This window comes from Marinobacter bohaiensis, assembly GCF_003258515.1.
Classification (GTDB): Bacteria; Pseudomonadota; Gammaproteobacteria; order Pseudomonadales; family Oleiphilaceae; genus Marinobacter_A; species Marinobacter_A bohaiensis.
Window position 1 is genome coordinate 1,649,437 of sequence record NZ_QGEH01000001.1, and the last position, 57,060, is coordinate 1,706,496.

A 57,060-nucleotide genomic window follows, 5' to 3' on the forward strand; every position below is an offset into this window, starting at 1 on the left:
CTGATGGGCAGTGCCTCGGCCTGTTCCGGGGTGAGTGCCAGTAGCTGCTTACCGATGGCCTGCAGCGCGTGCATTTCCCGCTTCAGTTCGGATTTACTCTTGAACTCGACCTCGTCCGGGTCGTAATGATCGTGCTCTGTCGTCATGCTGTGTCCATCGGTTCTTGGCCCGGGCGATGCGGTTCGCTCAGGCGTAAATCAGGGTGGCCAGCCCCAGGAAGGAAAGAAACCCCACCACGTCCGTCACCGTCGTCAGGATCACGCCGCCGGCCAGCGCCGGGTCGATGTTGCGCGCTTTCAGGAACAGCGGCAGCAACGTGCCCACCAGGGCGGCGGCGATCAGGTTAATGATCAGGGCCGAGGCAATGATAACGCCGATCATCGGGTCGGCAAACCACACGGTGGCGGCCACCGAGACCACCAGCGCCCAGAGGATGCCGTTGAGGACACCGGCAAGGAACTCCCGGTTCAGCAGCCAGCGCACGTTGGCTCCGCTGATCTGCCCCACCGCCATGCCACGGATGACGAGTGTCAGGGTCTGGCTGCCGGCGATGCCGCCCATGCTGGCAACGATGGGCATCAATACCGCCAGCGCCACCACTTTGGAGATGGTGCCCTCAAACAGGCCGATGACCGCCGAAGCGATGAAGGCGGTGATCAGGTTGATGCCCAGCCAGACGGCGCGGCGCTTGGTGGTCTTTATCACCGGCGCGAAGGTGTCTTCGTCCTCGTCCAGGCCGGCCATGCTCATCAGCGAATGGTCGGCGTCCTCGCGGATAACGTCGACCACGTCATCGATGGTGATCCGGCCCAGCAGCTTGCCGTCTTCACTGACCACGGGGGCCGAAATCAGGTCGTAACGTTCGAAACGGGTGGCCACCTGGGTATCGGACAGGGTCACCGGAATGGGTTCGATGTCGGTGTCCATCACCTCGCGGACGGTGGCGCTTGGGCTGGATACCAGCATCTTGGTGATGGGCATCACACCGATGTACTCGTCGCGGCGGTTGACCACGATCAGGCTGTCGGTCATCGGCGGCAGGGCACGGTGGCGGCGCAGGTAGCGGAGCACCACGTCGATGCTGAGATCCGGACGCACCGTGATGGTGTCCGTGTTCATCAGGCCGCCGGCCGTGTCCTCCGGGTAAGCGAGGACTTCCTCAACCCGCTGGCGATCCTGTTCGTCCATCGTGTCGAGAACTTCCTGGATGACCGTATCCGGAAGCTGCTGGAGCAGGTCCGCCAGGTCGTCCGATTCGAAGTCTTCGATGATGGTGGCCAGTTCCTGGGCGTTGAGCTTGCTCAGGAAGTAGCTTCGGATATCGTCATTGAGGTACTGGAGGACTTCCCCTTCGAGGTTCTTGTCCACCAGATTCCAGAGCAGTGCCCGTTGGCGCGGCGGGGAGGATTCCAGCAGGTGGGCAATATCGCTGGGGCTGAGGCCACCATTGAGGATGCGCGCCACCTGTTGCAGGGCGCCACTGTCGAGGGCTTCGCCGAGCGTACGGAGACGTTGCCTGGCCTGGCTGTTTTCGACTGCGTCTGTCATGAAGGTCCCATGAATCCGGGCCGAGGCCATGCGCGAACAGTCTCGGGCCATTTGGGGCCTGGGCGGGCTGTCCGTATCGCCTCGGGTGCTGCCATAAGGATCTTCTGGATAAGTCCTGGAAGGTCTCGCCGAGACGCCCCAGGACTTATTCAGAAGTTCCTAAGTATAGCGGACTTACGTTGCAGACGTGAGAACTTGGTGTAGGTAAATCCCGCGTCCGTGGGGCGGTTGGGCGAGTGCGCGTGTCGGCGTCGGATCTACTCGCCTTCGCCAAAGTAATCGTTGATCAGCTCGACCAGGGCGTCGCGCGCTGCCTGTTCGTCGGGCCCGTCGAGAACCAGCTCGATATCGGTGCCGCGGCTGGCCGCGAGCATCATCACCGACATGATGCTCTTACCGTCCACCTCCCGGCCGTCCTTGGCGATCAGCACCTGGCTGTCGTACTCCGACGCGGTGCTGACCAGCTTGGCTGCGGCCCGGGCATGCAGACCGAGCTTGTTGATGATGGTGATGGGCTCCCGGATCATGGCGTGTCGTCACTGGCCGCCGTGTGCAGGTGCGGCATCTCCGTGTGGCGGATCTGCACGTTGCCGTATTGCTCGCGGAAATAACGCCCCAGTTGGTCGCAGATGTAGACCGAGCGATGCTGACCGCCGGTGCAGCCGATGGAAATGGTCATGTAGCTGCGGTTGCTTGACCGGAAAGTCGGTAACCACTTCTCCAGAAGTTCCTTGAGATCGTCCAGCATGTCCCGGGTTTCCGGCTGCCCCTCCAGGAAAGCCTGGACCTGAGGATCGACACCGGTGAAGTCGCGCAGACTGGCGTCCCAGTAGGGGTTGGGCAGGCAGCGCACGTCGAACACGTAGTCGGAATCCACGGGTACGCCGTGCTTGAAGCCAAACGACTGGAACAGCAGGGCCAGTTCCTGGTCGCGTCGCCCCACTACGCGCTGACGCACCATGTCGCGCAGCTCATACATCGACAGCTCGGTGGTATCGATGTACAGGTCGGCCAACTGCGCCAGGGGGTCGAGCAAGTCCTTCTCGTGGTTGATCGCCTCGCGTAGCGACGTGCGGACATTGCTCAGCGGGTGCTTGCGGCGTGTGGCGTGGAAACGCTGCAGCAGGGCCTGGTCGGTGGCGTCGAGGAAGATGATTTCGACGTTCAGGCTGGCGCCCTTGAGGCGCTCGTGGATCTCGTCGAAGTTGGCAATCTCATCGGCCAGGTTGCGGGCATCGATGCTCACGGCAATATTGCGGAGCTTGTCCGGCGAGGCATTGCTGGCTTCCTCGGTCAACGGGAACAGCAGGCCGATGGGGAGGTTGTCGATACAGTAGAAGCCCAGGTCCTCGAGCACGTGCAGTGCCGTACTCTTGCCGGATCCGGAACGACCGCTGACGATGATCAGTTTCATGCAATGCCTTCGTCGAATCGGCGAATGGTTACTCGGGTTGCGTCATGACGCGGAACAGCTCGTCGGCGTCCCGGCATTGACGCAGGCGTTCGCAGAAGCTGCGCTCGTTGAACTTCTCGGCCAGCTGGCTCAGCAGTTCCAGGTGCTCGCTGGTCGCCTCCTTGGGGACGATCAGCACGAACAGCAGATCCACCGGCTGGTTGTCGATGGCGTCGAACGCAACCCCTTCCTCCAGGGTCAGCAGGGCACCCACCACATGATTGCAGCCGTCCAGACGGCAGTGGGGGATGGCAATGCCCTGACCGATACCGGTGCTGCCCAGCCGTTCCCGGGACACCAGGTTATTGAAGGTCTGGGTCTCGTCGAGCTCGGGGTAGCGCTTGGCTACGTGCTCGGCGATCAACTCAAGGATGCGTTTCTTGCTGGTTCCCGGCACACCACAGAGGGTGAGCTCGGGAACCAGGATGGACTGGATGGTTAATGGTGATTCCGTCATGGATGGAATGCTTTCCCTTGGATGGAACGGCTAGCGGCCGGCAGCACCGTGCATTCGATCAACGGTCTTTTCCTTGTGCTTGAGGATCTGCCGATCAAGTTTGTCGAGCAGGCCGTCAATGGCCGCGTACATATCTTCGTTTTCAGCCTTTGCGTGGATTTCACCACCAATGACGTGGAGTGTGGCTTCGGCCGTCTGGCGCAGCTTCTCCACGGACAGGGTCACCTGACAGTTGCTGATGTGGTCGAAATGGCGTTCGAGTTTTTCAAACTTGCCGGAGACATAGTCTTTCAGAGCGGGAGTCAATTCGACATGGTGACCTGACATATTGAGTTGCATAGGCTTCTCCTGTTGTCGATATGGCCGGGAGCAGAGAAGCTCCCGACGTTGAGCCCGTCGCACTCAGCGACGTTTGAAAACCGACTCTGGCTGGCCCTGGGCGCTTGCGTCTCAGACCAGTCTCTTGCGTTCGTTGGACGGCGGGATGTGCATCGCCTCGCGATACTTGGCGACCGTCCGTCGTGCCACCTTGATGCCCTGGTCCCCGAGCAGCGCTGCAATCTTGCTGTCGCTGAGGGGTTTCTTCGGGGTTTCGGCGGCGACCAGTTTCTTGATCATGGCACGAATTGCCGTGGAGGAACATTCACCGCCCTCGTTCGTGCTCACATGACTGGAGAAAAAGTACTTCAGCTCGAAGATACCGCGCGGCGTATGCATGTATTTCTGGGTGGTGACCCGGGAAATGGTCGATTCATGCATGCTCACTGCCTGGGCAATGTCCGAGAGGATCAACGGCTTCATGGCTTCCTCGCCATGATCCAGAAATCCCTGCTGATGTTCAACGATCCGGGTGGCAACTTTCAGCAGGGTCTCGTTGCGACTCTGCAGACTCTTGATGAACCATTTGGCCTCCTGCAACTGATCGCGCAGGTAGGTGTTGTCGGCACTGTTGTCGGCCCGGCGGATCAGCGCCGCGTAGCCGGCATTGACCCGGATGCGCGGGGCAATTTCGGGATTGAGTTCGACGCGCCAGCGGCCCTTCTGCTTGGACACCACCACATCCGGCACCACGTAATCCGGCTCGGCCTGGTCGAGGGAGTCGCCCGGCCGCGGGTTGAGCGTCTGGATCAGGGCCAGTACGCACTTCAGCTGCTCTTCGCTGAGGCGACTGCGGCGCAGCAACTGGGCGTAATCGCGATTACCCAGCAGGTTGATGTAGTGGCTGATCACCAGCCGTGCCTGGGGCAGCCAGGGGGTATCCGGTGGCAGCTGGTTGAGCTGGATCAGGAGGCACTCCTGAAGGTCCCGTGCGAACACGCCCGGCGGGTCGAAATGCTGCAGGCGGCGCAGCACGGCCTCAACTTCGTCCAGTTCCAGCGGATCTTCCTCGCTGTCGTCGACCAGCCCGGCGTGGATGTCTTCCAGTGTCGAGATCAGGTAGCCGCGCGGGTCCACCGAGTCGAGCAGGGCGTGAGCAATGGCGCGGTCGCGCTCGCCCATGGGGGTGAGGTTGAGCTGCCAGAGCAGGTGGTCCTGCAGGGTCTCGGTGGGGGAGTTGCGTGATTCGAAGTCGGTGTCGTCGTCTTCTTCGCTGCGCGCCGCCGGTGCCGGGGCGGACTGGTAGATGTCGTCCCAGGCGGTGTCGACCGGCAGGTCATCGGGGATTTCCTGGTTGGTATCGGTGTTCCAGTCGGGTTCGGCCGGCTCGTCCCAGCTATCGTCGTCCTGCGTGGTGTCGTTGCTGTCCTCGCTGTTGCCGTCAGCGGACGCGTCCTCACCGTCGCTCTCATTATCAGCGGCGCCGTCTTCCTCTTCCGAGGTTTCCAGCATGGGGTTGGATTCGAGCGCTTGCTGGATTTCCTGTTGTAAGTCCAGCGTGGAAAGTTGCAGCAGGCGGATTGCCTGTTGCAACTGGGGTGTCATGGTGAGCTGTTGACCCAGCTTCAGCTGAAGCGAAGCTTTCATTACCATTGATTTAGTCCCGTCACCCTGTGGCCATCGACTGAGTTATTGCGCCTGGGCAAGACCTGTCCGGATGTCTCCGGACCTTGAAAACGCTCGTGTCAGAGGTCGGTCCGGCTTGCCAAGCAAATTCTTTGCCGAAGTTTACTGCTATGGGTGTCCCGATGACAATGTCTTGGTCGGCGGATATGCCTCGAGAGGTTAGCCGACCCTGTTTCGAGTTTAGCGTTTTGGCGCCCACTGCGATACCCATACCCGATTGACGGGCTCACATGTGGAATTCGTTGCCCAGGTAGACTTCCTTGACCTGCTGGTTGGCCAGGATCTCCTCAGACTGTCCGGATGCGATAATATGGCCGCCGCTGACGATGTAGGCGTTTTCGCAGATATCCAGGGTTTCGCGCACGTTATGGTCGGTGATCAGCACACCGATGCCCTTGTCGCGCAGATGGCGGATGATCTGCTTGATGTCGCTGACCGAGATCGGGTCGACACCGGCAAAGGGCTCGTCCAGCAGGATGAAGGCCGGCTCCATCGCCAGCGCCCGGGCAATCTCCACGCGCCGGCGCTCCCCACCCGACAGGGCCATGCCCAGGCTGTCCCGGATATGCGTGATGTGGAATTCTTCCAGCAGGTTTTCCAGCCTCTCGTCACGCTCCGCCCGAGACAGGCTCTTGCGCGTTTCCAGGATCGCCATGATGTTGTCGCGCACACTGAGCTTGCGAAACACCGAAGCTTCCTGGGGCAGATAGCCGATGCCGGAACGGGCCCGGCCGTGCATGGGCAGGGGTGTGATGTCCTTCTCATCGATGCTGACCCGGCCGTTGTCCGCCTTGACCAGGCCCACGATCATGTAGAAACAGGTGGTCTTGCCGGCGCCGTTGGGGCCCAGCAGGCCGACGATTTCCCCGCTGCGGATTTCCAGTGAGACGTCTTTGACCACTTTAATCTGCTTGTAGCTCTTCGCCAGATTGCTCGCACGCAGTATGGCCATCAGTTACCGGCCTCCGAGGTTCCGCTGCCCTGGCGTGGCTGGATAACCATTTCCACGCGCCCGTCGCCGCCATCGGATTTGCTGCCACCGCCGGCGGTGACCACGCGCCTGGCCGTGTCGTAGTCGATGCGCTCGCCCTTGAACACGTTGCCGTTCTGGCGGATGACGGCTTTTTCCTCAAAGGTCAGCCGGTTCTCGCCGGCAGCGTAAATGATGGTCAGTGCTTCGGCGTCGGTTTTCGGTGTTTCGCCCTGTTGCGGCTGTATGTAGTGCGCCGGCTTGCCGTAGGCTTCGATGCGGTTCAGCGCGCCCTGGCTGCGGTAGAGGACGACGCGGTCCGCGGTCAGCTCGGTGGCGTCCTGGCGCACGACCACATCGCCGGTGTAGACCGCTGTACCCTTGGCGTCGTCGAGTCGGGCATTGTCCGCCGATACCTTGATCGGGCTGTCCGAATTCAGGTCAAAAGCCTGGGCGTTTGCGGCCAGCGCCAGGAGCGCGGCGCCCAGAAGGCGGCGCAGGGGCGCGCGGTTACTGCGCTGATGGCAACTCATACTGTCCTTCCACCTGTGATTGCAGTTTGACGATCCGTTTGTCGATCCAGGCTTTCATGCCCGTGGCGCGGGTCACGCCCCGGGCGTCGGTCAGGATCACCGGGGCGTCAGTGTGCACAATGCGTTTATCGTTATCCAGCGTAAGATGGGGGGTTTCCAGCTTGCCTTGCTTGCCGGATTCCAGGATCCGGCTGATGACCACGTTGCCGGTCAGGTCGATGACGTCGCGCTCCAGGAGGTAGTTGCCTTCCTCGGCTGACACCTTCCAGGGGATGCCTGACTTGGCATCGATCAGCGTGGCGCGCGGCTCCTGCATGTGGGCTCGATTCTGCTCGTCGAACTGTTCGATGCGCGGGCTGGTGATGGTGACGCTGACATTGCCTTCCTCGTCGTAGGCCTGGTAAGCGCCGTTCACCACGAAACTGTCGGGCTCGTCCGGTCCGCGCAGCTGCTCGGCGGTGTTGTCCGGGGATTTTTCGTCGCTTTGCCAGAGCAGATCGATCAGCACGGCGGCCAGTACGGCGATGGCGACGTAGCGCAGGCGGATCTGGTTAAGGCGGCTGAGCATGATCAGTGTCCGTCGGCGTGGTAGGTCTGGTGCATTTCCGCCAGTTTGTTCTGGGCCTGCAGGATCAGGTCGCAGATTTCACGCACGGCGCCTTCGCCGCCACCGGTTTCAGTGCAGTAATCGGCCTGCTCGCGGACATACCAGTGGCCGTTGGGGACGGCAATGCCCAGGCCGGCGTGCATGATGGCGCCCAGGTCGGGCAGATCATCGCCAATATAGGCGGCCTCGCTGGCGGAGATGGCGAGTTCCTCAAGTAGCTCCTTCAGCGCTGCTTCCTTGTCCTCGCGCCCCTGTTGCAGATGTTCAACGCCCAGGTCGCGGGCGCGGCGGGCGGTCAGCGGGGAGTTACGCCCGGTGATGATCGCGACGTCGATGCCGGCGCGCCGCAGTTGCTTGATGCCGTGGCCATCGAGCGTGCAGAAAGCCTTGAGCTCGTCGCCCTGGGCGGTGAAGTAGAGTCGGCCGTCGGTCAGCACGCCGTCAACGTCGAGCGCCAGCAGGCGAATTCGGGCGGCTTTGGTCATCAGGTCGTCGGGCAGCGGTCTTTCCATGGGCCTTCCTCGGTCGGCGCAATCGTGTCGGGATGGGGGTGTCACAGGACGCCTGCGCGTAACAGGTCATGCATGTTGATGGCGCCGATCAGGCTGCCGTGGCGATCCACCACCGGCAGGGCGGTGATCTTGACCTCGTCCATGACGTTAAGTGCTTCCGCGGCCAGCTGGTCGTCACGGATGCGTTTGCCGCCGACGGTCATCACGTCGCGGATCGGCGTGCCGTGAATGTCCACGTTGCGGTCCAGGGCACGGCGCAGGTCGCCGTCGGTGAACACGCCGATCATGGTGCCCGAGTCGTCGATTACCGTCGTCATGCCCAGGCCTTTCTGCGACATTTCCAGCAGGGCGCCGCTGAGCAGGGTATCGGGTTTGACGCGGGGCACCCGGTCACCGGTATGCATGATGTCCGCCACCCGCAACAGCAGGCGGCGACCCAGGCTGCCGCCCGGGTGCGAGAAGGCGAAGTCTTCGGCGCTGAAGCCGCGGACTTCCAGCAAGGCCACGGCGAGGGCGTCCCCCATGACCAGGGTGGCGGTGGTGCTGCTGGTCGGGGCCAGTCCCAGGGGGCAGGCTTCGCGGGGGACGCTGACGTCCAGGTTGGCCGCTGCCTCCTTGGCGAGTACGGATTCCGGGTCGCCGGTCATGCTGATCAACGGTGCGCCCATCCGCTTGATGAGTGGCAGGATGGTCAGCACCTCGGCGGTCTTGCCGGAGTTGGAGATGGCCAGGACCACGTCGTCACCGGTGATCATCCCCAGGTCGCCGTGGCTGGCCTCGCCGGGGTGAACGAAGAAGGAGGGCGTGCCGGTACTGGCCAGGGTGGCGGCGATCTTCTTGCCGATGTGCCCGGACTTGCCCATGCCGGTGACCACGACCCGGCCATGGCATTGCATGACCAGCTTGCAGGCGTGTTCAAATGTCGGATCAATGCGCTCGGACAGCGCGTCGATCGCCTCTCGCTCGATGGCGATCGCCCGGCGCGCTGAGTCGATGAAAGAAGTCGTCATAGTCCGGGCAATCCTTAACGTGCTGCGTGGTAAAGTACGACGGTATAAGCGATGTATCCGGCCAGCAGTATACCACCTTCAAAGCGGGCCAGTTTTCCCTTTTTCTGCATGCCATAGGCGAACGCCGCGAGCAGAACAGTCAGCCCGGCCATGGTGCCGTAGTCCCGGATCAGAACGTCGCTCTCAATCGGCAGCGGGTTGAGCAGTGCCGGCATTGCCAGTACCGCCAGCAGGTTGAACAGGTTGGAGCCGACGATGTTGCCCAGCGCCACGTCGTGGTGGCCTTTGAGGGCGCTGGCCACGGACGCTGCAAGTTCCGGCAGACTGGTGCCGATGGCGACGATGGTCAGGCCGATCACCAGTTCGCTGACGCCCAGGGTCAGGGCCAGTTCGGTAGCGCCCCAGACCAGGATACGCGAGCTGACGATCAACATGACCAGGCCGACGACGAACCAGGTAACGGCGCCCTTGATCTGGATGTCGGGCATTTCCTCGACTTCCTCCAGGAATTCCGGGGCGTCACCGGGGGCGTTGTTGCGGCTGAGCAGGAACAGGGCAATGGCCAGCATCACCAGGAAGATCACGCCGTCCATGGGGGACAGGGCGCCATCCAGCAGCAGCGGGTAAACCAGAATGGTGACCGTGAGCAGGATGGGGAGTTCGCGAAACAGGACGGTCCGTTTCAGGGGAATCGGCGCCACCAGCGTGGTGATGCCCAGTACCAGCCCGACATTGGCAATGTTGGAGCCCAGCGCGTTGCCCACGGCCAGCGCCGGTGCGTCGGTCAGGGCAGCGGTGGCGGAGACCAGCATTTCGGGGGCGGACGTGCCGAACGCGACGATGGTCAGACCGATCAGCATCGGCGACATGCCCAGGTTGCGAGCCAGGGCAACAGAGCCTTCGACAAACCGGTCCGCGCTCCAGATCAGCAGCACCAGGCCGGCGACGAGGGCGCCAATGTAGGGGAGTAGAGACATAGGGTCATTCCGTTGTGAAAACCGGGTCCTGACCGGCGGACCGGGGACCTTCGCAGTGGCGGCAGATTGTGCGCGAGAAGCCGGCTTGTCGCAACCGCGGTCCCGGGCTCCCCGCGTACCGTCATGTTGGGGTGTGGGGCAGTAACGGGTAAGAAAGGGGGAGTTGCGGGCAAGGATCTTGTCCGGGGATATTTGAGCTTCGGGCGAACTTGTCATAATGTAGCGCCCTTTGCGGCCAGTTCCATTCCGTTGCGCGCCCGTTTTTCCCGTTGTGGAGGGGATTTAAGGCGGTATTAATGCAGCGCTGTGGGCTGTCTGGAACAATGCGCCGTGGGAATGGTCGATGCAGCAGGGCGTCGGTTGCCCGTGATGCCTACTGGGAAAGCTCTCGATGACGTCAGAGTCCGCATACATAGACATTCAGGATCTCCTATTCCTGCGCGGCGATCGCCGCATTTTTGACGGCCTGTCGCTGCGCATTCCACGCGGCAAGGTCACCGCGATCATGGGGCCCAGCGGTACCGGCAAGACCACATTGCTCAAGCTGATCGGCGGGCAGCTCCGGCCCGAATCCGGTCGAATCCTTGTGGGCGGGCAGAACGTTCATCAGCTCAGCCGCAAGGCGCTTTACCGGCTGCGCCGCGACATCGGCATGCTGTTCCAGAGCGGCGCGCTTTTTTCCGATTTGAGTGCCTACGAAAACGTGGCGTTTCCGCTGCGGGTACATACCGATCTGCCGGAAGACATGATCCGTGACATCGTGCTGATGAAGCTTGAATCCGTAGGGTTGCGCGGTGCCCGCGACCTGATGCCTTCGGAGCTGTCCGGTGGTATGACCCGGCGCGTCGCCCTGGCGCGCAGCATTGCCCTGGATCCGGAACTGATCATGTACGACGAACCCTTTACCGGGCAGGACCCGATCGCCAAAGGCGTGCTGGTGGAGATGATCAGCAAGCTCAACCGCTCCATGGGCCTGACCAGCGTGCTGGTTTCCCACGACGTGCCGGAGTCCCTGAGCATCTGCGACTACGCCTGTATCGTATCCAACGGTAAGGTCATCGGTGAAGGCTCGCCCGAAGAGCTGCAGGCGCACCCGTCCGAGCGTGTCCAGCAATTCCTTCAGGGGCAGCCCGATGGCCCGGTACCTTTCCATTATCCGGCGGCGTCCATTGCCGAGGATCTGTCCGGCGGGGTGTCCCGATGATTGATCGAGTGGCCGCGCTGGGGCGCGGAACCCTGAGTGTGGTGGCGTCGGTGGGGCGCTCCGGCCAGTTCCTGGCGCGCAGCCTGTGCGCCGTGCCGCACCCGTCCACCGGTTTTCCGTTGCTGGTGCGCCAGATCTATGCGGTAGGGGTGCTGTCGTTAGCCATCATCGTGGTGTCCGGGCTGTTTATCGGCATGGTGTTGGGGCTGCAGGGCTACAATATTCTGACCGATTACGGTTCCGAGTCGGCCATTGGACAGATGGTGGCGCTGACGCTGGTGCGTGAACTGGGGCCGGTCGTCACGGCACTGTTGTTCGCCGGGCGGGCTGGTTCCGCGCTGACCGCCGAGATCGGGCTGATGAAGGCCACCGAGCAGCTCTCCAGCATGGAGATGATGGGTGTGGATCCGCTACGCCGGGTCATTGCGCCGCGTTTCTGGGCCGGCTTTATTACGCTGCCTTTGCTGGCGATCATCTTTTCTGTGGTTGGCATCCTGGGCGGTTACCTGGTCGGCGTGGACTGGCTGGGTGTGTTCGAAGGTTCTTACTGGGCCAACATGCAGTCCTCGGTCAGCTTCGGCGAGGATGTGGTGAACGGCATCATCAAGAGCATCGTGTTCGGCTTCGTCTGCAGCTGGATCGCGGTCTACCAGGGGTATGACAGCGTACCCACGTCCGAGGGGATCAGCTCGGCCACCACCAAGACGGTGGTGTATTCCTCGCTGGCCGTTCTGGGGCTTGATTTCATTCTTACAGCAGTCATGTTCGGAGATATCTGATGCGTCAGAGAACCGTGGAAATTGTAGTAGGCGCCTTTATGGTGGCGGGCTGTGCGGCCCTGCTGTTCCTGGCGTTGCAGGTTAGCGGGCTGACGCTCCAGTCGTCGGAACCCACCTATAAGGTGTATGCGAATTTCAATGACATCGGCGGCCTTGCCGTCCGCGGGCAGGTATCCATGGCCGGCGTCACCATCGGCCGGGTGACTGACATCAGTCTGGATCCGGACACCTATCAGGCGCGGGTCGAGATGGAAATCAACAAATCGGTCGATATCATCCCCACCGACAGTTCCGCCATTATTCGCACCGCCGGGCTGCTGGGCGAAAAGTACATCGATGTGTCCATCGGTGCCGATACATCGTATATGGCGGATGGTGATACCTTTTATGGCACCCAGTCCGCGCTGAACATCGAACGACTTATTTCCAATTTCGCCTCCGGCAAGTAAGGGGCGAGTGCGATCAGGAGCAGACTATGAAAGCAGTGCAAACGCTCTGGCTTGGTTTCTTGGCACTGGCCACCATGATGGCGTCCTTGCCCGCGTCGGCGGATGAGGATCTGCGCCAGTACGTGGACGACAGTACCCAGCAACTGGTGAAGGAACTGGACGCCAATCGCGACCTCTACGGCACGGATCCTCAGGCTTTCTATGGCAAGCTGGAGACGGCGCTGCAGGATTTCGTCGATTTCCGCCGGATCGCGGCTCGGGTGATGGGGCGCTATGCGCGCCAGGCCAGCCCGGAGCAGCGCGACGTTTTCGTCGAGAAATTCAAGCGCAGCCTGTTTGACAGCTACGCCAAGGCGTTGGTCGAAGCCGAAGATTTCGATATCACCGTCCAGGAAGCCACCGTCAACCCCAATCATCCGGACCGGGCGTCGGTTCAGCTTGAAGTGGAGACCGCCGCGGGGAACCGCTACCCGGTTGTCTACTCCATGTACAAGAGTGATGGCGATCGCTGGATGATGGAGAACGTGATCGTCGAAGGGGTTAACATCGGGCTGGCTTTCCGCGACCGTTTTGCCCAGGAAATGGAAGAAAACCGCAACAACGTGCAGGCGGTGATCGACGGTTGGTCCGATGCCGTTGAGGAGCTCAAGCTGGACGAAGAGGTGGATAAATCGTGACCGCCGTCGAGGCGCAGCCCGCGGCCGAGGCGGAACGCGCCGTTTTCCGTGTCGCCGATGACGCCATCGAAGCTGGCATGCTGGCGGTTCGGCGAGACGGCGAGCGCCATGTGAGCAGCGCCTCGGGCACCGTCGAGTACGACCTTGAGGGTGTCCAGAAGGCCAGCAGCGTGGTGCTCTCCCTGATGCTGTGCTGGAAACGGGCGGCGACGGCGCAGGGGCGTGGGGTGCGTTTTTCCGGTATCAGCGAGAGGCTGCTGGACCTGGCGCGATTGAATCGCGTGGGCGACATCCTGGAACTGGATGGCTCCGCGTTGCGCGTCTCCGGCTCCTGAACGTCCCCAGCGGATTCCGCCTTACCCGGTCAATCGGTGTCTCTATGGCCCCGATTGACGACCTTTCATTCTTCCCTTGTTTAGCCTTCCGCCGGAATTCGCTACAATTCCGCTCCTGACTTTCGGATGACCCGCGCGATAGCACCGCGGGCAACCACTCGCACACTGATTGAGGTAATACCATGCAGGCGGAGGACGTCGCAGAGCTGGTTCGCAAAGAGCTGCCTGACTGTGAAATTCAGGTCCAGAACGATGGCAACCACTACCTGGTCGTGGCCATCGGCGAACGATTTGAAGGGATGTCACCGGTCAAGAAGCAGCAGCTGGTCTACGCTGCGCTCAACGAGCCATTGGCGGAGGGAACGATTCACGCCCTGACCATCAAGGCGTTCACTCCGGCCCAGTGGGAAGCCCGCAAGGCCTAATTCAGCGCGGTTCCGGCTGTTCCGGTCGGCCGCGTGTCGCCATCGCGCGACCCTAATCTTACAGGACAAAACTCGTGGACAAACTACTCATCCGCGGCCGCAAACCGCTGGACGGCGAGATCCGGATTTCCGGCGCAAAGAACTCGGCACTGCCCATCCTGGCGGCGACCCTGCTGGCCGACGAGCCGGTTACGGTCGGCAACCTGCCGCATCTCAACGACATCACTACCATGATCGAGCTGCTCGGCCGCATGGGCATCGAGCTGATGATCGATGAGAAAATGAGCGTGGAGATCCACGCCAACACCATCAAGGAGTTTCACGCGCCTTACGAGCTGGTGAAGACCATGCGCGCGTCGATCCTGGTGTTGGGCCCGCTGGTCGCGCACTTCGGTCAGGCGCAGGTCTCGCTGCCCGGTGGCTGTGCTATCGGTAGCCGCCCGGTCAATCTGCACATCCAGGGGCTGGAGCAGATGGGCGCTGAAGTGAAGGTGGAAAACGGCTATATCAATGCCCGCTGCGACGGCCGCCTCAAGGGCGCGCACATCTTCCTCGATACCGTCACGGTTACCGGCACCGAGAACCTGATGATGGCTGCGGCACTGGCCGACGGCAAGACCATCCTGGAAAACGCGGCGCGTGAGCCGGAAGTGGTGGATCTGGCCGAGTGCCTGATCGCCATGGGCGCGGACATCAAAGGTGCCGGCACGGCGACGATCGAGATCAACGGCGTTGAACGCCTGCACGGCTGCCACTACGACGTGCTGCCGGACCGCGTGGAAACCGGCACCTACCTGGTGGCCGCGGCGGCGACCGGCGGTCGGGTCAAGCTCAAGGACACTCGTGAGGATCTGCTTGAAGCGGTCCTGCTGAAACTGGAGGAAGCGGGCGCCCACATTTCCACCGGCAAGGACTGGATCGAGCTGGACATGAAGGGCAACCGGCCCAAATCCGTCAATATCCGCACGGCGCCGTATCCGGCTTTCCCCACGGATATGCAGGCGCAGTTTGCCGCCATGAACGCGGTGGCCGAGGGCAGTGGCGCGATTGTCGAGACGGTGTTCGAGAACCGCTTCATGCACATCCAGGAACTGAGCCGGATGGGGGCGGATATCTCCCTGGAAGGCAACACGGCGATCATCCGTGGCGTGGAAAGCCTGAACGGAGCACCGGTGATGGCGACCGACCTGCGCGCATCCGCCAGCCTGGTCATCGCTGGCCTGGTGGCGGAAGGGGATACCATCGTCGACCGTATCTATCACATCGATCGCGGCTACGAATGTATCGAAGAGAAGTTGCAGCTGCTCGGCGCGAGCATTCGACGGCTGCCAGCCTGATCGCAGTAACCCGGGACCGTTTATGACCGACAGTATTACCATCGCGCTCTCCAAGGGCCGGATTCTCAAGGAGACCCTGCCACTGCTGGCCGAGGCGGGCGTTGAACCGATCGATGATATCGACCGCTCCCGCAAGCTGGTGTTTCCCACCACCGATCCCAACGTGCGGCTGCTGATTATCCGCGCCACGGACGTGCCGACCTACGTCCAGTACGGTGGTGCCGACCTCGGTGTCACCGGCAAGGATGTGCTGATGGAGCATGGCGGTGCCGGCCTGTATGAGCCGCTGGACCTCAACATCGCGCGCTGCAAGCTGATGACGGCGGCCCCGGTGGGGCAGGCGCCGATCGAGGGGCGCGTCCGGGTGGCCACCAAGTTCGTCAATCTGGCGCGCCAGTACTACGCGTCCCAGGGGCGGCAAGCCGATATCATCAAGCTCTACGGCGCGATGGAGCTGGCTCCGATCCTGAACCTGGCGGACGAGATCGTGGATATCGTCGACACCGGTAACACCTTGAAAGCCAACGGCCTTGAGCCTCGCGAACTGATCACGCACATCAGCACGCGCCTGGTGGCCAACCGCGCCTCCATGAAGATGAAGCACCGGGCCCTGCACCCTATCATTGAGCAACTGGGCGAGGCCGTGGCCCGGCGCAGCGACGCCTGATCCGGCGCGCCCGCCCCGAAGATCTGTCTTTGTTCGTGTCCCGAGAGGATGTGTTATGACCGAGGTAAATGTCCGTCGCCTGTCCGCCGCCGATGCGGATTTCCAGTCCACGCTTGATCGCCTGCTCGCCTGGGATGACAGCGTCGATCATCAGGTGAACGAATCGGTTCGGCATATCCTGCACGAGGTCAAAACCCGTGGGGATCAGGCCGTTCTGGAACTGACCGCCCGTTTTGACCAGGTGAACGCCGGCTCCATGGCGGAACTGGAAATGTCGGCGGAGCGCATGGCCCAGGCGCTGGCCAACATTCCGGACGATCAACGCGAGGCGCTGGAAGCGGCGGCGCAGCGCATTCGTGATTATCACGAACGCCAGAAGGCGTCCTCCTGGCAGTATGAGGAATCGGACGGCACCGTGCTGGGACAGAAGGTGACGCCGCTGGACCGCGCCGGTCTTTATGTGCCGGGCGGCAAGGCCGCCTATCCGTCATCGGTGCTGATGAACGCCATTCCCGCCAAAGTGGCCGGTGTCGGCGAAGTCATCATGGTCGTGCCGACCCCCGGAGGCACGGTGAACGAGCTGGTGCTGGCGGCCGCACGGGTGGCCGGCGTCGATCGGGTGTTCACCATTGGCGGCGCCCAGGCGGTAGCCGCACTGGCCTACGGCACAGAGACCATTCCTGCGGTGGACAAGATCGTCGGCCCCGGCAACATCTTCGTCGCCACCGCCAAGCGCGAAGTCTTCGGCACCGTCGGTATCGACATGATCGCCGGCCCGTCCGAGATTCTGGTGATCTGCGATGGCCAGACCGATCCCGACTGGATTGCCATGGACCTGTTTTCCCAGGCGGAGCACGACGAGCAGGCCCAGTCGATCCTGATCAGCCCGGATGCGGATTTCCTGGACCGGGTGGAAGCGAGCATCCGCAAACTCCTGCCCACCATGGAACGTGCCGAAATCATCGCCACGTCCGTGTCCGACCGGGCGGCTCTGATCCTGGTAGACGATCTGGAGCAGGCGGCGCAGGTGAGCAACCGCATTGCGCCGGAACACCTGGAATTGTCCATCGCCGATCCGGAAGCGCTGTTGCCGTCGATCCGTCACGCTGGTGCCATTTTCATGGGCCGCTATACCGCCGAAGCCCTGGGCGATTACTGCGCCGGGCCGAACCATGTCCTGCCGACCTCCGGCACGGCGCGTTTCTCATCGCCGCTTGGGGTCTACGACTTCCAGAAGCGCTCGTCAATCATCGGTTTCTCGGCCGAGGGGGCTGACGCTATGGGGCGCGTCGCGTCCGTTCTGGCGCGCGGCGAGGGGCTGACGGCGCACGCCCGCTCGGCGGAATACCGGGTGCGTGAAGACGGCGAGGGCGGTCGGTCATGAGTCGATTCTGGAGTCCCCTGGTCAAGGATCTCGTGCCTTATGTGCCGGGCGAGCAGCCCAAACTTCCGGACCTGATCAAGCTCAATACGAACGAGCATCCGTTGGGACCATCGCCGCAGGTGATCGAGGCGATCCGGGCCGAGGCAGGCGATAGCCTGCGCCTCTACCCGGATCCCAACGGCGATGCCCTCAAAGCAACGCTGGCGGATTACCACGGGGTATCCACTCAGCAGGTCTTCCTGGGCAACGGCTCCGATGAAGTGCTGGCGCATATCTTTTACGGTCTGTTCCAGCACGGCAAACCGATCCTGTTCCCGGACATCACCTACAGTTTCTACCCGGTGTATTGCGGGATCTATAACATCGATGCGCAACCGGTGCCGGTGGACGAGCATTTCTCGATCCGGCCGGAGGATTACCGGGGCGATTGCGGCGGTATCATCTTCCCCAACCCCAATGCGCCCACGGGCAAGGCACTCACCCTGTCGGAGATCGAGCAGATCGTCGCTGGCAACCCCGACGTGGTGGTGGTCATTGATGAGGCCTACGTGGACTTCGGGGCCGAGACGGCCATCAGCCTGGTGGATCGCTATCCCAACCTGCTGGTGACCCAGACGCTGTCTAAGTCGCGCTCGCTGGCTGGGCTCCGGGTCGGCTTTGCCATCGGTCATGAAGATCTGGTCGAGGCGCTGGAGCGGATCAAGAACAGCTTCAACTCCTATCCGCTGGACCGTTTGGCGCTGGTGGGGGCGGTAGCGGCCTACGAGGACGAAGCCTATTTCCGTCGGGCGACGGACTACGTCATCGGCGAGCGGGAGAGGGTGACCCAGGGGCTGCAGGCGCTGGGCTTCGAAGTGCTCCCGTCGGCGGCAAACTTCGTGCTGGCTCGCCACCCAGCTCACGCCGGTGCCGACCTGGCGGCGGCCCTGCGCGAACGCAGCATCATCGTGCGGCACTTCAACAAGCCGCGCATCGAGTCATTCCTGCGGATCACCATCGGCTCGGCCGAACAGAACGGCCGCCTGCTCGGCGCCTTGCCGGACATCGTGTGATCCCTTCGCCCCTGGCCGGCGCCGATCGGCCAAGGGTATCGTATATTTCCAGCTATCCAATCCAGGGGAGGTCGATCATGACCGAGACCGTCTCACGGGACGCCATCGTCCAACGCGTAGAGCAGTGGCTGGAACCCGGCCGCTTCAAGGATTACTGCCCCAACGGCCTGCAGGTGGAAGGGCGCGACCAGGTGGCTCATGTGGTCACCGGTGTCACCGCCTCCCAGGCTTTCATTGACGCCGCCCTGGACGCCGGCGCGGACCTGCTTCTGGTGCACCACGGCTACTTCTGGAAAGGCGAGGACCAGCGGGTGGGCGGCATGAAGAAGCGGCGCCTGCAGAGCCTGCTGAAGGCCGACGTCAACCTGCTGGCCTATCACCTGCCGCTGGATGAGCATCCGGAGCTGGGCAATAACCGCCAATTGGCGGATGTTCTGGGCATCACCGAGGCTGCCCCCCTCAAGTCGGACAGTGGTCTGGTCTGGATCGGTGAGCTTCCGGAAGCCCTGTCCCCCGAACAGTTTGCGGGGCATCTTGAGAACCGGCTGGCGCGGCGCCCGTTGCACGTCGGGGAAGGGTCTGCACAGATCAAGCGTGTGGCCTGGTGCACCGGCGCTGCGCAGGGCTTCATCGATCAGGCTTTGGCGGCCGGCGCCGATGCTTACCTCAGCGGTGAGATCTCGGAGCCGACCGTGCACACCGCCCGGGAGTGCGGAATCCACTATTATTCCGCCGGGCACCACGCCACCGAACGTTATGGCGTGCAGGCTGTCGGCGAGCGGCTGGCGTCGGAACTGGGGATCAAACACACCTTCATCGACATCGATAACCCGGTGTGAGGGAGGCGCCCCGGTGGCTGTGCACCGGGGCGGATCGAATTACTCGGACTTGCTTTTCTCGCGCAGGCCATAGTCTTCGGCCAGCGTGCCTTTTTCCTTGGGGTCGCTCTTGGGCGCGTAATCGCGAGGCGGCTCGAAACCACTGTCCTTGGTGCTGTCCAGGCGGGCGGTTTCGTCTTTTTTGCCCAGTTCTTCCATCCAGTCCTCATCGTGACACAGGCGGTTGGCGCCGCGGGCCATGTGCTGGCTGACGTCACGGTAGACGTCGTTGAGCCGGCGCATCATGTGAGCGGACTCCATAAAATGCTCATTCACCTGAGCCTGGTAGCGGGTGTATTCGCTGCGCAACTCGTCAATCTGCTGTTCCAGCCGGCGCTGGCGCAAGCTGGTGCTCTGGCCGGAGCGGCCAATCAGCACGCCCACAATGAGCCCGACAACGAGAGTGGCTAAAGCGATGAGAATGAGTTGCGTCATACTGTCCCTGACCCTGAATTCGAAAAGTAAAGTGCTTTGAGTATACCGTCTGACCGGTTTATCGCCCATGCCCGCGTGGTTGTCCAATCGTCGAATAGACCGCCGTTGGCGCGACCGGGATCACTGAAACGTTCGTTGAGGCGACCGGCATGTCCGGCATCATGTCGTCCGATCGCGTTCAATGTGGAGATGATCGGCAATATCAGCGACAATACGGCGCTTTATTGACCAGCCTCTGAAAGCGAGACAAGAGCACAGCATGACCCCCTGGGAACGATATCAGAACGACCTCCAGAAAGACGGCTTCGAGAAGGACGCAGCACAGGCGGACGCCGTGAGGCGTCTACAGGCACTGTACGACAAACTGGTGGAATCCGAAAGCCAGCGCGAAGGCACCTTCAGCCGCCTCAAGCGCAAGCTGCGCGGTGGCGACAAGGAACCGGTCCAGGGGCTGTATTTCTGGGGCGGTGTGGGGCGCGGTAAGACCTACCTCATGGACACTTTCTTTGAGGCGCTGCCGTTCGAGCGCAAGATGCGTGTGCATTTCCACCGCTTCATGCAGCGCGTCCACAACGAGCTGAAAACCCTGAAAGGCACCAAGAATCCGCTGGAAACGGTCGGTCAGCGCTTTGCCGACGAGGCCGCGGTAATCTGCTTCGACGAGTTCTTCGTGTCGGATATTGGCGACGCCATGATCCTGGCCTCGCTGCTGGATACGCTGTTCCGCAATGGCGTCACACTGGTGTGCACCTCCAACATCGTGCCTGATGGTCTTTATAAGGATGGCCTGCAACGGGCCCGCTTCCTGCCGGCGATCGATCTGCTCAATAAGTACACCGATGTGGTGAACGTCGACGGCGGTGTGGATTACCGGTTGCGCACCCTGGAGCAGGCTCAGCTGTTCCACTCGCCCCTGGGCGACGAAGCGTTCCAGAGCCTGCGTCACAGTTTTCGCAACCTGGCCGATGAATACCGCGATAACGTCGACCTGGAAGTGAACGGCCGCAAGATGCACGCCCTGTCCTGCGCCGAGGATGTCATCTGGTTCGACTTCAAAGCCCTGTGTGACGGGCCGCGCAGCCAGAACGACTACATCGAGCTGGCCCGTGAATACCATGCGGTGATCGTCAGCGACGTCCCGGTGCTGGGGCGTGAAAACGATGACCAGACGCGGCGCTTCATCAACATGGTGGATGAGTTCTACGACCGTAACGTCAAGGTGATCATCTCCGCCGCCGCGCCGATCCACGAACTCTATTCCGGCGGCCGCCTCTCATTCGAATTCGAACGCACCGAGTCACGCCTGCTGGAAATGCAGTCCAAGGAGTATCTGGAAGCACCGCACAAAGCGTAATGACAGGTAGGCGGACTCGATTGCGGTGAGGGGACACCGCGACGATTTCCAGGGCCCGGACGGATTTTGACGCCGGTTGGTGCTGAGTGCGGCTCAGGCCCATAACAATAACCCGATCAATCGGGCTTTCAGACCACAGATGAGGAATAACAATGAACAGCGATCAAGTCGTGATTGTCAGCGGCGTGCGTACGCCCATGGGCGGTTTCCAGGGCAGCCTGAGCGGCGTGGGTGCGGTTGAGCTGGGTGCCGTCAGCATCGCCGAGGCGGTACGCCGGGCGTCCCTGCAGCCGGGTGACGTACAGGAAGTCATTATGGGAAACGTGCTGCCGGCTGGCCTCAAGCAGGGCCCCGCGCGGCAGGCCATGCGCCAGGCCGGGTTGCCCGACAGCGCTGGCGCCACCACCATCAACAAACTCTGCGGCTCCGGTATGAAAGCTGCGATGCTGGCCCATGATCTGATCAAGGCAGGCAGCAACGACATCATGGTGGCCGGCGGCATGGAGAGCATGTCCAACGCGCCTTACGTAATGCAGGGAGCCCGTCAGGGCTACCGCATGGGCCCGGGCCCGGCGCCGCAGGACCACATGTTCCTGGACGGTCTGGAGGATGCCGAAACCGGCCGGCTGATGGGGGCATTCGCCCAGGATATGGCGGACAAAAAAGGCTATACCCGTGAAGAGATGGATGACTACGCCATCAACTCGCTCAAGCGCGCTCAGGAGGCCATTCGCGACGGCCTGCTGAAAGAGGAGATCGTTCCGGTCACGGTCCGTACCCGGAAAGGCGAGACGGTTGTCGAGGACGACGAGCAGCCGCTGACGGCTAACCTGGACAAGATTCCCACCCTGCGTCCGGCCTTCAAGAAAGACGGTACCGTCACTGCGGCCAACGCCTCCTCCATCTCCGACGGCGCTTCGGCGCTGGTGCTGATGCGGGAATCGGAAGCTGGGCACCGGGGCCTTCAGCCGATGGCCCGGATCGTGGCCCACGCCACAAACTCGCAACACCCGTCCGAATTCACGTGCGCGCCGGTCGGCGCTATCAAGAGCCTGCTGGATAAAGCGGGCTGGTCAAAGGATGACGTGGATCTGTTCGAGATTAACGAGGCCTTCGCCATGGTGGCCATGATGCCGATCCGTGAGCTGGAACTGGATCCCGCCAAGGTCAACATTCACGGCGGTGCCTGTGCCCAGGGCCACCCGGTGGGCTCCACCGGCTCCCGGCTGCTGGTGACTCTGATGCACGCTCTGCGGCGTCAGGGTAAATCCCGGGGTGTGGCTGCCCTGTGCATTGGCGGCGGCGAGGCCACCGCCATGGCGATCGAGATGCTCTGATCGCCACCCCTTCCGCCCCGGCAGACCTGTCGGGGCGTCATTGCCTTCCTTGCTTACGATCCGGCCTGAAGCCTGGCCAGACCCGCTTTTGCATCGGTGGTTGAACCTCCGATTAGCGTCTATATTCACACTGACTGTCCGGACCAGGGGTGTCCATGGAACGGAACCCGCCAAGACCGCGGCTTCCCGCCAGGGACAGGTTCGTAAAATCATACTTTTGACTGATCAAAGCGACCTGCGCCTTAGCTATAGTGCCATCATCACGAGCACTGTGCGTGGGGCTTCCTACATCGTGACGACCAACCGACTGGTTTGAAGACGAATAACCCGGTTTGAAAACGAACGACTGAGCGTGAAGACGAAACCATAGAGCGTAACGACGAACAATCAGAACAGCGACTCATAACAAAGACTCATAAAAACAATGGAGTAGCCTTCCAATGACAAGAAGAGTACAGCCGCGGCAGCAATGGGCGAAACTGCCTCTGGCGGCAGCGATTACCGCAACGCTTTCCGCACCCGCAAGCGCATTCCAGTTCTACATGGGCGACGTCGAGGCGTCGTTTGACACCACCCTGACCGCCGGCGTGGGCTGGCGTGTAGAGGAGCGGGACAGGCGCCTGATTGCGCAGGGCAACCTCGGGCCGTCCTACGCGCCGGGCCAACCCAACGCCAATATCGGTGCGTCGACCAACAACTACGACGACGGCAACCTGAACTTCGAGAAGGGCGACACTTACAGCAAGATCGTCAAGGGCACCAGCGAGCTGTACCTGAACTATTATCTCGACAACGATTACCTGACGCGCGTCGGTGCGTTCGTCCGCGGCCGCTACTGGTACGACTTCGAGCTGAAGGACGAGTCGCGGGCGGTGGACCCGGTGGGCTACCAGCGTGAATTGAACGAGAAGGCCAAGGACAACGCCTCCGGCGGTGAATTCCTCGACGCCTATGTGTTCAGCGACTGGTACTTCGGTGATACCCCGGTCAGCGTGCGCTACGGTAACCAGGTGTTGAGCTGGGGCGAAAGCACCTTCATCCAGGGCGGGGTCAACGTCATCAACCCGGTGGATGTGAACGCCATTCGTGCGCCCGGTGCCGAGGTCAAGGATGCGCTGCTGCCGGTTGAAATGCTCTACAGCTCCATTGGCCTGACCGAGAACGTCACCTTTGAAGCTTTCCTGCAGACGGACTGGGAAAAGGTACGGCCGGACGATTGCGGCACTTTCTTCTCCACCAACGATTTTGCCGCTGACGGCTGTGGCCCGGTCCTGCTTGCGGGGGAGCTGCCAGATTACCAGGCCTATAACCGTGGTCTGGTCGCCGACCGCTCCGGCGACCGCGAGCCGGACGAGCGCGACCAGTTCGGTGCGGCTTTCCGCTGGTATGTGCCCGAGCTGAACGATTCCGAGCTGGGTTTCTACTACATTCGCTATCACAGCCGGCTGCCGTACGTCAGCGGTATCGTCAATGATCCCGCCAACGGCGAGCAGTTCCCGCAATATTTCATCGAGTACCCAGAGGGCATCAACCTTTACGGGATCAGTATCAACACCACGATCCCCGGAGGCTGGTCACTGGGGGCGGAGTACAGTTTCCGCGACAACATGCCGATCCAGTGGAACGCGTTTGAGCTGATCTACGGTGGTTTGCAGCTGGAGAATCCTGCCACCGGCGATCCGGCCAGTCTGCTGCAGGTTCAGCGCGAGGCGGAAGCCAACGGTGCTGACCTGTCGGGTGAAGCGGTCAGCGGCTACGACCGCTATAAAGTCTCCCAGGCCCAGATGACGCTGATCAAATTCTTCGACCAGGTCATGGGCGCCAGCCGTCTGACCTTCGTTGGCGAAGTGGGCGCCACCTACGTGCACGGCCTGCCGGATCTGGATGAGGCCCGCTATGGCCGTTCCGGTACCTTCGGTATCGGTGAGCTGGACGGCGGCGGTTGCCAGGCGTTGAACATCAATACCAACTACTGCAACAACGAGGGCTATACCACGTCCTTCTCCTGGGGCTATCGCACCCGCTTCGTGTGGGATTATCCCAACGCCATCGCCGGTATCAACCTGAGCCCGCAACTGGCGTTCTCGCACGACGTCAACGGTAACGCGCCGTCGCCCGGCGGTAACTTCCTGGAAGGTCGGAAAGCCGTGGGCGTGTCGCTTACCGGCGTCTACCAGAACCGGTACAGCGCCACGATCGGCTACACGAACTATTTCGGGGGTACGCCATACAACGAGCTGTCCGACCGCGATAACGTGACCGCCAGCGTCTCGGTATCGTTCTGATCCGGCCTGAACGCGAACAACGAGGTAGATTCAATGAAACTGAAAACGAAACTGATCGTCTCGGGCATCCTGACCGCCTCCATGGCTGCAGGCAGCGCCTACGCAGCCGTATCAGAGCAGGAAGCCGCCAAGCTGGGCGATTCGCTGACGCCGATCGGTGCCGAGAAGGCCGGCAACGGCGGTGAGATTCCGGCCTGGGATGGCGGGTTGCAAAAGGTCCCGGCCGGCTATGAAGGGGACGGCATCTATGTGAATCCGTTCCCGGACGAGCAGGAGCAGTTCCGCATCGACCAGAGCAATGTGGACCAGTACGCCGACAAGCTGTCGCCGGGCCAGGTCAAGATGATCAAGAAGTACGACGACTACTTCATCCCGGTCTATCCGACCCACCGCACCTCGGCGTATCCGCAGGAGATCTATAACGAAACCCGCGAGAACGCCACCCAGACCGAGCTGGTGCCCAGTGGCAACGGTATGGAGAACTACACCGACGGCGTGCCGTTCCCGGTCCCGCAGAATGGCCTGGAGGCCATCTGGAACCACATCACCCGCTATCGGGGTGGTTCCGTGTCCCGCAACGTCGGCCAGGTCACCCCGACCGCCGATGGCAACTACAGCGTGGTGCATTTCCAGGATGAGCTGACCTGGCGGGCCGCCCTGCAGGATTTCGATCCTGAAGAGGACCAGAACGTGCTGTTCTACTTCAAGCAGGCGATCACCGGGCCGGCCCGTCTCGCGGGCAATGTTCTGCTCGTTCACGAAACCATCAACCAGGTGACCGAGCCGCGTCGCGCGTGGGTCTACAACGCCGGCCAACGGCGTGTGCGCCGGGCGCCCCAGGTGGCCTACGACGGCCCGGGTACCGCGGCTGACGGCATGCGGACGTCCGACAATTTCGACATGTACAACGGCGCGCCCGACCGCTACAACTGGGAGCTGGTGGGCAAGAAGGAGATGTACATCCCCTACAACGCCTACGAGCTGGTGGACCGGGATCTGGACTACGACCAGATCATCAAGGCCGGCCACATCAATCAGGAACTGACCCGCTACGAACTGCACCGGGTCTGGCACGTGCGCGCGACCCTCAAGGAAGGGGAGCGTCACATCTACGCGCAGCGGGACTTCTACATTGACGAAGACAGCTGGCAGGCGACGGTTATCGATCACTACGATGGCCGCGGCGAACTCTGGCGTGTTGCCGAAGCCCACAGCATGTACTTCTATGACCAGAAGGTGCCCTGGTACGCGATCGAGACGCTCTACGACACCCTGTCCGGCCGCTACCTGGCCCTGGGGCTGACCAACGAGGAAGAAAACCCGTACGAGTTCGGCACCCAGCGCCACTCCCGAGAGTATACGCCGGCCGCCCTGCGCCGCGCCGGTACTCGCTAGGATCGACGATCCCTGCAAAGCCCCGGTCTCTGTGCCGGGGCTTTTTCGTTGTCCCCAATTAAACGTTTCCGGTGCCGTCAGAATTAATTACAGCGGCTTTGCCTTATGGGCGAATTCTGTATTAATCTACATGCAGAACAAAAACAAACGGTAATAAGATAATAAGCTATTCTATTGGTTAGTTATAAAACGATGCGAGCTGACGAGGTTCGATATCGCAAGCCAGGATTCAACATAATAAAAAGGTTCGACAAAACAAAAAGATTCGCCATAACAAGAAAAACGGAGGGCGAAAGCAACACCACATTTGTGCGGTTGGCCTGGATCGCGCAGCATTAATTGGGGCAGACAGTGAAGAGCATTCAAGACGTACCCGCGGCGAATGACGATTTCGCCGGGCAGGCCCGTGCCGTTCCTCCCGGTGACCTGATCTGGGATCTCCTCAGCCACCGTATTCGAATGCCGGTCGCTCCGGACCGTTGCATCGCCCGTCCAGCGCTGCAGGCGCGTGTCGCCGCAGCCGTCGCGCCGGGGCGGGTGCTGCTGGTGGAAGCGCCGGCCGGATTTGGCAAGACCCAAGCCGTCCGTGCCGCGTTGGCTGAAGCCTTCGAGTCGGCGGCCTGGGTGAGCCTGGAATCGCGGGACAATGATCCCGCCCGCCTCCTGGCGCTCCTGGCACTGGCGCTGGGGCAGGACCAGCGCCTGGACCGCACCGCGTTTCACGAAGGCGATTTCCCCGATCGCCTGTCCTATCTTTGTCAGCTCTACGCCAAACAGCGTCGGCAGTCGCCGGCGAGCGTGCCCGATTGTGTTGTGCTGGACAACGTTCACTGGCTAAGCCATCCGGCGGCCCTGGACATGGTCGAGCAACTGGTGGCGGAGTTGCCGGAAGGGCTGTCCCTGGCGCTGCTGTCCCGCGAGCAGGTCCCGTTTTCCACCCATGCCTCGACCCTGAACGGCCAGATGGTCCGGCTGGGCATGGACGCCTTGTCCCTGTCCCTGCCAGAAACCCTGACTCTGTATGAGGCCGAGCTGGCGGTCGGACGAGTCTCCAAGGCCGCCGTCGAACACCTGCATCATCTCTCCGAGGGGTGGCTTACCCCGCTGCAGCTCTATCGGCTGGAGCTTGACGACGACGGGCCGACGCCGCGCACCATCCTGGAAAGCCCGGCGGTGGCCCGTTTTTTCAAGGACGGGCTGATGGCGCGTTTCACGCTGGAGGCGCAGACGCTGTTGGTCCAGATGGCCGAGCCGGAGCTGGTGAGCGACGCCCTGTTCGATGCCGTCAAGGACGGCCCCGGCGAGCTGGATCTGCTGCCCTCGGTGGCGTGCCAGAAAGGGCTGCCGGTGTGGCCGGTGGCGGGCAAGGCACGCTGGTATCGGTTCAATCCGCTGTTCCGGGACTGGCTACTGGGCAAGGAGCTCTGCGGACGCAGCGGGCGGGCGGTGCGCGCCAGCCGCTGGTTCGAGGCCCGGGGCGACCTCTGCGAAGCGCTGACCCACGCCCTGCGAGGGCAGGACGCCGACCGCGCCCTGGAGATCGCCGCATCCGGCTCCGAAGCCTTGCTGGTGGGGCAGGACACCGGGGCGTTGCTGAACTGGCGCCGCTACCTGCCGATGCACCTGGTGGAAAAGAGCCCGCGACTGCGCCTGGTCTACGGCTGGGTACACGCCATTGGTGGCCAGTTTGCCCACGCTGAAAAGCTGATTGGTGCGCTCGATCCGGAAGACCGGGCCGCGCTCCGGGGGCGTCTGGCGACCCTGCAGGGCTTTATCCTGCGGGGACGGGGAGTGATCGAACCGGCCCTGGACGCCGTCGACGAAGCGGTGGCGGACCCCGAGCTGTCCGACCATGCCCGCATGATGGCCCTGTGGATCCGATCCAGCGCGCTCTGTGCCGACCAGCGTTACACCGAGGCCCGTGATGCCAACCGCGAAGCGGCGCGGCTGGCGCGGGAATCCGGCGATGCCGGTTGCGAGATCCTGGCGGTTTACGACCATGCCCGGATCGAGCTGGGCCGCGGTCACATCAAGCGCGCCGAAACCCTGATCCGGCGCGGTATCGATGTGGCCCTGAGTGTTCCCTACCAGCCGCCTCGGGTCGGCGAAAGCCGGTTGCAGCTCAGCCTGGCGCTGGTGCTCTGGCACCAGGGGCGTTTCGATGAAGCCGAGGCCTGCCTGGTTCGCTCCGCGCGACAGGCCGAACAGTGTCGTGATCTGGGCGTCCTGCTGAACATGGGCTTGCGGGCATTGATCGCAAAATCCCGGGGCGAACTGGAACAGGCCTTTGGCTGGATCGGTCAGGCCGAGCGGACCATGCAGCTCTGGCAGGTGGACGACGTGGTCTATCGGCCGGTGCTGGACGCCCTGCAGGTGTCCTGCTGGCTGCACACGGACCAGTGCGATCACATCGGTGAACTTCTGGAGCGGCGCGATGCCCAGGGCGATGCGCCTCTGGTGCCCGAGCTGTTCTCCATGCTGCCGGGCCTGCTGGAAACCCTGCGGATCCGTCACGATATTGCCGCCAGCCGTCTCGAGGTGGCCCAGGCCAAGCTGGACCGTTACCAGCAGGCGGGTCGGGAAACCGAACGCCCCCTGGGGCATCTGATTTACGGCAAGATCCTGCAGAGCCTGATCCATGATCGGGCCGGCAAACCCGACCGGGCTCTGGTGTCCCTGCGCGAGGCGTTGCAGGAGGCGGCGCCCGAGGATTACATCAGCCCGTTCGTGGAAGTGGAGCGGCCCCTGCGGGAGCTGCTGCCCAAGGTGTTGGCTTCGTCCGGTGACAGCCCGTTCCACGATGCCCTGCGCGGGTATTTCCGCGTGGAAAAAAGGCCGAATGCAGGTTCCGGCGAGGAGCTTCAGGAGCCGATCAGCGAGCGCGAACGAGGCGTTCTGGAGCTGATCGCCATCGGGCTCTCCAACCAGGACATCGCCGACCGGCTGCATATTTCCCTGCATACCGTGAAGACCCACGCCCGCCGGATTAACGCCAAGCTGGGCGTGCGCTCGCGCACCCAGGCGATAGTCCGCGCTCGCGAGCTGGGCGTTCTGTAACGGTTAGCCGGGCGCTCGCAACGATCAGCCGACGCCCATCAGGCCGGCATGGGCGTATCGTCGCGGTGGGGCGTGGACTGGCCGGCGTTGACGAGTTCGTCGATCTGCCGGTCCTTGGCCAGCCAGAGGTCGTCCACCCAGGCCTGGAATGCACGCTTCAGGGCTTCGTCGTTGGCATAGTTCATACCGCGGAAATGGGGCGGGATGTCGATGGTGCGCACCCGGATCACCACCCGCCTGATACGGCCGCAAAGGTAGTCCCAGAAGCCATGCTGCTGGTCCGGGTAAACGATCGTGACGTCCAGCAGGGTGTGCAGCATTTCACCCATGGCGCCAAGCACAAACGCCGTGCCGCCCGCACGGGGCTTGAGCAGGTGGCGGTAGGGCGAGTTCTGGGCCGCGTGTTTGGCCGGCGTGAATCGGGTGCCTTCCATGAAATTGAACACCGTGACCGGCGTGTAGCGGAACTTCTCACAGGCCGCGCGAGTGGTTTCCAGATCCTTGCCCTTCAGCGAGGGATTGCGTGCGACCTGCTCCTTGCTGTAGCGACGCATGAACGGAAAATCCAGCGCCCACCAGGCAACGCCCAGTAATGGCACCCAGATCAGTTCCTTCTTCAGGAAGAACTTGAGCAGCGGAATACGGTCGTTCAGCACATACTGGATGATCGGGATGTCCGCCCAGGACTGGTGGTTACAGGTGACGAAATACCAGTTGTCCCGGGACAGGTTCTCCACTCCTTCCACCTGCCATTCGATGCGATGGAAAACGTCGGCCAGGCGGTTGTTGAAGCCGATCCAGATATAGGCGATCCAGTTCAGGATCACTGTGCAGACGGTGCGTACCGGCTTCACCGGGATGATCAGTTTGACGACGGCCACGAACAGGAGAAACGGGATCAGGACCAGGGTGTCTGCAAGAATCAAGAGCGCGGCAAGGACGCCCTTGAGGGTTGCAGGCAGGAAATTCAGCATGGTGGGTTCTCGTTATTGGTGCGCGTTCAGCGCGGGTTGTCTGCGGTGTTGGCTGGATAGGCTTGAGAAGGGGCGTTGTCGCCGTCGCCGAACAGCCGTTGCGTCGTGGCGCGGGCCTGGCGGCGGATATCCGGGGTGACGTGGACGCCGAGCATGGCCAGCGCGGCCAGCATCACGGACACGTCGTCAGTGTAGCCGAGCACCGGTGTCAGGTCGGGAACGGCGTCGATCAGGCTGATGAAGTAGCCCAGGCTGCCGGAGATGACCGCCTTGCACCAGGTCGGCGTGCCCGGCGAACGCAGGGTGTAGAACAGGGTCAGGCCCAGCTCGATGGGCCGGCGTCCCAGCGCCGCGGTGCGCCGGCGGAGTGTCTGCTGGAAGTCGCTGTCGGAGTAGTGTCGGGACCACCGCGACAGCTCTTCACGCCCGGGTAGTTTCACGATCAACCCTCTTTTCTGGCGATACCACTGGTTTCGAAGCGGCTCTCCTCGCCGGTGGCCAGTTGCATCAGTGCGGGAATGCCGGTGTCCTTGCCGATCAGTTCACGGAACTCACGGTCATAGTATCCAAGGTTGTTGTGTCGAATCATAGCCTGGATTTCCTTGACGTAGGCGGCGCCGCGCTCGGAATAGCCGATCAGGCCCCGGGCGAGTTCGTTGCCGTCCGGGAAGCGGCCTTCCTCGCGCGCCAGCTCGCGCTCGTTGCGCACCGCGCGATAGGTGTCGTGACGGTTGATGTTGGTGATGTAGGCCCGAATCGACGCATAGGGCGATTCGAAGGCGGCAACCTCATGACTGGCGCCGTCGGCGCGGGCGAGCGGGACCAGTCCGCAGCCCTTGGAGAAGCACCACTGACCGAACAGGTTATTGCCTTCACGGGCGAAGCGTGAGGTTCCCCAGGCCGATTCGTTGGCCGCCTGGGCCATGACCAGCGACGGCGGCAGCACATCCAGGCGGCGCTTGAGCATCTCGAACTGCTCGGCGGATCCGGTCTCGGCGTCGACACGCAGACGGTCGGCCTGACGTTCGAGCCACTGGGTTTCCGGCTCGTCGAGCGTTTCGAGCGTGGCGGCATAATCCAGCTTGTCGCGCAGCATCAGGATGCGGGTGTTGGCCAGCACGATGCGTGGGTACAGGTATGAAAAGAAGGCCGCCTTCTTTTCAGCGGTGTCCTGGTAGCCGGTGAAGTCCGGCAGCGGCGTGTGGGCCCAGTCCGGCAGCTCGGGCAAGGCGTCCAGGGTAATATCCGCGGTGTCGTCTTCCTGGGCGTTGTCCGGGATGTGCAGGGCTCCACCTGCGAAGGCCAGGGCCAGGCCGAACAGCATGGCGGTCAGTTGGGTACCTGCCAGCATCGTTTCCTCCATTTACAGCTGTATGACGCCAATTGTAACAGGTTACGACATTGCGCCTGTTTAGATCGGTAACTGGCGTAATTTCGGAGGTTTGTGGATGTCCGGCAGTGGCTTTCAGAATCGCTTCAGCCGTCGTTTCGGGCGCCGAGCAACAGGCCCAGGAACGCCTCGCCGCCGGGCAGCGTCCGGCGCAGACGCAGCACCAGGAACTCCCGGTCGCTGGAGATGAAGCCGTCGAGGACGAGGCTGCCATCGCCACTGCTGAAGGTGAGCCGATCGGCGCTGGCCGTGTAGGTCAGTGGCATATTCCCGGCCTCGAGCCGCGTCGGTGGCTGCAGCTGCGCGGAGCTGATGGTCTCGCTGATCTGGAATCCGTCCAGCACCACGACCGCTTCCGCGTCGGCGACGCTGGTGATGGACAGCACGCCGTCGTCGATATGGTGCAGGAACTGGGCATCGCCGCCCAGCCCCACGAGCGTGCCGTTGAGGCGGTAGCTGGCTTCGGCCGGGCCGCCGCTGCCGGGTTCCAGTGCCAGCAGCAGTCCTTCGCCATGGGTGGGGTTGTCCAGGTTGAAGGCGAGCAGGCTGGCCTGCGGGTTGCTCGCGCCCAGCCCCTCCTGGTTGCGGATGCTGCCGGAGATGCCGTCGTACAGCAGGGCCAGACGACCGTTGTAGACGTCGCCGGCGCTGAGCTGGGATTCGATCCGGCCCACGTGGGCGGTGTCCGAACGGTCGGGGGCGGACATGCCGACCGCGCCGCTGGCATCCCGATGCAGGCTTCGCGCGTCCGCGGCCTGGGTGTAGTCGCCCGGCCCGGTCCCGCTCCAGGTGCCGACCAGCGACTCGACGCGGAAGGGCTGGGTCGCGTCTCCCAGCTCGGCGGAAAAGCTGACGACGTTGTAGTCGTCCTTGAGGGTTGCGACATCGAATGCCTCGCTCTGGGCCAGACTGATGTCAAAGGCGGACAGGTAGTAAGCCTCCAGCGTATCCAGTCGCTGGTAATCCTCGCCGTCCGTTTCCAGCTCGATGGCCTTGCCGCCGGAGAAACGGGCGGACAGCAGGCTGTCGGGGTAGTCATCGGACAACAGGATATGAGCATCGAGGAAGAAGGGATTGCGGGTCCAGCCCACGGGCATGGTGCTGTTCCTGTCGGTGATGCTCTGGTATAGCGACTGGCCGGCGAGTAACCGGTCCCGGTCAACGATGCTGGCGGCGCTGGGTGAGGTGGCGTGGCTGTTGATGCCCCAGAAAGAGCGGCCGCGGGCGTCGAAGTCGCCATCGCCAAAGCGGGTCACTGTGCTGCGCTCATAGGGCACGTCGCCGGCCATGGAGGTGACATTGATGTCGAAGACGGCGAGGGAAGACAGGCTCAGTGCCGGATAGATGTAGGCGACGCCGCCGTTCTCGATGCGTTCTTCGTAGGCGCGTTGGGTGGCCCACTGGGCGGCCGGCGTGTCGGAGAAACGGCTGCTGCGCCCCAGCTCAAGGCCGAAATAGACGCTGTTCATGGTCACCGAATCGGCGGAGATAGCGCTGGTGGACGTTGGGGCGACCTGGGCCAGTCCAGCCATGTCAGTTACGTAGCCGGCGAAGTCGGCGCGGCTGTGGAGCTGCGCCAGAGCGCCTTCCAGGTCGGTGCCGTCCGGAATATCGATTTCGAAGTCCTGCACCTGGTCGGCCAGGGTCGACCACACGAACTTGTTGATGCACAGGCCGTCGCTGTCGGTGGATTCGACGCAGTCCATGACGGTTGCGAACTCGGTCGCGTTGTAACCTCCCAACCCGTGGCGCACCAGATACTCTGAGAACGGATTGACCTTCACATCCCGGTCCCGGTCGGTGGCAAAGGCCCGCAGGGTGGTGCCACCGTATTCCGCTTCGATGAGCACGTCCGGGCCGACCGGCTGGCCGTCGGTAAAGGCGATGACGGTGAAGCCGTCGTCATCCTGGCGGGTGCGGGTGTCGGTGGAGCTGAGCGGATTCAGGGTGTGGTCAGTGCGGTAGACGCGCACCTGGTCCGGCTGCACCAGGCGCAGGTTGCGTCGGGACCGGGGCGCCGAGGGCGCGAGCAGTGAGGGCACCTCCAGCGTAATGCGCACCTCGTTTTTGGCCAGGCCGTTGGCGTTGTTGCTGTCGCCGGTGCTGGATTCGGAAAAACCATCGGCGGGGTTTTTGTTGCCGGGGAAGCTGTTGGGTCGCTGGCTGGCTTCATCAACGGCGTCGTCACCTCCACCACCGCAGGCCGTCATGAGCAGTGCCGGGGTCAGAGTCAGACACGTCGTCAGGAGCAGGCGGGTCAACGCCCGCTTACGAAACCGGATAGAGGAGGGCATGTGGTGATTGTTTCCCTGTTGTTTTTACAAAGGGTAACAATCGCGAGCGGTGGAAAAAGTGAGGGAGGGCACGGAATGCAAACCGGGGCCTCTGGAGGCCCCGGCCGATGCTGGAAATCGGTGCTGGACATGATGACTGAACAGGGTTGCTGGACAGCGTTACTGAACAGATAGCCCGCAGGCCGATTGCACCGTACGCGCGATCAGAAGTAGAGCTTCATGCCGGCCATGATGCCTTCGTCCAGGTTGATATCGCCGTGGGAATCCAGATCGGTGTTGAGGTAGCGGTAGCCGCCGAAGACCTCGGCGTTACGGATGACGCGGTAGCTGACGCGCGCCTCGACGCTGGTCATGTCATCCGAGTCGCCGAAAGACAGAATGCTGGGAGCGTAATGAAGTGCGCCATTGACCGACAGTCCGGGTACGCGGGGGATGTTCATGGTAGCGAAGCCGCCGATGCCGACAGCGCCGCCGTCCAGGTCATCGTCGTCCCAGCCAATGCCCTTGAAGCCGATACCGGCGGTTGTGGGCAGGTTGCCAACGGCGGTGCGGCCCTGCGCGTGCACGTCCAGGTTGACGATGTGACGGCTGCCGTCGTGGTAGGTGTAACCGGCACCGGCCTGCAGGTCGGCGGTGTTCGGCATGAAGTTGATCTGGCCCTTGGCGGAATCGTTGGTCAGGCTGAGGTCGAAATCCGCGGCCATCGCAGGTGTTGCTGCGGCGGCGGCCAGGGTGAATGCCATAGCTGAAAGGCGGCTGTATTTCATGGATGTGTCCTTATCGTTCGTTCTTGATGGTTCTTTGATAGATGGTTCTTTGGTAGATAGCTTTTGTGTCGATGGCTCGTCAGCAAATAGCTCGACGCCATTGTCTTTTCTGTTGGATCGTTAATCGTTTCTTCCGATGAAACCTGCGGCTCATGCTAGCGGTGGGCTATGGGCCGCTCAACTTAAAGCTCGGTTACAGTCTGGTCATTTGCCGCGAGTCACCGATAGCGCTCAGGCCGTTTGTACTCCCGCAGAACAAACGCCCGAACGATCAGTGCTTCAGCAGATCGGTATCGTCCTCATCGTCCGGCAGGTCATCGGGATGGGCGTCTTCGGCGGGGATGCGATAATCTTCATTCGCCCAGGCGCCCAGATCAATCAGTTTGCAGCGTTCGCAGCAGAAGGGACGGTAGGGATTCTTGGTATCCCACTCCGCCTCAGTCTTGCAGGTTGGACAGGTTACAAGCATGGATGGTTCATTACCGGTTGGCGATCAATGGCTTCGTGATGGCTGGTCAAGGAGTAACCGTACCATCGAGCGTCATGTTAACCGGCTCAGACGTCGATTGCACTCCGGCAGAATTGCTCCAGCACCGCCCGGAGCATCTCCATGTTGACCGGTTTGGCGACAAAGGCGTCCATGCCAGCGCGGCGGCACTTCTCTTCGTCCTTCTCCATGGCGCTGGCGGTCAGCGCCACCACCGGAACGGCCGGCTGGTTCAGCTCCTTTTCGCGCTGTCGCAGGCGACGGGTGGCTTCGAAACCGTCCACCCGGGGCATGACGCAGTCCATGAAAATCATGTCGAACTGGTGCCACTGGATCAGCCCCAAGGCCGCTTCGCCGTCATTGGCGGTGGTTACCTCGCAGCCGAGCTTTTCCAGAAGGCGCCGGGTCAGGGTGCGGTTGACCGGGTTGTCCTCCACCAGCAGCACTCGCATCCGGTGGCTGGGCAGTGGTTCGCGGTCGCGCTGCTCGGGGCCGGGTTGCAGGGAGAATCGGGTGAGGAAGGTGCGCTCGCGGTTGGCGCGGTCGGAAAACAGTTGGTGCAGGATGGGCGTCAGGCAGGATTCACGCAGGGACTTGCTGAGGAAGCCGTCGGCGCCGGCCTGTCGAAAATGTTCGGCATCGCCACGCTGGGGGTTGGACGACAGCACCAGGATGCGCACGTCCTTCCACTCGGGATTCTCCCGCACCTGCTGGCACAGCAGATCGCTGTCCATGTCCGGCACGAAGCCGTCGAGGATGATGGCATCGAAAGGCGCGCCACTCTCACTGCTTTGACGCAGCGCCAGGATCGCTTCTGCGGCGGAGCGTACCGCCTCGATGTCCACGTCGTGCCGCGACAGCATTTCCAGCGTGATTTTGCGAGACAGGGCGTAGGAATCCACCACCAGCAGGCGCTTGCCGCTGATCATGCGTGAATCCGGGCGGACCCGGGCGGTGGCGTCCGGCGCGACGGCGAGGTTGAGCTCGATCCAGAACGTGGAGCCTTCGCTGGGGCGGCTCTCAACATCGAGCCGGCCGCCCATCAGGTTCACCAGTTGGCGGCAGATGGTCAAACCCAGGCCGGCGCCGGGAAGCTGGCGGCGGAAGCGTTGACCGAGCTGCACGTAAGGCTCGTAGACCAGCGGCAGGTCTTCGGAGTGGATGCCTACGCCGGTGTCTTCCACGGCCACTCGCAGCTGGACCTGGTGATTGCGGTAGCCGAGCACTTCGACACTGATCAGCACATGGCCGGAGTCGGTGAACTTGATGGCGTTGGAGGCCAGGTTCAGCAGCACCTGGCGCAGCCGGATGGGGTCGCCGCGCAGGGCCGAGGGCAGGTTCTCGTCCACCCGAAGCTCCAGTGCCAGCCCCTTCTCGCGGGCGCGGTCGCCCAGCATGATCACCACGTCGTTGAGGGTATCGCGCGGGTCGAAGGGAATGTCCTCCAGCACCATCTTGCCCGCTTCCATGCTGGAGATGTCGAGCAGGTCGTTGATGATGGCGGACAGGCTTTCCGCGGAGCTTTGCAGCGTGCGTACAAAATCACGCTGTTCGTTATCCAGTTCGGTGTCGTCCAGCAGGCTGGCGTAACCCAGCACCGATTGCAGCGGTGTTCTGAGTTCGTGGCTGACGTTGGCCAGGAACAGGTTCTTGGCGTGGTTCGCGCGCACCGCTTCGTCGCGTTCGTCCCGGGAGCGCAGGTTGGATTGGCGCAGGTCCCGGGCCTCTTCCAGCAACTGGTTGCGCATCACATTGAGGGCGTGTTCCACCTCGCTCAGTTCGTCGGGGCGGCGGGGCGGTTTGCGGCGCAGTTTAAGCGGGGCGATCAGGGCGTCGAAATTGAGGCGCTTGATATAGTCGGCGATGGCTTCCATGTGCCGGGTCAGGGTCAGGCGCATGATCACCAGCAGGCCCAGGGTGCCGAGCATGACGATCAGGGTCTGGAATAGCAGCAGGAGCAGGCCACGGCCGACCACGTCGTTGTAGACCGTTTGCAGGGAGGAGGCGATGGTCAGCGTTCCCAGGACCTGACCGGCTCGTTCGCCGGAGGCCAGCTTGATCTGGAAGTGCTGTTCGAGGCGTTCGTCATCGACCGGAGTGCCGACGCGGAACACGTCGCCGGTCTCGGACCGGACTTCGGCGTACTGCATCGACGGAAACGCCATCAGGCCGTCAAGACTGGTTCTCACCGCTTCGAAATCGAGCATCCAGAGGTTGCTGCTCAGGACCGGGATCAGCATCTCGGCGGCCCGGTTCTGGACTTCCTTCAGGTCACTCTTGCGGCGCTCGAATTCGCCGGCCATTTGAGCTCCGGTAGCGCCCAGTGACAGCAGGAAACTGAATGTCAGAACATAAACCAGCAACCGGGCCGCCAATGGCCGAATGCCAAGTTTCTTGAGGGATAGTTTCAATGCCACGCTACCGGTTCCCTGGTCGAGTGCTGCGACTACGGCAATTCCTGGTTCGAATCTGCAGGCAAGTATCGTTCCAAAACCTTGATCGATCCCGGAAATCGCGGTTGCCGAATCACTGAGCCTCCAGTTTCAGCCCCGATTGGCTGGAATCTCAGTCTAGCAGAGTTACCGTCAAAACGGTTACGTGCCCGTCGTCGAAGCGGAAGCGCACATTGTGGTCGTATAGGTGCGCGCCGTACACCCGTTCCTCGATCCGGCCCCGACGAAATGACGGGCGCGGATCGTAGGCCACCACGTCCTCGATCAGGCTGCGGAAATCCGGGTAGCGGTCGCCGTCCAGCGCCTGAAGCTGACGCTCGGCGTCATCCGAGAATATAACCGTCAGCCGCTCGGTGGGCGCGTCCGAGGCCCATTCGATATGGGCGTCGGCCACCACATCGGCAAACGGCAGGTAAGGTTTGATGTCCAGGATGGGCGTGCCTTCGATCAGGTCGTGCTCGCGAATCCTCAGGACGAGGTCGCCCTCCCGGCGCAACAGCCCCTCGTTGCGCACCACGGACAGCCCGAGACTGTTCGGGCGGAACGGCGAGCGGCTGGCAAAGACGCCGATCTTACGATTACCGCCCAGACGCGGAGGGCGGATGGTCGGACGCCATTCGGCACGGACGGCTTCGTGGAACTGGAAGGTCAGCCACAGGTGCGAGCAATTTTCCAGGCCGCGAAAGGCGTCCTCGCGGTTATAGGGCGGCTGGATTACCAGGTCGGCCCAGGCGTGGCGAGTCAGGCCGGGCTGTCGCGGCACGCCGAACTTGTCGCGGAAGCACGAACGGGTGATGGCAACGGGCTCGAGTGTCAGGGCGTCCTGCGCCGGACGGGACGGATGGCGGCTCATCGGATGTTGCCTGCGAAGAACATCTCGATCCGCAGGGTGAGCGAGGTGGTCGCGTCAAAACTGTCGTCGCGGTAGAAATTCACAGCGGGGATGACCTCTCCGTATAACCAGGTGCTGTACAGGCGATAGCGGTACGTAAAGTCGCCGAAATACTCGGTGGTGCGCCAGTCTGGCTGGCTCTCGCCGAGAATGCCGAGGCGCGGGTTGAGTTCGGCCCGGTTGTTGGGCCGTGACACCATACTCAGGATCTGCGAGAACTCAAACTCCCGGTCGGAATGGACCCAGCGCAACTCCGAGGCGCTCAGGAAATTCCACTCGCCGATACGACGCCGGAACCCCAGCCAGGTGCTCTCGCCCCAGCCATCCTGGTGGAAGTAATAGACGCGCTGGTCGATGTTCAGTCGCCACGCCGGCGACAGCTCAAACTCGCCCTTGGCGCGGGCCCGCCAGAAGGCGTCCGGCGGCAGTCGCAGGCGCGCGCCCACGTCGTTGGTGAGGTTGATCATGTCCGTCAGGTCGGTGATGTAGCGCAGCGCGCCGGTGGCCTCGGTGTCGGTCCGTTCGGCATCAGTGAGCTGGCGGTCCCGGTCCCGCTCGGCGAGGGATTTGGTCTCCTCGCTCTCGCTTTCAATGACCAGTCGCAGTTTTTCCTCGACCGTGGGCAGGTCCAGGCGGAACCGGGCCTCCGGCTCGATCTGGGCCAGGTCGCCGGTTTCGGAGCGGGTGGCGAAGCCGATGCGCAGGTAACTTTCGTTGGCGGGCAGGGCATAGGCGTCGCCGGACAAGGTGCGGTCGGCCCAGGCGCCCATGCTTTGTACCTGCACCGAACGGCGCTGATGCTGGCGGATGACCCAGTCGGAGGCATCGATCCACCAGGAGTCGACAAGCGGATAGTTGGTTTCGTCGGGTGAGAAGGTGTAGTAGTCCGCCGGCACCGCGTCCATCGTCAGCGGCGCCGTGTAGGCTTCCTCTTCGCCGTTGGTGGCTGCGCCCACTGATACCGACCCAAAGAGAGCGAAGACGCAGACAAGACCGCAGAGGCCGCGGGGCGGTGGGCTAGTCCGGGGTTCTGCCATCGAGCTCATATCGCAACGCTTTCGCCTGTTGCTCCAGGGTGGTCCGTTTCGCCCTGGCGCCGAACAATCCGGTGACGTGCAGCAGCAACCGGCTGGCCGAACGCAAGCTATCGCCTTTCTTGCGGGGGATGACGTGAATATGGGCGTGCGGAACCGTCTGATTCGCCGCCTCGCCATCGTTGAGCAGGATATGGGTACCGTTCAGCCCCAGGCCCAAACGCCGCTGGCCGCGCAGGATCCGTTGGGCCACGTTGAACAGGTGCTCGGAGGTTTCCGGAGCCAAATCGGTGATCTGAACGGCGTGTTCAACCGGGATGACCAGGACGTGCCCGTCGCCCAGCGGGTGGATGTCCATGAAGGCGAGACAGTGATCGTCTTCATAGACGAGCGCCTTGGGGGCCTTGCCCTGGGCAATCTCGCAGAAAATGCATGCTCGGGTCACGGATGGGCTGTCCTTGTCGCGTTCAGGCCTCAGAAAGCTGCTGGTGGATGCGCACCACCTGACTTTCAGCTTCGTCGAGCGCGCCTGAATTGTCTATGACGAAATCCGCGCGGTCGAGCCGCTCCTGACGATCCATCTGGGCGGCGATGATCCGCTCCACCTGGTCCCGGTCATTTGCGTCCCGGGCCATGGTGCGCTCGATCTGCACGTCGACCGGCACATCGATCACGATGACCCGATCCACCAGCTGGTTCTGGTCGGTTTCCAGCAGCAGCGGGGAGACGAGCAGAACGTAACCCGCCTCATAATCGGCGGGCGGCGCGGCGTCCTCGCTCAACCAGAGCTGGCGCATCAGCTCCTGCCGGATGATCGGGTGCAGCAGCTGCTCAAGCCATTCCCGCTCGGCCGGTTGCTCAAACACGATTTGCCGCAACGCAGCGCGGTCCAGGGCGCCACGGCCGTCGAGAATATCGCGGCCGAAGTGCTCAGCAATGCGATCCAGCGCCGGCTGGCCGGGCTCGACGACCTCCCGGGCGACCGTGTCCGCATCCACCGCGTGGACCCCCCGTGCCTCGAACAACGCTGTGATGCTCGATTTGCCACTGCCGATCCCGCCTGTCAGACCAATAACGCGCATGCGATCTCCTACACGCCCAGAAAGTTGAACCAGAAGCTCTGCAGCTCCGGCCCGAACCACAGCGCGAGCAGGCCGGCAATCGCCAGGTAGGGCCCGAACGGAATCGGTACTTCACGGCCGTGACCCCGGAACACGATCAGGCTGATCCCGATCACGGCGCCAACGACGGACGACAGCAGGATCACGGCCGGCAGCAACTGCCAGCCCAGCCAGGCGCCCAGGGCACCGAGCAGCTTGAAGTCGCCGTGGCCCATGCCTTCCTTGCCGGTCACGATCTTGAACAGCCAGTAGATGGACCAGAGGGACAGGTAGCCGAAGATCGCGCCCCAGAACGCGCTCTGGAAGTCGGTGAGCACGCCGAAATAGTTCAGGATCAGGCCCAGCCAGAGCAGGGGCAGGGTGATGCTGTCCGGCAGCAGTTGGGTGTCGAAGTCGATCACCGTCAGCGCAATCAGCGCCCAGACTAGCACCAGCGCCCAAAGGCTGGCCGGCGTCGCACCCAGCCAGGCCACTGTAAACACGGACAGAACGGCCGTAGCTGCTTCAATCAGCGGGTAGCGAACGGAAATGCCGGACTTGCAGGCGGCACACTTGCCACGCAACAGCAGGTAGCTGATGACCGGAATGTTCTCCCAGGGCTTGATCTCGTGGCCGCAGGAGGGGCAGGTGGAATTGGGCGAGGCGAGGGTGATCTTCCGATCGTCCTTGCGTTTGCCTTCCGGCACCTCCAGGAAATCTTCGCACTGACAGCGCCAGTCCTGCTCCATCATCTTGGGGAGGCGGAGGATGACGACGTTCAGGAAGCTGCCGATGCAGAGGGTTAGGAAGATTAGGATGGGGTAGAGGTATGCGGGGGACTGGATGAGTGTATCAAAGTTCGTCATTGGAGAGCTTGTCTATAGGAGGAAACATAATACGATACAGGAAGACCCCATTGAGCTTTGGGGTCTCTCAGTCATGTCTTTCTAGCCGACGACTTGGCCCATTTGGAAGATGGGAAGATACATCGCAATAATGAGTCCACCGATCAGTACGCCGAGGACCGCCATGATCATTGGCTCCATTAATGCGGTCAGGTTGTCGACCATGTCGTCAACGACGCCCTCATAGTGGTCGGCGACCTTTGATAGCATCTCGTCGAGGTTACCAGATTCCTCCCCAATGGCGGTGAGCTGGACAGCCATAATGGGGAAGACTCCTGTCTGCCGCATGGCAGCCTGCAACTGTGTGCCGCTGGAAACCTCGTCCTTGATGTTTTTGACGGCGTCTCGATAGAGCGCGTTACCGGTTGCTCCGGAGACTGAGTCAAGTGCGTCAACCAACGGAACACCGGAAGCGAATGTCGTTGACAGGACTCGGCCAAATTTGGCCACCGCAGACTTATCAATGATCTCGCCGAGTACCGGGATTTTCAGAACAACTTTGTCAACTGCATCAGAAAACTTTGGCGAGCGCCGTTTGCCCTCTCGAAACGCAAAAAGAACAATCGAAATTGCCAGCAACACAACGAACCACCAGGATTGCATCCACTTGGATAGCTCTACGACCATTTGCGTGAACACCGGAAGGTCGGCGCCAAATCCTTTAAACAGGCTTTCAAATTGAGGTACGACCTTCACGAGCAGTATGGCTGTGACAATTATGGCCACCACGATGACCGCGATAGGGTAGGTCATCGCTTTTTTAACTTTCTTCTTGAGACCTTCTGTTTTCTCAAGGTAAGTCGCTATCCTCTCAAGCATTTGCTCAAGTGCACCGGCTTTTTCACCGGAATCAACCAGATTGCAATACAAATCGTCAAAGTGGCGCGGGTGCTTTCGTAGAGCTGCGGCGAAACTCGTTCCAGACGCCACGTCGTTCCGGATGCTGGCGATCAGCTCTTTCAGGCCCTTATGTTCCATGCCGTCGCCGGCGATATCAAAGCTCTGAACAAGCGGGACACCGGCTTTCATCATGGTTGCCAATTGCCGAGTCAACAATGCGATATCAAACGGAGATATCTTCTTACTGCCTCCGAAGAGCGGCTTAGGTTTCTTTCTAACTTTGTCGGGCATGATGCCCTGTTTGCGAAGCTGGGCTTTCACCAGCGCCTGATTAACTCCCGATACTTCACCCTTGGTCTTGTTGCCCTTGCGGTCCTTGCCTTCCCAAATGTAAGTCGCGAGTTTCTGCGCGTTTTCTGCCATCGTTAATCCTTCGTCACGCGGTTCGCTTCCTCGAGACTGGTTACCCCGTCCATGACCTTCTTGATCGCGGACTGTCTCAAGTTGGCGAAGCCTTCCGCCTGAGCCTGTTTTGCAATCTGAATGGAGCTCGCCTCTTCCATAATCATGTTGGCGAGGTTCTCTGTGACCTTGACGACCTCGTAGATGCCGACGCGGCCCTTATATCCACCATTGCATTTATCACAGCCCTTGGGACGGTACAAAGTAAAGCCTGTATCGATTTGTTGCTCTGTGAAGCCTTCCTTCAAAAGCACGTCCTTGGGGACTTCGACTGGCTCCTTGCAGCTACAGAGACGTCGAGCCAGTCGCTGGGCAATGATCAGGCTGACGGAAGTTGCGATGTTGAACGCCGGTACGCCCATATTCATCATTCGCGTGAGCGTTTCAGGAGCGCTGTTGGTGTGAAGGGTCGACAGAACCAGGTGGCCTGTCTGAGCCGCCTTGATGGCAATGTTAGCGGTCTCGAGATCCCGAATCTCACCCACCATGATGACATCCGGATCCTGGCGCAGGAAAGCGCGTAGCGCTTCGGCAAAGCCCAGGCCCACCTTGTTGTTAACGTTGACCTGGTTTATGCCTTCCAGGTTAATTTCCGCCGGATCTTCAGCGGTAGAGATATTCCGCTCTTGCGTATTGAGAATGTTGAGGCCGGTATATAGGGAGACGGTTTTACCGGACCCGGTCGGACCCGTAACCAGGATCATGCCCTGTGGTTGTTCCAGGGCTTCCATATACATCTGCTTCTGTTCGTCCTCGTAGCCGAGGGCGTCGATCCCCAGCTTGGCGGAGCTGGGGTCAAGAATACGCAAAACGATCTTTTCGCCCCAAAGGGTAGGGAGGGTGTTGACCCGGAAATCGATGGCCTTGGTTTTGGACAGCTTCATCTTGATCCGGCCGTCCTGCGGCACTCGACGCTCCGAGATGTCCAACTGAGCCATGATTTTGACTCGCGCGGCGATTTTTGGGGCCAGCTTGATAGACGGCTTGGACATTTCCTTCAGCACGCCGTCAGTGCGGTAACGCACGCGGTAGGTTTTTTCGTACGGCTCAAAATGGATGTCAGAGGCCCCGCCCCGGATAGCATCGAGCAGAACTTTGTTTACGTACTTGACGATGGGGGCATCATCGACGTCAGACGCGCTTACCGCTCCGTCATCACCGTCGTCATCGCCGCCTTCCACATCAATGTCTTCGAGCTCTGAGTCTTCCAAATCGCCCATCGAGCTTTCGCTCGATTCAAGGTACCGGTCGATCATCTCTCGAAGCTTTGCTTCGTCAGCCAGAACAGCATCGGTGCTCAAGCCAGTGTTGAACTTGATTTCGTCTAGCGCCTGGATGTTAGTGGGGTCCGATACGGCTATGAACAGCCTCTTGCCGCGCTTATAGAGCGGCAGTGCGTTGTGCTTCCGGATGAGCTTTTCGTCAACAATCTTCTCCGGCAGCATTTCGGGGGAGAACGAGGACAGGTCCAAAACTGATACGCCGAACTCCATAGCCGCCGAGTAAGCCAACCCCCGGCTATCTGCCAGATTATTCTGTACCAGATAAGTGATCAGCGGGATTTTGTTGTTTGATGCTTGAATAAAGGCATCGCGAGCTGCTGCCTCTTCGAGGAGGCCATCTTCTACAAAGCGGCGGGCGAGGCCTGTCAGGGTGACGTTGTGATTGTCTGGTGGCATAAAGTTCTGTGTTGTCGAGAAGTTGCTGAGCGTTAATGGAGAGTTAGTTTAGAGTGGCGCTCCTCGTTTGGAAAGTGGGTGTTTGGAGCCAATGTTGGAACTGAGAAGGCATGGGGTGACGCTGCGTGTCACTGCTGGCCCTTTAGTGTCAGTTCGAAGTGTGCCGGCTGGCGCGTTACCGGAAAGATGCTTGCTTTTAAATATCTGATAAATAATAACTTTATTTCTATTTCCGGGGTTGGCATGGACTGTGCTTTCAAATTGGCAGGTTCGCTACGGTTGCGACAAACTCCTGCCGGCGACCGGGTTTACAAGGAAATGAAACGTATAATCGAGGTTTATTGATGAAAAATATCCAAATGAATCATGCGCAGAAGGGCTTTACGCTCATCGAATTGATGATCGTTGTAGCGATCATCGGCATCCTGGCGGCGATTGCTATTCCGCAGTATCAGGACTACATCGCGCGGTCTCAGGTTACTCGTGTCGTTGGTGAGTTGTCTGCCCTGAAAACCTCTGCTGAAGAGCAGTTGATGCGTGGCACGACTCCTTCTGGTGGCGCAGACGCCGTAGGTTTTGCCGGCTCTGATCTGCTGGAGAGCTTCACCCTCAACTTCGATTCCTCTGGTGCTGGAACTATCGGCGGTGAGTTGGGTGGCAACGCCAGTTCTGCGGTTGATGGCGCGACAGTAACTCTCAGTCGTGAGGCTGATGGCACTTGGTCATGTGCTGTTACTACCGGCTCTGTTGGCGGTGGTTGGGATGACTCCTACGCTCCGTCAGGCTGCCCGGTCAGCTCTTAATTTTAGAACGCGTCAGATCCGATGTAGCTCTGGTCTGATAAAGAAAGGCCCGGCTTTTATAGCCGGGCCTTTTTCGTTGAACGGCTCTGAATTATCCGGTTGTTGCTCAGAAGTGGGGTGAGGATTTATGAATGGCTTGAAGACAGAGACCGCTCAGCTCCCTCGGTTGTCGGTAGTTGTGCTATCGTTTCTTATGTTAGTGCCAGCGTTAGGTCTGTTTAGGGTCTGGCCATTATACTCGGCTGTAAGCGGTGGCTTAACATGGCTTTGTGTCGGTTTCCTTTTTGCCATTCCTTTGATAATAAAGCGCGATAAACGCTTTCGCTTCAATGTCGCTGTGTTCTTCTTTCTCTGTTTGATAGTTGCGTTAGCTGCCTCGGTGCTGGTGAATAGTTATACTTATGAGGCTGCTTGGCGGTGGTATCTCGTTGCTTTTATTATTTGTATTTTGGCCCTGGTGGCTGCTAGCGATCTGAAAAAGAGCAATCCAAAGCAATTTCACAATAGTCTAGCCGGGTTTTTGTGGGCGGGTTGTTTTATTTATGGGCTTATAAGTCTTCTGAAATACTACGGAGTCCTTGCGTTACTGTTTTCATGGGCCGAGCCTGTGGGTGGGCGCCTAACTGGTGTCTGGGGGCAGTCAAACCTAACTACGACAATGTGTTGGTTGGGGGTTCTGGCTTCGGCAGTGGCTATGTCCAGTATAAGGCAGAAAGGGTTGTGGCTCGGTAGCACCATGTTATTTGGCTGGGTGTTGGCGTGTTCCGCCTCGCGAATGTCCTGGCTTATGGTGGCGGGGTTGTTCGCATTGATCTTTGTTAGCCGTTTATCGCGTTATCGGGAAGAGGAGACGATATACGCGTGTAAGTTGCTGGCTCGAAGCATTTTTATGATTATTATCATGTTGTTTCTCGTCCCACCATTAAATCAGCTTTTACAGGACCGGTTGGTTTCTTTCGGGTTGCTAGATCAGGGAATGGCTGTTTCTCTGGTCGGCAGGGATGTGTTACATGACAATGCCAGGTTGACGGAGCTAACTAAAGTTATATCGGGGGTGGGGGCGTTTTCCGACTTGCAATGGATGTTTGGGGTCGGGCCCGGGAACTATCCACAGTTTTCCTATCAAGCTGACATGACTTCACCTCCTCAAGGCTTGGTGCCGGGAACATGGCTTCACTCCCATAACATTTTCAGCATGATGCTCGTCGAGTTTGGGCTGTTCGGTTTGATCATCGTGCTTGGGTTTGTGGCGCTCATCGCTCATGTGGCGCTAAAGCAATCGATGACATTGGCTCGATTTTTTTCAATTGGTGGAATTGGTCTTCTCTTTATCCATAGTAATCTGGAATATCCTTTATGGTATTTCTGGTTTTTGGTCTTATTCTGTTTATTGTTGACTAACCTCTTCGAGATTAAAACTGTCGAAGGTGATTCCCGCTGGCTTAAGCCTGTGGTGGGTATCTGCGGGTGCTTAATGGTGATAGTTCTTCTGGTCAATGTGGGGTATCAGTTTTTTCGCATCAGCTCGGTAGCAGTTGAAGTAAATCGTGGGAGTGAGGATTATCAGAAATTATCCTTTTTGGCCAACGACTCTTTAATGGGGCCTTACGCCATACTGCGGAAGTATCGAGATTTTGCACCCGAGAGTGCTAACGTCGATTGGCAGCTGCGGGAAGCTCGGAGGATGAAGCGTTGGCAGCCCAGAGATCTGGTCCTTTTGCGTGAATTTTCATTGCTGGTCCTGGATGAAGAATATCAAGAAGCTTGTGTGGCAGCCGAGCATCTAGCTTACCGTTACCCTCGCTCCGCACCTATTATGCTGAACCATAGTATGTTGGCTGATACTTTTTCACCTGCGCGAATTGCCGGAATTGCAAATTGTATCGAGAAGGGCCTCGCTCCACGGGGTGAGACAATTTTGTCGGTGGAGCAGAAAAATAAAGCTAGGTTGTCCAGATAAATATTATGAAATTAACTTGTTGCTTCCGGCGAGCTTTTCTGCCTTTATTGATTTTAATTTGGGTCGCGGCTTTTTTTGGTTACCTGGGTTGGAAGCCGGGTTTTGCTTACAACGCTCAGCGTTATTTTGAGATCCTGATCCTCGGTTGCATCTTGTGTGTCGGTGTGACGCTGACTATTCGTTTCCGCTGGGGACGAATCTGGGGCGGTGGTTGCGTTGTTTTGCTTTTACTCATGGTGCTAGCGGTTTGGCAGGCGGACAATCGATGGCTAGCGTTTAGGGAGGGGGCTCTTTATTTAGCGTTGTTTGCCGGAGTTCTCGCGGTTGCCAAGGTAAGGGCGCACGCCGGGGCGGCTAGTTTCGATCGAGCAGCATACACTGGTTTAGTTTTGTTCAGTTTCGGATGTTCCTTGATCGTTTTGGAGGGACTGCTGCTCAGCCTTTCCATAAACAAGCTGGATCCACGCATCATATTTGGTGCTTTTGTCAATGTACGCGTTTTGGCTGAGCTGCAGTTTTTAACGTTGTTGTTGCTCCCAGCTGCTTGGTTGCAGGCAGATTCAATTGGCTGGCGACGTTTTGTCGCATTAACGGCCGTTCTTTGGTGGGCACTGCTCTTACTAACTGGTACGCGAGCAGCACTGATAGCTTTGCCGTTTTCACTGCTTGTTCTTTTCCTGACTGCAGGGCGCGATGCTTTGCAATGGTTTAGGGTGTTAGGTGCGCAGTTTATCGGCGGATTGTGCGTCTTCCTGGTTATGCGTGTTGGTGTGGCGCACTTTCTGGGGCAGCCCCTGCTGGGAGAAGGGGGGATGAGCTTTGCTCGGGCTTCTTCAAGCGGGCGCTTGGAATTATGGTGGAACGCTTGGGTTCATTTTCTTGAGAGGCCGTGGCTCGGTAATGGTCCTGGATCCTTTGCTTGCTTTAGTAATCAGCTTGTAGCGACTCCTCATAACCTGTTTTTTCAATTCCTTTCGGAGTGGGGGCTTCTGGTAACCCTTCTGGCATTTGCACTTGCCTTATTTATCTTTATAAAGCTTGTTCAACACCTTCGTTTTCGTCCCGAGTGCAGTGTCCTTCATTACTCCCTGTTTGCCACTCTGATCACAGTCGTAACTGCAAGTATGATGGAGGGAATGATAACGGGGCCACTGCAGCAGATGCTAATCGTGCTTGTGTTTGGCTGGGCGCTGCAGATTTTTGGGGGAGAGAGATTTTTTCTACAAGTGGCTTCCGGGTCACTAGGTTATCGATCGATTAGGTTATTGCTTTTGGTTGCATTTTTAGCGTTAACGCTGTGGGGTGTAAAAGCAGATCTTGCCATGCAAAGAGAGCTGCTGGTCTCGCCGGATGGAAAGGTTAACCTCAGTTACGGTCCAAGGTTTTGGGCGGACGGCCATGATTACTGCCCTGGCTGGCATGAGCGATATGAGAAACGCTAACTTTACTTCTAGTGGCTTCGTGCCTTTGGCTGTCTCGGCTTTACGAATTAACGCCTTATGTTTGCGCGTTTTTTTGATAAAGCTTTCGGTCATCGAATTCGCGTTGTTGAGGTAGGGGTACTTTATCGAAGAGTGGTTGTCGAAAGGCAAGGCTTCTTGTGCTTCAGCTTTTCCGACGGGCTCATGGTTCTAAGGGCATAGTTTTTAAGCATTGTTGGATTGCTGGATTCAGTGTTTGCTAGTAGTAAGTTCGTTCTGTATTTGGCCCTGGTTTTGCTTAATGTTAGATCTCCTTTTCGGTTTTGAGAATAGATATGCGAAGTAAACATGTAGGTTTTTCTTTGCTCGAAATAATGATCGTAGTGGCTTTGATTGGAATCTTGGCGGCCATATCGATTCCTTTGCTGCAAGGCTATGCAGCAAGAGCTCAAATAAATCGAGTGGTTAGTGAGCTTGGCGTTTACAGAACCGCATTCGAGTCAAACCTGTCAAGTCTGACTGAAGTAACCAATGAAAGCCTTGGGTATACACCTTCTGAGCTGACGACAGGTAGTTCGGCAGTGGAGATTGCGGTGATTAATCCTGACGGAACAGGGCATCTACAGGTGACCATGGGCGGCAATGCACAGCAGAATTTGTCGGGGTTGGTCATACGTTTTCAAAGATCTTCTTCCGGTAGGTGGTCTTGCATTATTGATAAATCTGCAGTGCCTAGCTGGAAGGAGAGCTATAAGCCAGCGGGGTGCGCGGTGCCGTGAGTTTTCCAACAAATCGAGCTCCGAAAGGTTTAGGTTGAAATTTCATGCAAGGGGCGTATGTCCGGGAGGTGCTGGGTTTAATTTTTTGAACTGTGAAAATAAAAGGATGATTTAAAAAATTCGTCCAAAGAAGCGCCCTGTATCTTCTGTTTCCGAATAATTATTTCTGCTGATTTTGGATCAAGGTCAACTTCTGGGTTCGTCTATTATGCGTGCTGATGCCGATATGTTTTATGGGAATTGGCTAACTTGTGTTTGGCCACCGCAGGATGATCCGGTGCAGTTTCGATAACGAGAGGCAGCAGCAATCCTGTTGATATTGTGTAGTAGTAATTTTTATAAAATCTATTTTTCCAATGCTGTTCGACCATGTTAAGAATTGTTTCTGGACCTGCCTTTTTGGCTCGGTTGAGGTTATGGCTTTGCTTTCACCTGGTATGTAAAAGCGTGCAGTAATGCAGCCTCTGTCGCGTCATGCACTCTCTTCTTTATCGAAATCTCCGTAGTAAAAATGACTCCTAACTGGGTATCGTCCCGGCTCCGTCCATCCGCGCAAGCAGAGTACAAGAGGAGTGCCGAGCCTCTTGTTTAAGGCTTTGCCAGCAAAAATGGCTGGTTGAGATCTACTTTCGAGCTTGATGGAATGTAAATGACATCAGTCGGCGATTGCAATAGACTCTATGCGCCTCGCCTTATGCCATCAAGGCTGATGGACGGGCGGTGGCGTAGAAGCGTTGCCAGACTCTCATTATGGGAAAGACAGTGGTAGGTTCAGTACATGACAGATACATCGGCTCAGGCGCAAAGCGAACTAAGTGACGAAATCAGCTTGGTTGATCTAGCAGTTACCTTTTTACGCCGTAGGCGTTTGTTTTATCTGGTTTTCTCGGTTTGCGCCCTGGCAGGGGTGGTGTATGCGCTTATGGCAGAGACTACGTATCGCTACACGAGTTTGGTGCAGGGAGCCATGATCGATTCGGACCAAGCGCTGGAGTCACCGCCGGCATTGCTCGCGGCAATCGAAGATCGATGGTTGCCTGAGGTTCGAGCGAACTACATCGCGGATGAGGGAGTATTCCCGCTAAGTGTAACGGTTGAGGCCCCGAAGAATTCAGATTTGGTCAAGTTAATCTCGGAAGCTAGCGACGATCAAGTGAAAACCGTAGAAAAGATTCACAGCACACTTATTCAGGCTGTGTCCGAAGATCAGGTTCGGAAGCTGAGTCAGTATAGGAAAAGGCTGACACTGCAGCTCAAAGCGGTTGAGGATATTGTTAAATCGCTTCAGGAAGACGGTGTTAGTGGAGAGGCGCTGGCTGAAGCAGTGGATCGTAAGCTTGATCTGGAATTGACGTTGTCCAATCTGCAACCCATGGAGCAGTTGGTGGTTGCACGACAAAGTCATGATGCTACAGGGCCGAAAAGAATGTTGATAGTTGTGCTATCTATTTTTTTGGGCGGCGTGCTTGGGCTCTTGACAGTGCTCTTGGCGGAGTTTTTTGCGGCGGTTCGCTCTCAAATGGCTGGTCAGGGGTGAGGGCATCAACTCGTGCCTTAAGGTTTCTGGTGGCGACTAGCTAAATGGAAAGCCCGCTCAAGAAGGATTTAATTCACTGCTATAGAAAAAGCAAGTAAACACGATGGAAACAAGTAACCATATTATCGCTGTAATCGGCCTCGGTTACGTCGGCCTACCACTTGCGGTGGAGTTCGGTAAAAAGCGTCCTGTTATCGGCTTTGATATCGATCAGAAACGTGTCGATGAACTTCGAAATGGACATGATCATACGTTGGAGGTCAGTGGTTCGGAGCTCAGCTTGGCGAGTTGTCTCAGCTATACCGCCAGCTCTGATGATCTGGAATCCGCGAATATCTATATCGTAACGGTGCCAACGCCTATTGACGAGCACAAGCGGCCAGACCTAACTCCCTTGATCAAGGCAAGTGAAACGATAGGGAAGACTCTTAAGAAAGGCGACGTTGTCATTTACGAGTCTACGGTTTATCCGGGGGCAACCGAGGAGGACTGCGTACCGGTTCTCGAACGGGTGTCTGGCCTCGTTTATAACCAGGATTTTTATGCAGGTTATAGCCCTGAGCGTATCAATCCGGGGGATAAAGAACACCGCGTTACCAACATTAAGAAAGTCACTTCCGGTTCAACCCCGGAAACGGCTGATTTGGTGGATTCGCTATACGAAGAGATCGTTACGGTAGGGACTCACAAGGCAAGCAGCATCAAGGTGGCTGAGGCGGCGAAAGTGATTGAGAATACTCAGCGGGATCTGAATATTGCCCTGATTAATGAGTTGGCGATGATCTTTAACAAAATGGGGATCGACACCGAAGCGGTTCTGGAAGCGGCGGGCTCTAAATGGAACTTTTTGCCGTTCCGTCCTGGCTTGGTGGGTGGCCACTGCATTGGCGTGGATCCGTATTACCTGACTCACAAGGCACAGACCATCGGCCACCATCCAGAAATTATCCTCGCCGGTCGCCGCCTTAATGATGGCATGGGGGTCTACGTGGTCTCCCAACTGGTAAAGTCGATGCTGAAAAAGCGTATTCACGTCGAAGGGGCGCAAGTACTGGTGATGGGGTTGGCCTTCAAGGAAAACTGTCCGGATCTGCGTAATACGCGGGTGATTGATATCATTCGAGAGCTACAGGAATACAACACCAAGGTTGATGTCTTCGATCCCTGGGTTTCAGTACCTGAGGCTGAGGATGAGTATGGCATCGTGCCAGTGGAGGAGCCTGCGCAAGGTGCTTACGATGCGATTATCATTGCGGTCGGCCATCAACAATTTAAAGCGATGGGCATTGAAAGCATTCGCAATCTTGGCAAAAGCGCTGGTCACCTGATTTACGACTTGAAATATCTGTTTCCGGCAGGCCAGTCTGATATCCGCCTTTGAGGCGCGTAGAGTAGCTAGAACACACCCCATTAACGGAGTTATACAAAAGTGAGCAAAAAGTTTGCCTTGATCGGCGCGGCCGGCTATATCGCACCACGCCATATGAAAGCCATTAAAGACACCGGTAACGATCTGGTGGCAGCCCTGGACAGTAACGATTCGGTAGGCATCATCGACAGCTTCTTCCCTGACGCAGATTTTTTTACCGAATTCGAGCGCTTTGATCGCCACATCGATAAGTTGCACAGGGCCCGTGGTGGTAAGGCAATCGACTACATTTCAATCTGCTCGCCGAATTATCTGCACGATTCTCACATGCGTTTTGCCTTACGCTCTGGCGCAGATGCCATTTGCGAGAAACCCCTTGTTTTGAATCCCTGGAACATCGATGGCCTGAAAGAAATAGAAAACGATACTGGCCAGAAAGTGAACACGATCCTCCAACTTCGCGTGCATCCCTCTATCATTGAGCTTCGTGAAAAAGTTCGGAACGAGCAGAAAGCCACGAAACACGACGTGGACCTGACATACATTACCTCTCGTGGCCACTGGTACATGCAGTCTTGGAAAGGGGATGAGAAAAAGTCTGGTGGCATAGCGACCAACATCGGCGTGCATTTTTACGACATGTTGCACTTCATCTTCGGTGAGCTACAGGAAAACGTTGTTCATCACAGCAGTGATACCATGGCTGCTGGCTACCTTGAGTATGAAAAAGCCCGCGTTCGCTGGTTCCTGTCAGTGGATTACAAGTTTGTCCCGGAGAGTGCTAAAGCTCAAGGTCAAAGAACTTACCGCTCTATAACAGTCGACGGCGAGGAGCTGGAGTTTTCAGGTGGCTTCGCTGATTTGCATACCCGTAGCTACGAGGAAATTCTCGCCGGCCGTGGCTATGGACTGGAAGACAACCGCGTAGCGATTGAGACTGTTGCCAATATCCGGAAAGCCGATCCCATCGGCCTAAAAGGCAATTACCACCCCTTCCTCAAATCCGAGTAATGGCTGAAATCTCTCCCCATCCCCTTCGAAGAAGGGAGATGGGATTGAGGCGCTACTTTTCAGATACAAGGAGCAACGATGTCTGCCCAAATTCACCCCAGCGCTATAGTAGACGAGGGTGCCCAGATCGGCGAAGGGTCACGGGTCTGGCATTTCGTGCACGTATGCAGTGGAGCAAAAATCGGCAAGAACGTTTCCATGGGCCAGGGTGTATTCGTCGGCAATAAGGTAACCATCGGCGACAACTGCAAGATTCAGAACAACGTCTCGGTGTACGATAATGTTCATCTGGAAGAGGGCGTATTCTGCGGTCCTAGCATGGTGTTCACCAACGTTTACAACCCCCGATCACTCATCGAGCGGAAAGACGAGTACCGTGACACGCTTGTGAAAAAAGGCGCTACGTTGGGGGCGAACTGCACCCTGGTGTGTGGCGTCACCATCGGCAGCTATGCGTTCGTCGGTGCCGGTGCGGTGGTCAACAAAAACGTGCCAGGCTACGCGCTGATGGTGGGTGTGCCCGCGAAACAGGTCGGTTGGATGAGCGAGTACGGTGAGCAACTGGATTTGCCTGTTACCGGCGAGTCTGAATGTGTCTGTCCTCACACCGGCACTCGTTACGTTCTTGAAGGCAACGTAGTCACCAAGAAATAAAGCAGGTTCATTGTCTGTTCTCTTTCGTTATTACAGTGATTGACAAAGGGTTTCTTCATGCAGTTCATCGATTTGGCCGCTCAGCAAGCAAGAATTAAAGACAAAATCGACGCCAATATCCAGAAAGTTCTGGCGCACGGTAAATACATCCTGGGGCCCGAAGTCGCCGAACTTGAAGAGAAGCTTGCTGCTTATACCGGTGCCAAATATTGCATAACGTGCGGTAATGGAACCGATGCTTTGCAGATTGCTCAGATGGCCGTTGGCGTGGGGCCTGGTGATGAGGTGATTGTCCCCGGCTTCAGCTACATTGCCACTGCCGAAACTCCCGCTGTTTTGGGTGCGAGACCGGTTTACGTAGACATTGATCCGAAGACTTATAACCTCAATCCCGAATTGCTAGAAGAAGTCATTACCTCGCGTACTAAAGCTATTATTCCCGTGTCACTCTATGGCCAGTGTGCTGATTTTGACGCGATAAATGCCGTCGCCGAGAAGCACAATATCCCTGTAATTGAAGACGGTGCTCAAAGTTTTGGGGCCAGCTATAAAGGGAGGAAGTCGTGTAATCTCACGACAATTGGTTGCACGAGCTTTTTTCCAAGTAAACCTTTAGGGTGTTATGGCGATGGTGGAGCAATTTTCACCAACGATGATGAGTTGGCGATAACGCTCCGCCAAATAGCTCGGCACGGGCAGGATAGACGCTATCACCACATCCGAGTCGGGGTGAATAGCCGCTTGGACACGCTGCAAGCCGCTATACTATTGCCTAAGCTTGAACTGTTGGATGAAGAGATCGAGTTGCGTAACTTGGCAGCACAGAATTACACCGGCCTGCTTAGTGAAGTCGGTTTCACTAATTCACCATATGTCGAGGATTATAACGTTTCTGCTTGGGCACAATATACTATCAGGGTAGAGGATCGAATAGCACTCCAGGCCAAGCTGACTGCAGTTGATATTCCAACTGCAATTCATTACCCGATACCTCTTAATAAGCAGCCAGCTGTGGCGGATGACTCCGCTACTCTATCTATGGGGGACGCAATAGCAGAACAGGTGTTGAGCTTGCCGATGCATCCTTATTTAACTATCGATGAACAACGGCGATTGATTGAGGTCCTATAGTCTCGTTACTTAAGGTGCAATAAGGGGGTGAGAATTGCCGTCAGCGATTAAAAGATTTTATGGAAAACTAACCCAAGCCAAGCATTCTTTTGAGTTTCCGTATTCTCCATATAATAAAAGACATAATTGTATATTTATTCATATACCAAAAGTTGCAGGGACATCAATCACAGAAGCGCTGGGGGATAGGCGTGCAAAAAGAAACCACTTGCCCTGGTATGTCTACTATACAGCTAATAGGAATTTCTTTGAGAATTCTTACAAGTTTGCCTTTGTGAGGAATCCGTGGGATAGGGCAGTTTCCGCTTATAACTACTTGGTAGCCGGTGGTAATAAAGTTGGTGATTTGAATGTTTCTGAACAGATTTCAAATTTTGAGTCTTTCGACGACTTTATAATTAACGGTATTGGGGAAGGTAGCTACAGAAATCATTTGCTTTTCATCCCGCAATCTGAGTTTGTGGTGAATGGAGAGCAAGAGCTTGTTGTGGATTTTCTCGGTAGATTTGAAAGCTTGGAAAACGATTTTAGAAATGTTTTGGGGTCCTTGGGGCTTCGGCGCGAACTCTCTAATGTGAATTCATCCAAACGGGCGAGCGACTACAAAGAATATTACAAAGATGAGCGGTCAATAGAGGTCGTGCGTGAGGTGTATGCTCAAGATGTAAAGATGTTTTCATATGAATTCTGAAATGCATATTCTTCTACTTCCGTCTTGGTATCCCAAAGCTCCGGATGATGTAGGCGGAGTTTTTTTTCGCGACCAAGCCCTCGCATTGCAGGACTATGGCCACAGAGTGGGGGTGATCGCGCCTTCAATGCGTTCCCTACGCACGCTGAACAAGCTGGCCACGCCAAAGCTGTCTGCTTGCGAAAACGATAGCGGTCTTCTTACATACAGAAAAGAGCTGTTGGCAGCTTTGCCTCGAGTTCCTTATGGTAACTATTACCTGTTCAAAAAAGCTGCTAGGGCGTTGTTGAGGCAATACATCAACGATAATGGGAAACCGGACATTCTTCATGCGCATGCTGCTATTTTTGCTGGTGCGGCTGGAGCGGAATTATCCGACGAATTTAACATACCGTTGGTGCTAACAGAGCATAGCACCGGCTTCGCGCGACTTGCATATTCGGCGTGGCAGCTCAACCTTGCTGAAAAGGCTGTTCGTAGAGCCGTTGCGTGCATCGCGGTGAGTCCCTCGTTGGCGGAATTATTAAGCAAACATTTCTCTCTCATTGAGCAAAGTTGGAAGTGGATTCCAAATGTTGTCGCAGACCGTTTTAAGGCACCAGAAAAACGGAAGCGGATGGAGCGTCCGATCCGTTTCCTGAATCTTGCATTGATGACCGAGAAGAAGGGCCAATTTGACCTCCTAGAGGCTTTCGGCGAGCTCAATCGCACCGGGTTGGATGTGGAGCTTTGGCTTGCAGGCGATGGCCCGATTCGTTCAGGTTTGGAGCAAATGGTGGTCAAGGTCGGCCTTCAAGAGAAAGTTCGGTTTCTTGGTCTGGTGGCCCCAGAGGATGTGCCGGCTCTGTTGAATGAAGTGGATGTGATGGTGGTATCTAGCCATTATGAAACTTTCGGTGTGGTTGCGGCCGAGGCTCTAATGGCTGGTTTGCCGGTGGTCGCTACCCGATGTGGTGGACCGGAGTGCATAGTTGAGGCTGGCGACGGGTTGTTAGTCCCTCCCAAACAACCAGGTGAATTGGGGGATGCCATGCGGTATGTCGCTGAAAGTTTACCTGCCTTTGATCCTGTCACTATTGCCGAGCGAGCTAGATCACGCTTTTCTGGCGCCGCAATTGCTCGCCAGCTGACGGCCGTATATCAAAATGTGCTGTCATCAAACCTTAGCTCTCCTTCAACTCACGCTGGATAATCCATTGCTAAATCGTATCAGACAGTTTGTCGGCGCGTCTGCTTTGCGTCGAAATATTGGGATGACTCTGGCTCGTCAGTTGCTGGCAGCATTTTCGCAGTTGTTATTGGTAGT

The 57,060-nt window shown here is 59.0% G+C and carries 56 protein-coding genes (2 of these 56 cut by a window edge); 28 read left to right on the plus strand and 28 right to left on the minus strand.

The features are described from left to right. The 13 genes from yjgA to DKK67_RS07415 form a co-directional block, all read right to left on the minus strand. A protein-coding gene (yjgA, locus tag DKK67_RS07355) for a ribosome biogenesis factor YjgA (protein ID WP_111495735.1) crosses the window boundary here: on the minus strand, positions 1–146 show its 5' portion. 394 nt of this gene lie to the left of the window's left edge; the window shows 146 of its 540 coding nt (coding positions 1–146); its start codon is at positions 144–146; its stop codon lies beyond the left edge, outside the window. A gap of 40 nt (positions 147–186) precedes the next feature. Then, positions 187–1,548: a magnesium transporter gene (mgtE, locus tag DKK67_RS07360; protein ID WP_111495736.1), complete on the minus strand. Its 1,362-nt coding sequence runs from the start codon at positions 1,546–1,548 to the stop codon at positions 187–189. Between the two features lie 257 nt (positions 1,549–1,805). After that, positions 1,806–2,075, minus strand: coding sequence for an HPr family phosphocarrier protein (locus tag DKK67_RS07365; RefSeq protein ID WP_111495737.1), 270 nt, complete (start codon positions 2,073–2,075; stop codon positions 1,806–1,808). Further along, complete coding sequence (gene rapZ / locus DKK67_RS07370) at positions 2,072–2,962, minus strand: RNase adapter RapZ (protein WP_111495738.1); 891 nt, start codon at positions 2,960–2,962, stop codon at positions 2,072–2,074. Before rapZ ends, DKK67_RS07365 begins: the two co-directional genes overlap by 4 nt. Before the next feature lie 28 nt (positions 2,963–2,990). Further along, a complete protein-coding gene (gene ptsN, locus DKK67_RS07375; RefSeq protein ID WP_111495739.1) occupies positions 2,991–3,458 on the minus strand; it encodes a PTS IIA-like nitrogen regulatory protein PtsN in 468 nt (155 codons plus the stop codon). 30 nt (positions 3,459–3,488) lie between these two features. After that, positions 3,489–3,797: a ribosome hibernation promoting factor gene (gene hpf / locus DKK67_RS07380; RefSeq protein ID WP_111495740.1), complete on the minus strand. Its 309-nt coding sequence runs from the start codon at positions 3,795–3,797 to the stop codon at positions 3,489–3,491. 111 nt (positions 3,798–3,908) lie between these two features. Continuing rightward, positions 3,909–5,423: an RNA polymerase factor sigma-54 gene (locus DKK67_RS07385; RefSeq protein WP_111496806.1), complete on the minus strand. Its 1,515-nt coding sequence runs from the start codon at positions 5,421–5,423 to the stop codon at positions 3,909–3,911. Between the two features lie 265 nt (positions 5,424–5,688). Further along, positions 5,689–6,414, minus strand: a complete 726-nt coding sequence (lptB, locus tag DKK67_RS07390) for an LPS export ABC transporter ATP-binding protein (RefSeq protein WP_111495741.1) — start codon at positions 6,412–6,414, stop codon at positions 5,689–5,691. Beyond that, complete coding sequence (gene lptA, locus DKK67_RS07395; protein ID WP_111495742.1) at positions 6,414–6,965, minus strand: lipopolysaccharide transport periplasmic protein LptA; 552 nt, start codon at positions 6,963–6,965, stop codon at positions 6,414–6,416. Before lptA ends, lptB begins: the two co-directional genes overlap by 1 nt. Next, the gene (gene lptC, locus DKK67_RS07400) at positions 6,943–7,533 is read right to left on the minus strand and encodes an LPS export ABC transporter periplasmic protein LptC (protein WP_111495743.1); all 591 of its coding nucleotides are present in this window, start codon (positions 7,531–7,533) and stop codon (positions 6,943–6,945) included. Before lptC ends, lptA begins: the two co-directional genes overlap by 23 nt. Before the next feature lie 2 nt (positions 7,534–7,535). Continuing rightward, a complete protein-coding gene (kdsC, locus tag DKK67_RS07405; protein WP_111495744.1) occupies positions 7,536–8,084 on the minus strand; it encodes a 3-deoxy-manno-octulosonate-8-phosphatase KdsC in 549 nt (182 codons plus the stop codon). Between the two features lie 41 nt (positions 8,085–8,125). Further along, positions 8,126–9,106 (minus strand): KpsF/GutQ family sugar-phosphate isomerase, encoded by a 981-nt coding sequence (locus DKK67_RS07410; RefSeq protein ID WP_407657832.1) that lies wholly within the window; start codon positions 9,104–9,106, stop codon positions 8,126–8,128. A 2-nt stretch (positions 9,107–9,108) separates the two neighbouring features. Then, positions 9,109–10,071, minus strand: coding sequence for a calcium/sodium antiporter (locus DKK67_RS07415; protein WP_111495746.1), 963 nt, complete (start codon positions 10,069–10,071; stop codon positions 9,109–9,111). A 391-nt stretch (positions 10,072–10,462) separates the two neighbouring features. Here DKK67_RS07415 and DKK67_RS07420 point away from each other — a divergent pair, with 391 nt between their 5' ends. From DKK67_RS07420 to DKK67_RS07470, 11 genes are all read left to right on the plus strand, one after another. After that, positions 10,463–11,275: an ABC transporter ATP-binding protein gene (locus DKK67_RS07420; RefSeq protein WP_111495747.1), complete on the plus strand. Its 813-nt coding sequence runs from the start codon at positions 10,463–10,465 to the stop codon at positions 11,273–11,275. Continuing rightward, positions 11,272–12,054, plus strand: a complete 783-nt coding sequence (mlaE, locus tag DKK67_RS07425) for a lipid asymmetry maintenance ABC transporter permease subunit MlaE (protein WP_111495748.1) — start codon at positions 11,272–11,274, stop codon at positions 12,052–12,054. Before DKK67_RS07420 ends, mlaE begins: the two co-directional genes overlap by 4 nt. Further along, the gene (gene mlaD / locus DKK67_RS07430) at positions 12,054–12,503 is read left to right on the plus strand and encodes an outer membrane lipid asymmetry maintenance protein MlaD (protein WP_111495749.1); all 450 of its coding nucleotides are present in this window, start codon (positions 12,054–12,056) and stop codon (positions 12,501–12,503) included. Before mlaE ends, mlaD begins: the two co-directional genes overlap by 1 nt. A gap of 26 nt (positions 12,504–12,529) precedes the next feature. Then, a complete protein-coding gene (locus DKK67_RS07435) occupies positions 12,530–13,180 on the plus strand; it encodes an MlaC/ttg2D family ABC transporter substrate-binding protein (protein WP_111495750.1) in 651 nt (216 codons plus the stop codon). Beyond that, positions 13,177–13,515, plus strand: a complete 339-nt coding sequence (locus DKK67_RS07440) for an STAS domain-containing protein (RefSeq protein WP_111495751.1) — start codon at positions 13,177–13,179, stop codon at positions 13,513–13,515. Before DKK67_RS07435 ends, DKK67_RS07440 begins: the two co-directional genes overlap by 4 nt. A 182-nt stretch (positions 13,516–13,697) precedes the next feature. After that, positions 13,698–13,940: a BolA family protein gene (locus DKK67_RS07445; RefSeq protein WP_111495752.1), complete on the plus strand. Its 243-nt coding sequence runs from the start codon at positions 13,698–13,700 to the stop codon at positions 13,938–13,940. 74 nt (positions 13,941–14,014) lie between these two features. Then, the gene (gene murA / locus DKK67_RS07450; RefSeq protein ID WP_111495753.1) at positions 14,015–15,277 is read left to right on the plus strand and encodes a UDP-N-acetylglucosamine 1-carboxyvinyltransferase; all 1,263 of its coding nucleotides are present in this window, start codon (positions 14,015–14,017) and stop codon (positions 15,275–15,277) included. 22 nt (positions 15,278–15,299) lie between these two features. Continuing rightward, positions 15,300–15,944 (plus strand): ATP phosphoribosyltransferase, encoded by a 645-nt coding sequence (gene hisG, locus DKK67_RS07455; RefSeq protein WP_111495754.1) that lies wholly within the window; start codon positions 15,300–15,302, stop codon positions 15,942–15,944. A gap of 55 nt (positions 15,945–15,999) precedes the next feature. Next, positions 16,000–17,328, plus strand: coding sequence for a histidinol dehydrogenase (gene hisD, locus DKK67_RS07460; RefSeq protein WP_111495755.1), 1,329 nt, complete (start codon positions 16,000–16,002; stop codon positions 17,326–17,328). Further along, on the plus strand, positions 17,325–18,380 hold the full coding sequence (hisC, locus tag DKK67_RS07465; protein ID WP_111495756.1) for a histidinol-phosphate transaminase: 1,056 nt from the start codon (positions 17,325–17,327) through the stop codon (positions 18,378–18,380). The genes hisD and hisC overlap by 4 nt, the downstream gene beginning before the upstream one ends. A gap of 77 nt (positions 18,381–18,457) precedes the next feature. Further along, positions 18,458–19,219: a Nif3-like dinuclear metal center hexameric protein gene (locus DKK67_RS07470; RefSeq protein ID WP_111495757.1), complete on the plus strand. Its 762-nt coding sequence runs from the start codon at positions 18,458–18,460 to the stop codon at positions 19,217–19,219. Positions 19,220–19,258: 39 nt separating this feature from the next. Here DKK67_RS07470 and DKK67_RS07475 read toward each other — a convergent pair whose 3' ends face one another. Next, on the minus strand, positions 19,259–19,693 hold the full coding sequence (locus DKK67_RS07475; RefSeq protein WP_111495758.1) for a YhcB family protein: 435 nt from the start codon (positions 19,691–19,693) through the stop codon (positions 19,259–19,261). A gap of 259 nt (positions 19,694–19,952) precedes the next feature. On the opposite strand from DKK67_RS07475, the gene zapE reads away from it, so the two are divergent. The 5 genes from zapE (at position 19,953) to DKK67_RS07500 (ending at position 29,121) form a co-directional block, all read left to right on the plus strand. Next, a complete protein-coding gene (gene zapE, locus DKK67_RS07480) occupies positions 19,953–21,047 on the plus strand; it encodes a cell division protein ZapE (protein ID WP_111495759.1) in 1,095 nt (364 codons plus the stop codon). A 152-nt stretch (positions 21,048–21,199) separates the two neighbouring features. After that, positions 21,200–22,384 carry a thiolase family protein gene (locus tag DKK67_RS07485; protein WP_111495760.1) on the plus strand — a complete coding sequence of 395 codons (1,185 nt, stop codon included), beginning with the start codon at positions 21,200–21,202 and terminating at the stop codon, positions 22,382–22,384. Between the two features lie 440 nt (positions 22,385–22,824). Next, on the plus strand, positions 22,825–24,669 hold the full coding sequence (locus DKK67_RS07490) for a DUF1302 domain-containing protein (protein WP_111495761.1): 1,845 nt from the start codon (positions 22,825–22,827) through the stop codon (positions 24,667–24,669). A gap of 33 nt (positions 24,670–24,702) precedes the next feature. Continuing rightward, positions 24,703–26,064: a DUF1329 domain-containing protein gene (locus DKK67_RS07495; RefSeq protein WP_111495762.1), complete on the plus strand. Its 1,362-nt coding sequence runs from the start codon at positions 24,703–24,705 to the stop codon at positions 26,062–26,064. Between the two features lie 351 nt (positions 26,065–26,415). Continuing rightward, positions 26,416–29,121, plus strand: coding sequence for a LuxR C-terminal-related transcriptional regulator (locus DKK67_RS07500; protein ID WP_111495763.1), 2,706 nt, complete (start codon positions 26,416–26,418; stop codon positions 29,119–29,121). Positions 29,122–29,159: 38 nt separating this feature from the next. On the opposite strand, the gene DKK67_RS07505 is transcribed toward DKK67_RS07500, so the two are convergent. From DKK67_RS07505 to pilB, 14 genes are all read right to left on the minus strand, one after another. Further along, positions 29,160–30,095, minus strand: coding sequence for an acyltransferase (locus tag DKK67_RS07505; protein WP_111495764.1), 936 nt, complete (start codon positions 30,093–30,095; stop codon positions 29,160–29,162). A 26-nt stretch (positions 30,096–30,121) separates the two neighbouring features. Beyond that, a complete protein-coding gene (locus DKK67_RS07510; protein ID WP_111495765.1) occupies positions 30,122–30,535 on the minus strand; it encodes a YkvA family protein in 414 nt (137 codons plus the stop codon). 2 nt (positions 30,536–30,537) lie between these two features. Beyond that, positions 30,538–31,446 (minus strand): glucosaminidase domain-containing protein, encoded by a 909-nt coding sequence (locus DKK67_RS07515; protein WP_111495766.1) that lies wholly within the window; start codon positions 31,444–31,446, stop codon positions 30,538–30,540. Between the two features lie 125 nt (positions 31,447–31,571). After that, entirely contained in the window at positions 31,572–33,779 is a 2,208-nt protein-coding gene (locus tag DKK67_RS07520) for a hypothetical protein (RefSeq protein ID WP_162628777.1), read from the minus strand. A 203-nt stretch (positions 33,780–33,982) separates the two neighbouring features. Next, positions 33,983–34,546 carry a YfaZ family outer membrane protein gene (locus DKK67_RS07525; protein WP_111495768.1) on the minus strand — a complete coding sequence of 188 codons (564 nt, stop codon included), beginning with the start codon at positions 34,544–34,546 and terminating at the stop codon, positions 33,983–33,985. A 271-nt stretch (positions 34,547–34,817) separates the two neighbouring features. Beyond that, entirely contained in the window at positions 34,818–35,015 is a 198-nt protein-coding gene (gene yacG, locus DKK67_RS07530; protein ID WP_111495769.1) for a DNA gyrase inhibitor YacG, read from the minus strand. Positions 35,016–35,101: 86 nt separating this feature from the next. Beyond that, positions 35,102–37,450 (minus strand): hybrid sensor histidine kinase/response regulator, encoded by a 2,349-nt coding sequence (locus tag DKK67_RS07535; RefSeq protein WP_322873905.1) that lies wholly within the window; start codon positions 37,448–37,450, stop codon positions 35,102–35,104. 148 nt (positions 37,451–37,598) lie between these two features. Then, positions 37,599–38,339 (minus strand): tRNA (N6-threonylcarbamoyladenosine(37)-N6)-methyltransferase TrmO, encoded by a 741-nt coding sequence (gene tsaA, locus DKK67_RS07540; protein ID WP_111495770.1) that lies wholly within the window; start codon positions 38,337–38,339, stop codon positions 37,599–37,601. Then, a complete protein-coding gene (locus tag DKK67_RS07545; RefSeq protein ID WP_228160534.1) occupies positions 38,336–39,334 on the minus strand; it encodes a hypothetical protein in 999 nt (332 codons plus the stop codon). Before DKK67_RS07545 ends, tsaA begins: the two co-directional genes overlap by 4 nt. 61 nt (positions 39,335–39,395) lie before the next feature. Continuing rightward, a complete protein-coding gene (locus DKK67_RS07550) occupies positions 39,396–39,857 on the minus strand; it encodes an HIT family protein (protein WP_111495771.1) in 462 nt (153 codons plus the stop codon). A gap of 22 nt (positions 39,858–39,879) precedes the next feature. After that, positions 39,880–40,494 (minus strand): dephospho-CoA kinase, encoded by a 615-nt coding sequence (gene coaE / locus DKK67_RS07555; protein ID WP_111495772.1) that lies wholly within the window; start codon positions 40,492–40,494, stop codon positions 39,880–39,882. A gap of 8 nt (positions 40,495–40,502) precedes the next feature. Beyond that, on the minus strand, positions 40,503–41,378 hold the full coding sequence (locus DKK67_RS07560) for a prepilin peptidase (RefSeq protein ID WP_111495773.1): 876 nt from the start codon (positions 41,376–41,378) through the stop codon (positions 40,503–40,505). A gap of 81 nt (positions 41,379–41,459) precedes the next feature. Beyond that, a complete protein-coding gene (locus DKK67_RS07565; RefSeq protein ID WP_111495774.1) occupies positions 41,460–42,680 on the minus strand; it encodes a type II secretion system F family protein in 1,221 nt (406 codons plus the stop codon). 2 nt (positions 42,681–42,682) lie between these two features. Beyond that, positions 42,683–44,398 (minus strand): type IV-A pilus assembly ATPase PilB, encoded by a 1,716-nt coding sequence (gene pilB, locus DKK67_RS07570; RefSeq protein WP_111495775.1) that lies wholly within the window; start codon positions 44,396–44,398, stop codon positions 42,683–42,685. Positions 44,399–44,742: 344 nt separating this feature from the next. Here pilB and DKK67_RS07575 point away from each other — a divergent pair, with 344 nt between their 5' ends. The 12 genes from DKK67_RS07575 to DKK67_RS07630 all read left to right on the plus strand — a co-directional run. After that, positions 44,743–45,201 carry a pilin gene (locus tag DKK67_RS07575; protein WP_111495776.1) on the plus strand — a complete coding sequence of 153 codons (459 nt, stop codon included), beginning with the start codon at positions 44,743–44,745 and terminating at the stop codon, positions 45,199–45,201. Between the two features lie 136 nt (positions 45,202–45,337). Next, entirely contained in the window at positions 45,338–47,161 is a 1,824-nt protein-coding gene (locus tag DKK67_RS07580; protein WP_162628778.1) for a PglL family O-oligosaccharyltransferase, read from the plus strand. Positions 47,162–47,166: 5 nt separating this feature from the next. Beyond that, a complete protein-coding gene (locus DKK67_RS07585; protein ID WP_111495778.1) occupies positions 47,167–48,603 on the plus strand; it encodes an O-antigen ligase family protein in 1,437 nt (478 codons plus the stop codon). A gap of 314 nt (positions 48,604–48,917) precedes the next feature. Beyond that, positions 48,918–49,361, plus strand: coding sequence for a pilin (locus DKK67_RS07590; protein ID WP_111495779.1), 444 nt, complete (start codon positions 48,918–48,920; stop codon positions 49,359–49,361). A 778-nt stretch (positions 49,362–50,139) separates the two neighbouring features. Continuing rightward, on the plus strand, positions 50,140–50,898 hold the full coding sequence (locus tag DKK67_RS07595) for a Wzz/FepE/Etk N-terminal domain-containing protein (RefSeq protein ID WP_111495780.1): 759 nt from the start codon (positions 50,140–50,142) through the stop codon (positions 50,896–50,898). A gap of 103 nt (positions 50,899–51,001) precedes the next feature. Further along, complete coding sequence (gene tviB, locus DKK67_RS07600; RefSeq protein ID WP_111495781.1) at positions 51,002–52,279, plus strand: Vi polysaccharide biosynthesis UDP-N-acetylglucosamine C-6 dehydrogenase TviB; 1,278 nt, start codon at positions 51,002–51,004, stop codon at positions 52,277–52,279. Between the two features lie 48 nt (positions 52,280–52,327). Beyond that, positions 52,328–53,278 carry a Gfo/Idh/MocA family protein gene (locus tag DKK67_RS07605; RefSeq protein ID WP_228160535.1) on the plus strand — a complete coding sequence of 317 codons (951 nt, stop codon included), beginning with the start codon at positions 52,328–52,330 and terminating at the stop codon, positions 53,276–53,278. A 78-nt stretch (positions 53,279–53,356) separates the two neighbouring features. Continuing rightward, complete coding sequence (locus tag DKK67_RS07610; RefSeq protein WP_111495782.1) at positions 53,357–53,932, plus strand: acyltransferase; 576 nt, start codon at positions 53,357–53,359, stop codon at positions 53,930–53,932. 57 nt (positions 53,933–53,989) lie between these two features. Then, a complete protein-coding gene (locus DKK67_RS07615; RefSeq protein ID WP_111495783.1) occupies positions 53,990–55,063 on the plus strand; it encodes a DegT/DnrJ/EryC1/StrS family aminotransferase in 1,074 nt (357 codons plus the stop codon). A gap of 34 nt (positions 55,064–55,097) precedes the next feature. Beyond that, on the plus strand, positions 55,098–55,754 hold the full coding sequence (locus tag DKK67_RS07620) for a sulfotransferase family 2 domain-containing protein (protein WP_111495784.1): 657 nt from the start codon (positions 55,098–55,100) through the stop codon (positions 55,752–55,754). Then, entirely contained in the window at positions 55,744–56,946 is a 1,203-nt protein-coding gene (locus tag DKK67_RS07625) for a glycosyltransferase (protein ID WP_111495785.1), read from the plus strand. Before DKK67_RS07620 ends, DKK67_RS07625 begins: the two co-directional genes overlap by 11 nt. A gap of 4 nt (positions 56,947–56,950) precedes the next feature. Further along, positions 56,951–57,060 carry the beginning of a flippase gene (locus DKK67_RS07630; protein WP_162628779.1) on the plus strand. 1,153 nt of this gene lie beyond the right edge of the window, so 110 of the gene's 1,263 nt are visible here — the first part of the coding sequence; its start codon is at positions 56,951–56,953; its stop codon lies off the right edge, out of view.

What these genes read in the sequence shown, in the direction of transcription:
- DKK67_RS07470 (WP_111495757.1), top strand. Translation starts at nt 18,458, where the DNA reads ATGACCGAGACCGTCTCACGGGACGCCATCGTCCAACGCGTAGAGCAG.
- DKK67_RS07585 (WP_111495778.1), top strand. Translation starts at nt 47,167, where the DNA reads ATGAAATTAACTTGTTGCTTCCGGCGAGCTTTTCTGCCTTTATTGATT.
- hpf (WP_111495740.1), bottom strand. Translation starts at nt 3,797, where the DNA reads ATGCAACTCAATATGTCAGGTCACCATGTCGAATTGACTCCCGCTCTG.
- DKK67_RS07420 (WP_111495747.1), top strand. Translation starts at nt 10,463, where the DNA reads ATGACGTCAGAGTCCGCATACATAGACATTCAGGATCTCCTATTCCTG.
- ptsN (WP_111495739.1), bottom strand. Translation starts at nt 3,458, where the DNA reads ATGACGGAATCACCATTAACCATCCAGTCCATCCTGGTTCCCGAGCTC.
- DKK67_RS07625 (WP_111495785.1), top strand. Translation starts at nt 55,744, where the DNA reads ATGAATTCTGAAATGCATATTCTTCTACTTCCGTCTTGGTATCCCAAA.
- DKK67_RS07615 (WP_111495783.1), top strand. Translation starts at nt 53,990, where the DNA reads ATGCAGTTCATCGATTTGGCCGCTCAGCAAGCAAGAATTAAAGACAAA.
- DKK67_RS07575 (WP_111495776.1), top strand. Translation starts at nt 44,743, where the DNA reads ATGAAAAATATCCAAATGAATCATGCGCAGAAGGGCTTTACGCTCATC.
- DKK67_RS07525 (WP_111495768.1), bottom strand. Translation starts at nt 34,546, where the DNA reads ATGAAATACAGCCGCCTTTCAGCTATGGCATTCACCCTGGCCGCCGCC.
- DKK67_RS07415 (WP_111495746.1), bottom strand. Translation starts at nt 10,071, where the DNA reads ATGTCTCTACTCCCCTACATTGGCGCCCTCGTCGCCGGCCTGGTGCTG.
- mlaD (WP_111495749.1), top strand. Translation starts at nt 12,054, where the DNA reads ATGCGTCAGAGAACCGTGGAAATTGTAGTAGGCGCCTTTATGGTGGCG.
- hisG (WP_111495754.1), top strand. Translation starts at nt 15,300, where the DNA reads ATGACCGACAGTATTACCATCGCGCTCTCCAAGGGCCGGATTCTCAAG.
- DKK67_RS07495 (WP_111495762.1), top strand. Translation starts at nt 24,703, where the DNA reads ATGAAACTGAAAACGAAACTGATCGTCTCGGGCATCCTGACCGCCTCC.
- DKK67_RS07560 (WP_111495773.1), bottom strand. Translation starts at nt 41,378, where the DNA reads ATGACGAACTTTGATACACTCATCCAGTCCCCCGCATACCTCTACCCC.
- DKK67_RS07610 (WP_111495782.1), top strand. Translation starts at nt 53,357, where the DNA reads ATGTCTGCCCAAATTCACCCCAGCGCTATAGTAGACGAGGGTGCCCAG.
- DKK67_RS07475 (WP_111495758.1), bottom strand. Translation starts at nt 19,693, where the DNA reads ATGACGCAACTCATTCTCATCGCTTTAGCCACTCTCGTTGTCGGGCTC.
- DKK67_RS07590 (WP_111495779.1), top strand. Translation starts at nt 48,918, where the DNA reads ATGCGAAGTAAACATGTAGGTTTTTCTTTGCTCGAAATAATGATCGTA.
- coaE (WP_111495772.1), bottom strand. Translation starts at nt 40,494, where the DNA reads ATGCGCGTTATTGGTCTGACAGGCGGGATCGGCAGTGGCAAATCGAGC.
- tsaA (WP_111495770.1), bottom strand. Translation starts at nt 38,339, where the DNA reads ATGAGCCGCCATCCGTCCCGTCCGGCGCAGGACGCCCTGACACTCGAG.
- yacG (WP_111495769.1), bottom strand. Translation starts at nt 35,015, where the DNA reads ATGCTTGTAACCTGTCCAACCTGCAAGACTGAGGCGGAGTGGGATACC.
- DKK67_RS07385 (WP_111496806.1), bottom strand. Translation starts at nt 5,423, where the DNA reads ATGAAAGCTTCGCTTCAGCTGAAGCTGGGTCAACAGCTCACCATGACA.
- rapZ (WP_111495738.1), bottom strand. Translation starts at nt 2,962, where the DNA reads ATGAAACTGATCATCGTCAGCGGTCGTTCCGGATCCGGCAAGAGTACG.
- DKK67_RS07520 (WP_162628777.1), bottom strand. Translation starts at nt 33,779, where the DNA reads ATGCCCTCCTCTATCCGGTTTCGTAAGCGGGCGTTGACCCGCCTGCTC.
- hisD (WP_111495755.1), top strand. Translation starts at nt 16,000, where the DNA reads ATGACCGAGGTAAATGTCCGTCGCCTGTCCGCCGCCGATGCGGATTTC.
- mlaE (WP_111495748.1), top strand. Translation starts at nt 11,272, where the DNA reads ATGATTGATCGAGTGGCCGCGCTGGGGCGCGGAACCCTGAGTGTGGTG.
- zapE (WP_111495759.1), top strand. Translation starts at nt 19,953, where the DNA reads ATGACCCCCTGGGAACGATATCAGAACGACCTCCAGAAAGACGGCTTC.
- DKK67_RS07485 (WP_111495760.1), top strand. Translation starts at nt 21,200, where the DNA reads ATGAACAGCGATCAAGTCGTGATTGTCAGCGGCGTGCGTACGCCCATG.
- tviB (WP_111495781.1), top strand. Translation starts at nt 51,002, where the DNA reads ATGGAAACAAGTAACCATATTATCGCTGTAATCGGCCTCGGTTACGTC.
- DKK67_RS07565 (WP_111495774.1), bottom strand. Translation starts at nt 42,680, where the DNA reads ATGGCAGAAAACGCGCAGAAACTCGCGACTTACATTTGGGAAGGCAAG.
- hisC (WP_111495756.1), top strand. Translation starts at nt 17,325, where the DNA reads ATGAGTCGATTCTGGAGTCCCCTGGTCAAGGATCTCGTGCCTTATGTG.
- mgtE (WP_111495736.1), bottom strand. Translation starts at nt 1,548, where the DNA reads ATGACAGACGCAGTCGAAAACAGCCAGGCCAGGCAACGTCTCCGTACG.
- lptA (WP_111495742.1), bottom strand. Translation starts at nt 6,965, where the DNA reads ATGAGTTGCCATCAGCGCAGTAACCGCGCGCCCCTGCGCCGCCTTCTG.
- kdsC (WP_111495744.1), bottom strand. Translation starts at nt 8,084, where the DNA reads ATGGAAAGACCGCTGCCCGACGACCTGATGACCAAAGCCGCCCGAATT.
- DKK67_RS07490 (WP_111495761.1), top strand. Translation starts at nt 22,825, where the DNA reads ATGACAAGAAGAGTACAGCCGCGGCAGCAATGGGCGAAACTGCCTCTG.
- DKK67_RS07435 (WP_111495750.1), top strand. Translation starts at nt 12,530, where the DNA reads ATGAAAGCAGTGCAAACGCTCTGGCTTGGTTTCTTGGCACTGGCCACC.
- DKK67_RS07445 (WP_111495752.1), top strand. Translation starts at nt 13,698, where the DNA reads ATGCAGGCGGAGGACGTCGCAGAGCTGGTTCGCAAAGAGCTGCCTGAC.
- lptB (WP_111495741.1), bottom strand. Translation starts at nt 6,414, where the DNA reads ATGGCCATACTGCGTGCGAGCAATCTGGCGAAGAGCTACAAGCAGATT.
- pilB (WP_111495775.1), bottom strand. Translation starts at nt 44,398, where the DNA reads ATGCCACCAGACAATCACAACGTCACCCTGACAGGCCTCGCCCGCCGC.
- DKK67_RS07515 (WP_111495766.1), bottom strand. Translation starts at nt 31,446, where the DNA reads ATGCTGGCAGGTACCCAACTGACCGCCATGCTGTTCGGCCTGGCCCTG.
- DKK67_RS07365 (WP_111495737.1), bottom strand. Translation starts at nt 2,075, where the DNA reads ATGATCCGGGAGCCCATCACCATCATCAACAAGCTCGGTCTGCATGCC.
- DKK67_RS07505 (WP_111495764.1), bottom strand. Translation starts at nt 30,095, where the DNA reads ATGCTGAATTTCCTGCCTGCAACCCTCAAGGGCGTCCTTGCCGCGCTC.
- DKK67_RS07595 (WP_111495780.1), top strand. Translation starts at nt 50,140, where the DNA reads ATGACAGATACATCGGCTCAGGCGCAAAGCGAACTAAGTGACGAAATC.
- lptC (WP_111495743.1), bottom strand. Translation starts at nt 7,533, where the DNA reads ATGCTCAGCCGCCTTAACCAGATCCGCCTGCGCTACGTCGCCATCGCC.